At 45.9% G+C, this 57,671-nt stretch carries 51 protein-coding genes and 1 tRNA gene (2 of these 52 only partly in view); 33 read left to right on the top strand and 19 right to left on the bottom strand.

Going from position 1 to position 57,671, the window contains the following annotated elements; genetic code table 11:
- Positions 1–984, bottom strand: the 5' portion of a protein-coding gene (locus GO755_RS20150) for an ABC transporter ATP-binding protein (protein ID WP_157587093.1). 795 nt of this gene lie to the left of the window's left edge; the window shows 984 of its 1,779 coding nt (coding positions 1–984); its start codon is at positions 982–984; its stop codon lies off the left edge, out of view.
- 214 nt (positions 985–1,198) lie between these two features.
- Between GO755_RS20150 and fusA the strand changes: the two genes are divergently transcribed.
- The 19 genes from fusA to GO755_RS20245 all read left to right on the top strand — a co-directional run bounded on the left by fusA (position 1,199) and on the right by GO755_RS20245 (position 29,472).
- Positions 1,199–3,316, top strand: coding sequence for an elongation factor G (gene fusA / locus GO755_RS20155; protein ID WP_157587094.1), 2,118 nt, complete (start codon positions 1,199–1,201; stop codon positions 3,314–3,316).
- Positions 3,317–3,425: 109 nt separating this feature from the next.
- Entirely contained in the window at positions 3,426–3,731 is a 306-nt protein-coding gene (gene rpsJ, locus GO755_RS20160; protein WP_012930032.1) for a 30S ribosomal protein S10, read from the top strand.
- Positions 3,732–3,906: 175 nt separating this feature from the next.
- Complete coding sequence (mutL, locus tag GO755_RS20165) at positions 3,907–5,946, top strand: DNA mismatch repair endonuclease MutL (RefSeq protein ID WP_157587095.1); 2,040 nt, start codon at positions 3,907–3,909, stop codon at positions 5,944–5,946.
- Positions 5,947–5,983: 37 nt separating this feature from the next.
- Positions 5,984–6,763, top strand: coding sequence for a rhomboid family intramembrane serine protease (locus GO755_RS20170; RefSeq protein ID WP_157587096.1), 780 nt, complete (start codon positions 5,984–5,986; stop codon positions 6,761–6,763).
- A gap of 2 nt (positions 6,764–6,765) precedes the next feature.
- Positions 6,766–7,689 (top strand): rhomboid family intramembrane serine protease, encoded by a 924-nt coding sequence (locus tag GO755_RS20175; protein WP_157587097.1) that lies wholly within the window; start codon positions 6,766–6,768, stop codon positions 7,687–7,689.
- A 234-nt stretch (positions 7,690–7,923) separates the two neighbouring features.
- Positions 7,924–9,858 carry a 1-deoxy-D-xylulose-5-phosphate synthase gene (gene dxs, locus GO755_RS20180; protein WP_157587098.1) on the top strand — a complete coding sequence of 645 codons (1,935 nt, stop codon included), beginning with the start codon at positions 7,924–7,926 and terminating at the stop codon, positions 9,856–9,858.
- Between the two features lie 86 nt (positions 9,859–9,944).
- Positions 9,945–11,186, top strand: a complete 1,242-nt coding sequence (locus GO755_RS20185; protein WP_157587099.1) for an aspartate kinase — start codon at positions 9,945–9,947, stop codon at positions 11,184–11,186.
- 29 nt (positions 11,187–11,215) lie between these two features.
- Positions 11,216–13,000, top strand: coding sequence for a glycoside hydrolase family 9 protein (locus tag GO755_RS20190; protein ID WP_157587100.1), 1,785 nt, complete (start codon positions 11,216–11,218; stop codon positions 12,998–13,000).
- 551 nt (positions 13,001–13,551) lie between these two features.
- Positions 13,552–14,226, top strand: a complete 675-nt coding sequence (locus tag GO755_RS20195) for an RNA polymerase sigma-70 factor (protein WP_157587101.1) — start codon at positions 13,552–13,554, stop codon at positions 14,224–14,226.
- A gap of 97 nt (positions 14,227–14,323) precedes the next feature.
- Positions 14,324–15,334, top strand: a complete 1,011-nt coding sequence (locus tag GO755_RS20200) for a FecR family protein (protein WP_157587102.1) — start codon at positions 14,324–14,326, stop codon at positions 15,332–15,334.
- A gap of 18 nt (positions 15,335–15,352) precedes the next feature.
- The gene (locus GO755_RS20205; RefSeq protein WP_157587103.1) at positions 15,353–18,877 is read left to right on the top strand and encodes a SusC/RagA family TonB-linked outer membrane protein; all 3,525 of its coding nucleotides are present in this window, start codon (positions 15,353–15,355) and stop codon (positions 18,875–18,877) included.
- Between the two features lie 20 nt (positions 18,878–18,897).
- The gene (locus GO755_RS20210) at positions 18,898–20,340 is read left to right on the top strand and encodes a RagB/SusD family nutrient uptake outer membrane protein (RefSeq protein WP_157587104.1); all 1,443 of its coding nucleotides are present in this window, start codon (positions 18,898–18,900) and stop codon (positions 20,338–20,340) included.
- Positions 20,341–20,539: 199 nt separating this feature from the next.
- Positions 20,540–21,712, top strand: coding sequence for a beta-propeller fold lactonase family protein (locus tag GO755_RS20215; RefSeq protein ID WP_157587105.1), 1,173 nt, complete (start codon positions 20,540–20,542; stop codon positions 21,710–21,712).
- Between the two features lie 117 nt (positions 21,713–21,829).
- Positions 21,830–22,447 carry a YhcH/YjgK/YiaL family protein gene (locus tag GO755_RS20220; RefSeq protein WP_157587106.1) on the top strand — a complete coding sequence of 206 codons (618 nt, stop codon included), beginning with the start codon at positions 21,830–21,832 and terminating at the stop codon, positions 22,445–22,447.
- Positions 22,448–22,503: 56 nt separating this feature from the next.
- Positions 22,504–23,445, top strand: a complete 942-nt coding sequence (locus GO755_RS20225) for a D-2-hydroxyacid dehydrogenase (RefSeq protein ID WP_157587107.1) — start codon at positions 22,504–22,506, stop codon at positions 23,443–23,445.
- A gap of 77 nt (positions 23,446–23,522) precedes the next feature.
- Positions 23,523–24,650, top strand: a complete 1,128-nt coding sequence (locus GO755_RS20230; protein WP_157587108.1) for a zinc-dependent alcohol dehydrogenase family protein — start codon at positions 23,523–23,525, stop codon at positions 24,648–24,650.
- Between the two features lie 2 nt (positions 24,651–24,652).
- Positions 24,653–26,128: an NAD-dependent succinate-semialdehyde dehydrogenase gene (locus GO755_RS20235; RefSeq protein ID WP_198174874.1), complete on the top strand. Its 1,476-nt coding sequence runs from the start codon at positions 24,653–24,655 to the stop codon at positions 26,126–26,128.
- A 34-nt stretch (positions 26,129–26,162) separates the two neighbouring features.
- Positions 26,163–27,434, top strand: coding sequence for an MFS transporter (locus tag GO755_RS20240; RefSeq protein WP_198174875.1), 1,272 nt, complete (start codon positions 26,163–26,165; stop codon positions 27,432–27,434).
- Positions 27,435–27,585: 151 nt separating this feature from the next.
- Positions 27,586–29,472: an aldolase/citrate lyase/malate synthase family protein gene (locus tag GO755_RS20245; RefSeq protein ID WP_157587109.1), complete on the top strand. Its 1,887-nt coding sequence runs from the start codon at positions 27,586–27,588 to the stop codon at positions 29,470–29,472.
- A gap of 184 nt (positions 29,473–29,656) precedes the next feature.
- Here GO755_RS20245 and arsB read toward each other — a convergent pair whose 3' ends face one another.
- Genes arsB through GO755_RS20270 form a run of 5 tightly spaced genes read right to left on the bottom strand, consistent with a single transcriptional unit; the run spans position 29,657 to position 32,585 of the window.
- Positions 29,657–30,721 carry an ACR3 family arsenite efflux transporter gene (arsB, locus tag GO755_RS20250; RefSeq protein WP_157587110.1) on the bottom strand — a complete coding sequence of 355 codons (1,065 nt, stop codon included), beginning with the start codon at positions 30,719–30,721 and terminating at the stop codon, positions 29,657–29,659.
- Positions 30,718–31,167 (bottom strand): arsenic resistance N-acetyltransferase ArsN2, encoded by a 450-nt coding sequence (gene arsN2 / locus GO755_RS20255; protein ID WP_157587111.1) that lies wholly within the window; start codon positions 31,165–31,167, stop codon positions 30,718–30,720. The genes arsB and arsN2 overlap by 4 nt, the downstream gene beginning before the upstream one ends.
- Positions 31,168–31,169: 2 nt before the next feature.
- Entirely contained in the window at positions 31,170–31,622 is a 453-nt protein-coding gene (locus GO755_RS20260; protein WP_157587112.1) for an arsenate reductase ArsC, read from the bottom strand.
- A 60-nt stretch (positions 31,623–31,682) separates the two neighbouring features.
- Complete coding sequence (locus tag GO755_RS20265; RefSeq protein WP_227687014.1) at positions 31,683–32,195, bottom strand: DUF6428 family protein; 513 nt, start codon at positions 32,193–32,195, stop codon at positions 31,683–31,685.
- A 60-nt stretch (positions 32,196–32,255) separates the two neighbouring features.
- Positions 32,256–32,585: an ArsR/SmtB family transcription factor gene (locus GO755_RS20270; protein ID WP_157587113.1), complete on the bottom strand. Its 330-nt coding sequence runs from the start codon at positions 32,583–32,585 to the stop codon at positions 32,256–32,258.
- 125 nt (positions 32,586–32,710) lie between these two features.
- Here GO755_RS20270 and GO755_RS20275 point away from each other — a divergent pair, with 125 nt between their 5' ends.
- On the top strand, positions 32,711–33,532 hold the full coding sequence (locus tag GO755_RS20275; RefSeq protein WP_157587114.1) for an aminotransferase class IV: 822 nt from the start codon (positions 32,711–32,713) through the stop codon (positions 33,530–33,532).
- On the opposite strand, the gene bioD is transcribed toward GO755_RS20275, so the two are convergent.
- The 3 genes from bioD to GO755_RS20290 form a co-directional block, all read right to left on the bottom strand.
- Complete coding sequence (bioD, locus tag GO755_RS20280) at positions 33,497–34,135, bottom strand: dethiobiotin synthase (RefSeq protein WP_157587115.1); 639 nt, start codon at positions 34,133–34,135, stop codon at positions 33,497–33,499. The genes GO755_RS20275 and bioD overlap by 36 nt on opposite strands.
- Positions 34,136–34,145: 10 nt before the next feature.
- The gene (locus GO755_RS20285; RefSeq protein ID WP_157587116.1) at positions 34,146–35,324 is read right to left on the bottom strand and encodes an aminotransferase class I/II-fold pyridoxal phosphate-dependent enzyme; all 1,179 of its coding nucleotides are present in this window, start codon (positions 35,322–35,324) and stop codon (positions 34,146–34,148) included.
- Positions 35,325–35,508: 184 nt separating this feature from the next.
- A complete protein-coding gene (locus GO755_RS20290) occupies positions 35,509–36,540 on the bottom strand; it encodes a quinone oxidoreductase family protein (RefSeq protein WP_157587247.1) in 1,032 nt (343 codons plus the stop codon).
- A gap of 75 nt (positions 36,541–36,615) precedes the next feature.
- Between GO755_RS20290 and GO755_RS20295 the strand changes: the two genes are divergently transcribed.
- From GO755_RS20295 to GO755_RS20305, 3 genes are read left to right on the top strand one after another with little or no spacing between them, the layout of a single operon-like run.
- Entirely contained in the window at positions 36,616–37,137 is a 522-nt protein-coding gene (locus tag GO755_RS20295) for a GNAT family N-acetyltransferase (RefSeq protein ID WP_157587117.1), read from the top strand.
- A 58-nt stretch (positions 37,138–37,195) separates the two neighbouring features.
- Positions 37,196–37,615: an rRNA maturation RNase YbeY gene (gene ybeY, locus GO755_RS20300; RefSeq protein WP_157587118.1), complete on the top strand. Its 420-nt coding sequence runs from the start codon at positions 37,196–37,198 to the stop codon at positions 37,613–37,615.
- Positions 37,616–37,628: 13 nt separating this feature from the next.
- Positions 37,629–38,576, top strand: coding sequence for a polysaccharide deacetylase family protein (locus GO755_RS20305; RefSeq protein WP_157587119.1), 948 nt, complete (start codon positions 37,629–37,631; stop codon positions 38,574–38,576).
- Here the strand turns inward: GO755_RS20305 and GO755_RS20310 are convergent.
- On the bottom strand, positions 38,562–39,398 hold the full coding sequence (locus tag GO755_RS20310; RefSeq protein WP_157587120.1) for an SDR family NAD(P)-dependent oxidoreductase: 837 nt from the start codon (positions 39,396–39,398) through the stop codon (positions 38,562–38,564). The genes GO755_RS20305 and GO755_RS20310 overlap by 15 nt on opposite strands.
- Before the next feature lie 61 nt (positions 39,399–39,459).
- Here GO755_RS20310 and GO755_RS20315 point away from each other — a divergent pair, with 61 nt between their 5' ends.
- The 3 genes from GO755_RS20315 (at position 39,460) to GO755_RS20325 (ending at position 42,373) form a co-directional block, all read left to right on the top strand.
- On the top strand, positions 39,460–40,620 hold the full coding sequence (locus tag GO755_RS20315) for a nitrilase-related carbon-nitrogen hydrolase (RefSeq protein ID WP_157587121.1): 1,161 nt from the start codon (positions 39,460–39,462) through the stop codon (positions 40,618–40,620).
- A gap of 209 nt (positions 40,621–40,829) precedes the next feature.
- On the top strand, positions 40,830–41,552 hold the full coding sequence (locus GO755_RS20320) for a ferritin-like domain-containing protein (RefSeq protein ID WP_157587122.1): 723 nt from the start codon (positions 40,830–40,832) through the stop codon (positions 41,550–41,552).
- Between the two features lie 14 nt (positions 41,553–41,566).
- A complete protein-coding gene (locus GO755_RS20325) occupies positions 41,567–42,373 on the top strand; it encodes a ferritin-like domain-containing protein (RefSeq protein WP_157587123.1) in 807 nt (268 codons plus the stop codon).
- A gap of 78 nt (positions 42,374–42,451) precedes the next feature.
- Here the strand turns inward: GO755_RS20325 and GO755_RS20330 are convergent, their stop codons facing one another.
- Together GO755_RS20330 and GO755_RS20335 are read right to left on the bottom strand one after the other, a co-directional pair.
- Complete coding sequence (locus tag GO755_RS20330) at positions 42,452–43,369, bottom strand: PfkB family carbohydrate kinase (RefSeq protein ID WP_157587124.1); 918 nt, start codon at positions 43,367–43,369, stop codon at positions 42,452–42,454.
- A 103-nt stretch (positions 43,370–43,472) separates the two neighbouring features.
- Positions 43,473–44,669, bottom strand: coding sequence for a hypothetical protein (locus GO755_RS20335; RefSeq protein WP_157587125.1), 1,197 nt, complete (start codon positions 44,667–44,669; stop codon positions 43,473–43,475).
- A gap of 257 nt (positions 44,670–44,926) precedes the next feature.
- On the opposite strand from GO755_RS20335, the gene cysS reads away from it, so the two are divergent.
- From cysS to GO755_RS20350, 3 genes are all read left to right on the top strand, one after another.
- Entirely contained in the window at positions 44,927–46,414 is a 1,488-nt protein-coding gene (gene cysS, locus GO755_RS20340) for a cysteine--tRNA ligase (protein WP_157587126.1), read from the top strand.
- Between the two features lie 226 nt (positions 46,415–46,640).
- Entirely contained in the window at positions 46,641–47,663 is a 1,023-nt protein-coding gene (locus GO755_RS20345; protein ID WP_157587127.1) for a M28 family peptidase, read from the top strand.
- Between the two features lie 17 nt (positions 47,664–47,680).
- The gene (locus GO755_RS20350) at positions 47,681–48,064 is read left to right on the top strand and encodes a hypothetical protein (protein ID WP_157587128.1); all 384 of its coding nucleotides are present in this window, start codon (positions 47,681–47,683) and stop codon (positions 48,062–48,064) included.
- A gap of 85 nt (positions 48,065–48,149) precedes the next feature.
- Here GO755_RS20350 and nadD read toward each other — a convergent pair whose 3' ends face one another.
- The 7 genes from nadD to GO755_RS20385 form a co-directional block, all read right to left on the bottom strand.
- Positions 48,150–48,722 (bottom strand): nicotinate (nicotinamide) nucleotide adenylyltransferase, encoded by a 573-nt coding sequence (nadD, locus tag GO755_RS20355; protein WP_157587129.1) that lies wholly within the window; start codon positions 48,720–48,722, stop codon positions 48,150–48,152.
- Between the two features lie 73 nt (positions 48,723–48,795).
- A complete protein-coding gene (gene gmk, locus GO755_RS20360; RefSeq protein WP_317165919.1) occupies positions 48,796–49,395 on the bottom strand; it encodes a guanylate kinase in 600 nt (199 codons plus the stop codon).
- A 95-nt stretch (positions 49,396–49,490) separates the two neighbouring features.
- Positions 49,491–49,733, bottom strand: a complete 243-nt coding sequence (locus tag GO755_RS20365; RefSeq protein ID WP_142776446.1) for a hypothetical protein — start codon at positions 49,731–49,733, stop codon at positions 49,491–49,493.
- Between the two features lie 129 nt (positions 49,734–49,862).
- Positions 49,863–50,543: a sigma-70 family RNA polymerase sigma factor gene (locus GO755_RS20370; protein WP_198174876.1), complete on the bottom strand. Its 681-nt coding sequence runs from the start codon at positions 50,541–50,543 to the stop codon at positions 49,863–49,865.
- 244 nt (positions 50,544–50,787) lie between these two features.
- Complete coding sequence (locus GO755_RS20375; RefSeq protein WP_157587130.1) at positions 50,788–51,285, bottom strand: hypothetical protein; 498 nt, start codon at positions 51,283–51,285, stop codon at positions 50,788–50,790.
- A gap of 89 nt (positions 51,286–51,374) precedes the next feature.
- Positions 51,375–52,175, bottom strand: a complete 801-nt coding sequence (locus tag GO755_RS20380; RefSeq protein WP_157587248.1) for a (Fe-S)-binding protein — start codon at positions 52,173–52,175, stop codon at positions 51,375–51,377.
- Between the two features lie 76 nt (positions 52,176–52,251).
- A complete protein-coding gene (locus GO755_RS20385) occupies positions 52,252–53,625 on the bottom strand; it encodes a 4Fe-4S dicluster domain-containing protein (protein ID WP_157587131.1) in 1,374 nt (457 codons plus the stop codon).
- A gap of 127 nt (positions 53,626–53,752) precedes the next feature.
- Between GO755_RS20385 and GO755_RS20390 the strand changes: the two genes are divergently transcribed.
- The 4 genes from GO755_RS20390 to mobF all read left to right on the top strand — a co-directional run.
- A tRNA-Phe gene (locus tag GO755_RS20390) sits at positions 53,753–53,825 on the top strand.
- Positions 53,826–54,349: 524 nt separating this feature from the next.
- Positions 54,350–55,870 carry a type IV secretory system conjugative DNA transfer family protein gene (locus GO755_RS20395; protein WP_157587132.1) on the top strand — a complete coding sequence of 507 codons (1,521 nt, stop codon included), beginning with the start codon at positions 54,350–54,352 and terminating at the stop codon, positions 55,868–55,870.
- A gap of 25 nt (positions 55,871–55,895) precedes the next feature.
- The gene (locus GO755_RS20400; RefSeq protein WP_157587133.1) at positions 55,896–56,684 is read left to right on the top strand and encodes a hypothetical protein; all 789 of its coding nucleotides are present in this window, start codon (positions 55,896–55,898) and stop codon (positions 56,682–56,684) included.
- A gap of 169 nt (positions 56,685–56,853) precedes the next feature.
- Positions 56,854–57,671: the start of a MobF family relaxase gene (gene mobF, locus GO755_RS20405; RefSeq protein WP_227687016.1), read on the top strand. It continues 1,924 nt past the right edge of the window; 818 of the gene's 2,742 nt are visible here — the first part of the coding sequence; the start codon lies at positions 56,854–56,856; its stop codon lies beyond the right edge, outside the window.

Genomic DNA, 57,671 nt, shown 5'->3' on the forward strand with positions numbered 1-57,671 from the left:
TTCATGACGGGCATAAGCCTCACCAATACCTCGTGCGGTCTGCACATCAGTATTAAACTGCACAATCTGCGTGTACTGCCAGGCGATATCATTAAATACACTAGTAAACTGATTGACATAGCCTAGCAGGGTTACCAAGCCGCCAATCAGAAATACCTGCCCTGGAACGTAATGCTGATAGACATAGCCCATTGCCAGAACAATATAGATGAGCCCAACCAGCATCGAAGCCGCAAACCATTTCCATTCATTAATCTTCACGTGCCGCATGAATGGCACAAAAACAAGCACCACTTTACTATCTAGCGCCTGCTGGATTCGCTCTTCCAGACGCAAGGTAATTACAGTAATAATATTCGACAGGCTATCGAACAAGGTGGATGATACAACATGCTCCCGTTCATTGGCTTCGTCAAGTGCTTTAATAAATGGTTTATCGAAACGAAGAATTACATAGATTGTTAAGGCACCTAAAGCTACTCCCACCAAGCCAAAAGCTGGAGAGAAATAGAGCATAGCTCCAAACGAAAAAACGAATTTGGATAGTGCCTGAAGATAAATAAAGCCGTCCTGAAAAAATGTTTTAAGCGCGTCGTAGGCTTTACGAATCCGATTGATTGTAGCCCCACTATGATGGTCTTTGTGCCAACCAACCGGCAAATGCAGGGTTTGGTGGAATAGCTCGTTCAGAAAATTACGGCTCAGATTGAAAGCCAGCCGCCGTTCCATAACCCGTGCAGGACCATGAAATGCCCATTCCAGCAATTCTAATGAAAAGTAACCGCCAACATATAACCAGACAACTTGTAGGATATCTGTACTAGTTTGCTGTAGCTTACCAATAAACCAACCAAATAGTAACGGACGTAACGCAGTGACCACATTGGCCATGATGAACAGGAAATAGACGAAAATGTATTGCCGTCTTTCATGTCGGGCGTAGGCCCAGGCAGTCCGCAGTAAAGCAATGTATGGGTTTTGCATGATTCCAAGTTCCGGTCTCATTTTCTGAAACGTCGTCAATTAGTAAAATGGACAAAATAGACGAATAGTTTCTACGATATTCTTAGCATAACCGTTGGTTTTGTGGTTGACTTTCAGTAATTTTGCGTCCTGATTTACAAAAGGGGCATCTGCCAATTGCAGTGACCCTTTCCTTTCGAGTTTAGAAAAACATAACTTTCAGTATAACAAGCTAATGGCTCGCGATTTAAATTTCACGAGAAACATCGGTATCGCTGCCCACATTGATGCGGGTAAGACGACCACAACCGAACGCATTCTCTATTACGCCGGGGTAAGCCACAAAATTGGTGAGGTACACGATGGTGCCGCAACCATGGACTGGATGGAGCAAGAGCAGGAACGTGGTATCACCATCACGTCGGCCGCTACAACTGTTGACTGGACCTATCGGGACCAAAAATACCACATCAACATTATCGATACGCCAGGCCACGTTGACTTCACAGTTGAAGTAAACCGTTCATTGCGCGTACTTGACGGGTTGGTATTCTTATTCAGTGCTGTTGATGGTGTTGAACCTCAATCGGAAACCAACTGGCGTCTGGCTAACAACTACAACGTAGCTCGTTTGGGCTTCGTGAATAAAATGGACCGCTCTGGTGCCGACTTCCTGAACGTGTGCAAGCAGGTGAAGGAAATGCTGGGTAGCTATGCTGTTCCTCTTCAGTTACCGATAGGTGAAGAAGATTCCTTCAAAGGTGTTGTTGATCTTGTCAATTTCCGGGGTATTGTCTGGAATGAGTCAGACAAGGGTATGACGTTTGAAGTTGTCCCCATCCCTGCTGATATGCTGGATGAAGCAACCGAATGGCGTGAAAAACTCCTTGAAGCCGTTGCCGAATTCGATGATTCGCTGATGGAGAAGTATTTCGAAGATCCAGAATCGATCTCGGAAGACGAAATTCTGGCAGCTTTGCGTAAAGCAACCATCGCGATGAAAATCGTACCGATGCTTTGCGGTTCGTCGTTCAAAAACAAAGGTGTGCAAACCATGCTCGATTATGTGATGGCCTTATTGCCATCGCCGTTGGACAAGGAAAGCATCAAAGGAACGAACCCAGATACAGGTGAAGAAATTTCTCGGAAACCTTCATCATCGGAACCATTCTCGGCGCTGGCATTCAAAATTGCAACTGACCCTTACGTAGGTCGTTTGTGCTTTGTTCGTTCGTACTCAGGTATTCTTGAGTCTGGTTCTTATATCCTGAACAACCGTTCGGGCAACAAAGAGCGGATTTCGCGGATTTTCCAGATGCACGCTAACAAGCAAAACCAGATTGAGCGTCTGGAAGCTGGTGACATCGGTGCCGTAGTTGGTTTCAAAGACATTAAGACTGGCGATACGCTGTCTGATGAAAAGAACCCAATCGTTCTGGAGTCAATGGTATTCCCAGAACCAGTTATTGGTTATGCTATCGAGCCTAAGAAATCGGCCGATCAGGATAACTTCTCGAAAGCTATTGGTAAACTGATCGAAGAAGATCCAACGCTTAAAGTTGAATCGAACGAAGAAACCGGCCAGACCATTATCCGTGGTATGGGTGAGCTTCACCTCGAAATCATCATCGACCGGATGCGTCGTGAGTTCAAGGTAGAAGTGAACCAGGGTGCACCACAGGTTGCTTACAAAGAGAAGCTTACCAAAAATGTCGAACACCGTGAAGTCTACAAGAAACAAACGGGTGGTCGTGGTAAGTTTGCCGATATCGTGTTTGAACTCGGACCACGTGGCGAAGATGAAACCGGTGTTGTACCATCGGGCTTAGAGTTCGTAAATGGTATTGTTGGTGGTGTTATTCCTCGCGAATTTATCCCCGCGGTACAGAAAGGCTTTGACGAATCGCTGAAAAACGGTCCGTTAGCTGGCTTCCCACTCGAAAGCATGAAAGTTCGGTTGTTCCACGGTTCGTACCACGATGTTGACTCCGATTCGCTGTCTTTCGAAATGGCTGCTCGTTTGGGCTTCCGTGAAGCTGCTCGTCAGGCTGGTCCGAAATTGCTCGAACCAATCATGGCGGTTGAAGTATTGACACCAGAAGAGTACACTGGGCCAATCACGGGTGACTTGAACCGTCGCCGGGGTGTAATGAAAGGGATGGATACAAAAGCTGGTTCGCAGGTAATTAAGGCTGACGTTCCTCTTTCAGAACTGTTCGGTTATGTTACTGACCTCCGCACGATGTCGTCGGGCCGTGCTACCGCCAACCTGACATTTGCGCACTACGAAGTTGTGCCGCAAAACATTTCGGATACGGTTGTTGCCAAAGAAAAAGGTACCGTGAAGGCGTAAGTCTTTTCAGATATTGGGCAGTGGGTCAATCCGACCGACTGCCCATTTTTTGTGTCGTCGGAGTAAATGGTTCTTTCGACAGACACTTCACTTAATGAACCAAAACACAATGAGCCAAAAAATTCGCATTAAGCTAAAGTCGTTCGACCACATGCTGGTTGACAAGTCGGCAGAGAAAATCGTAAAAGCGGTTAAATCGACGGGTGCTATCGTAAGCGGCCCAATTCCTCTGCCAACTAATAAAGAAATCTACACTGTTCTGCGGTCGCCCCACGTTAATAAAAAGGCACGGGAACAATTTCAACTTTGTACCTACAAGCGGTTGGTAGACATCTATAGCAGCAGCGCTAAAACGGTTGATGCGTTGATGAAACTCGAATTACCGAGTGGCGTTGATGTAGAAATCAAAGTCTAACGACTTCTTTCTTAAGGCTTACCGTGCCGCAAGTGCGAACCTACAGGTTTCGGGCTTGCGGCATTTTTTAATGTTCAACGTTCTATATTTTATCTGAATTATAAGATCAATCTGCCTGTTATTTTTGTATATTGTATGGTAGAGGGACTAATTGTCCTGGGAGATTTTATCCGTTATGTTAAACGTCATTCAGCTACTGCCCGACTCGATAGCTAACCAGATTGCAGCTGGTGAGGTTGTGCAGCGGCCCGCTTCGGTAGTGAAAGAGTTACTCGAAAACTCGGTCGATGCCAAGGCTAAATCGATTCAGGTAATTATCCGGGAAGCGGGTCGCAATCTGATTCAGATTGTAGACGATGGCGCTGGTATGACTGAAACCGATGCCCGCATGAGTTTTGAGCGACACGCTACATCTAAAATTCGTTCTTCCGACGATTTATTTCGTATTCGTACGATGGGTTTTCGGGGCGAAGCGCTTGCCTCTATTGCCGCCGTAGCACAGGTAGAGATGCGCACACGTCGAGCTAGTGATGAACTTGGAACATTAGTACGGATTGAAGGTTCGGACATTAAAGCGCAGGAAGCCATTTCATGTTTACCCGGCACGAATCTGCTCATTAAAAACTTATTTTTCAACGTACCCGCCCGGCGTAATTTTCTGAAGTCGAATTCGGTGGAGATGCGCCATATTATCGACGAGTTCCAACGGGTAGCTCTTGCCAACCCAGAAGTAGCCTTTTCACTGTTTCATAATGATCAGGAAATTTATAATCTACCTGCCGGGAAACTCAGCCGCCGAATTGTGGATATGTTTGGCAAGAGTTATCGGGAGCAGCTAAATTTCTGCGAAGAGCAAACGCCTTATGTAACGGTACATGGTTATATAGGCAAACCAGAGTCAGCAAAGAAAGCCCGAAATGAACAGTTCTTCTTTGTCAATAACCGCTTCATCAAACACAACTATCTGCACCACGCAGTGATAGGTGCTTATGAAGGAACGTTGCCCGAAGGTAGTCACCCTTTCTATGTACTGTTTATTGACATTGACCCGTCGCACATCGACATTAATATCCACCCCACTAAAACGGAGATAAAGTTCGACGATGAACGATCAGTATATGCTATTATGATGGCCGCAGTTCGGAAAGCTGTAGGTGTCTATAATTTATCGCCTTCACTTGACTTCGACTCCGATGTTAACTTTCTGGCGGGTGTTCGGCCTGATGCCTCAAAATCAGTGTCTGGTGGCACGACTGTTCTTCAGCCTTCATCTAAAGTAAATAGTCCTGACACGAGTTCGGCTCGTCCAATTACGCCCTCGTGGGCATCGGGAGCAGGGCAGCCCGTACATGAACGAACAGTGTTACGAACCGATGCTTTAGACAAAGCAGCTGGTAGCAGTTTCGACATTCCGAAAAAACCATCGGTTAATAATTGGCAAACACTATACGAAAGTGTTGCCGGAACAGATAAATCAGGAACTTCTTCCAATTCCAGTGAAACAAATGGCGATTGGCTAGGAGTTGTAAAACAAACAACAACACCTACAGATCAGCCCGCTGCAGAGAGCGGCCCAATCACATTGGGGAGCCGGGCAAATCAGTTGCCAGTCAGTTTAGAATCATCTGAACAGGTAGTTCCCACATTGGCCGAAGATGAAACTATCGTTCAAATACAAAATCGTTACCTTTTAGCTCCCATCAAGTCAGGAGTAATGTTAATTGACCAACGCAGGGCCTACGAACGAATTCTGTATGATCAGTTTCATGCTGCATTAACCAAGCAAAATGGAGCCTCTCAGCAATTGTTATTTCCCAAAACCATAACACTGGCACCGGTTGATTTTCAATTGGCACTCGATTTGCGGGAAGATCTCACCCATCTTGGGTTTGAATTCGATGAATTAGGAGCAAACACATTTGTGATTCGGGGTGTTCCAACGTTAACAATGGGCGAGAATGAAGAAGAACTCTTTGCTAATTTGCTCGCCCAACTTCGAGCAGATACCGGCCGGTTAAAACTAGATAAAATTGAATCGATGGCGCGGTCGTTGGCACGCCGGTCATCAATGCATCATATAGCTCGCCTGAGTGCTACTGAGTGTCGAGCTTTAGTAAACCAGTTGTTTGCTTCAACGAATCCAAGCTATACGCCTACTGGCGAGCCAGTAACGGTTGTGCTTACGTTAGATAAAATTGCGGGACTTTTACGCTGATAATTGCGTTAATCAGCATAAATTAGTTGATATTAAGATGTTTAACCTTACTCCGGTAGTTCGCGTACTATTAGTAATAAATATATTGGTCTTTTTTGTTACAAATGACGCCATTATTGAACAATTTGGGCTGCATTCGTTCCTTTCTGACCAATTCAATCCTATTCAGTTACTGACCCACATGTTTTTACATGGTGGCTTTAACCACATTTTCAGTAATATGATTGGGTTAGTTGTTTTTGGGCCAATGCTGGAGCAGTTTTGGGGACCACGTCGATTTACTTTTTTTTACTTTTTTTGCGGTTTAGGTTCTGCGTTATTATTCTCAGGGGTAAACTATTTTGAGATGCACGACGTATATGAAGCGGTTCAAACTTATCGTGTAAATCCTGGTTATGAGAGTTTCTCGGCTTTCATCGACCAGCATGCTAGTTCCTATTATGATCGATTAATGCCTTTCATTGAGCAGTTTAAACGATCTCCAAGCGATAGCAAAATGAGTCAGGATAGCATAGCAATTGCTAACAAAATCCTCACAAATCAGGTTGACGAACCGATGGTTGGAGCATCTGGCGCAGTTTTTGGCGTAATAATGGGGTTTGGGTTATTGTTTCCGAACACTGAGTTATTTTTATTGTTTCTACCTATACCGATTAAAGCAAAGTATCTCGTTATCTTTTACGGAGCATTTGAACTTTATTCGGGTATTTATAGGGCGCAAACTGACAACGTCGCTCATTTCGCCCATATAGGCGGCATGTTGTTTGCATTTATTCTCGTGAAATACTGGGGTTCCCAACGAAAAACGTTTTATTAGTGATGAGCGGCTTGTTCGAGGATTTTAGGAGCGAATTCAATAAGCCCAACAATACGTTGGTGCAATTGATTCTAATCAACACAGTTGTGTTTTTGGTGCTTTTGCTGACTAAAGTGGGTCTGACATTAGCACAAAACGACGCTGTATATGATTTCATCAGGGCGCAGTTGATGCTTCCAGGAACATTAACTGGTTTCTTACATAAGCCGTGGACCCTGTTTACCTATTTTTTCACACATGATGAGATTTTCCATATTCTCTACAACATGCTTTTCCTATACTGGTTTGGCAGGCTGATTGACGAATATCTGGGCAACCGAAGACTAATAGGGTTGTATATAATGGGCGGATTGGCGGGTGGTTTACTCTATATGGCCATGTACAATCTGGTACCTTACTTTCAGAATTATGCTGAAGGTGCCCGTATGTTGGGTGCATCGGCGGCTGCTTTTTCGGTTGCAGTTGGCGCTGCTACGTTATTACCAAACTATACATTTCACCTTCTCTTTTTTGGTCCGGTACGAATTAAATACATTGTTTTCTTTTTTATTATCCTTTCTGTTGCCCAATCAGCAGGTGCCAACGCGGGCGGTAATCTGGCTCACTTAGGCGGTGCTTTAATGGGATTTTTCTACGTCAAATTGCTTCAAAACGGCACAGATTTGGGTCGCCCTATTTACTGGATAGCAGATGGATGGAGCAATTTACTTAAGCCAAAACCCGCCGTTAAAGTATCATATCGCCAACGGAGCAATGCAAGTACACAAGCAAGCTCTTATGTCTCATCGACGGGTTCAGCCTCGTCTATATCAACGCCCGACCAAGATGAGGTCGATACGATTCTGGATAAAATTTCACGGTCTGGGTACGAAAGTTTAACCCGAGAAGAGAAACAAAAACTTTTCCGGGCTAGCCAACGAAATTAACTTATATGATTACTAGTGAGGGTGATTATATGGTCCAGTCATTCTCTGATAGTTCATTTTAAAATCTAAGCCTTTGTTGCTGACGTATATATACAGAGGCACAGGGGCTTAGATTTTTTATAGTTAGTAAAAAATATAGTAGCTTCGTTGTTTCAATACAATGGGCAAACCACCACCAGAACAATCTATTCTGGCCGTGTGTTGTTGTAAGACAGACGTTTATCTGCTACCATCATGCTGATTACCCCTGGCAGTCTTTTGGCCAACATCAATACTCCCAACGATCTTCGTAAACTCGATAAATCCCGCTTACCCCAGGTTGCAGATGAACTCCGCCAGTTTATTATTGACGATGTTTCAGTCTATGGTGGCCATTTTGGCGCTAGTTTGGGGGTAGTTGAATTAACCGTTGCGCTACACTATGTTTTCAACACGCCCGATGATCAACTCATTTGGGATGTAGGCCATCAGGCGTATGGTCATAAAATTCTGACGGGCCGTCGGGAGCGGTTTCATACAAATCGGTTTTATAAGGGTCTATCTGGGTTTCCAAAGCGGAAAGAAAGCCCCTACGACTCCTTTGGTGTGGGGCACTCGTCTACTTCTATTTCGGCCGCTTTAGGTATGGCCGTGGCTTCGCAGTTGCAGGGAAATTTTCAGCGTAATCACATCGCAGTCATTGGTGATGGGGCGCTAACCGCTGGCGAAGCCTTCGAAGGTATGAACCACGCAGGAGCTACAGATAGCAATCTGCTTATCGTCTTAAATGACAACTGCATGAGCATTGACCCTAACGTAGGGGCACTGCGCGAATATCTCACCGATATTACAACCTCGCAGACTTACAATAAGGTAAAAGACGAAGTCTGGAATCTGCTGGGTAAGATGGACAAGCTGGGCAAAACCGCTCAGGAGTTAGTATCACAGGTACAATCGGGCATTAAAAGCTCACTGCTGGAGCAGAGCAATTTATTTGAATCGCTCCATTTGCGGTATTTTGGTCCAATTGATGGTCACGATATTGACCATCTGGTAAGTGTTTTAGCCGATCTTAAAAATATTCCCGGTCCAAAGTTATTGCACGTTCTGACCGTAAAAGGTAAAGGCTACGGCCCTGCTGAAAAAGATCAGACGAAGTGGCACGCACCCGGTTTGTTTGATAAAGTGACGGGGGTTATCCAGAAGAAAGTGTACGATACGCCCCAACCCCCAAAATATCAGGAGGTTTTCGGGAATACTCTAGTTGAATTAGCAGAACAAAATCCCCGTATTGTGGGCGTAACGCCAGCTATGCCCTCTGGTTCATCGATGAATATCATGATGAAGGCCATGCCAAAGCGGGCCTTCGATGTAGGCATTGCCGAACAGCATGCTGTAACATTTTCGGCGGGGATGGCTACGCAGGGTGAAGTTGTATTCTGCAACATTTACTCGACATTCATGCAGCGGGCCTACGATCAGGTTATCCACGATGTCTGCATCCAGGAATTACCCGTTATTTTTTGCCTCGACCGAGCCGGATTCGCCGGAGCCGATGGCCCGACTCATCATGGTGCCTACGATCTGGCGTATATGCGCTGCATTCCTAATATGATTGTTGCCGCGCCTATGAACGAGCAGGAGTTGCGGAACATGATGTTCACTGCACAGTCTGATGAGGTGCAGAAGGGAAAACAGGCCTTCACGATTCGGTACCCACGGGGTGAAGGTGTAATGCCTATCTGGCGCACTCCACTTGAAAAACAGGTTATCGGTAAAGGCCGAATGATTTCCGATGGTGAAGATGTCGCTATTCTAACCATTGGTCATATCGGTAATTATGCCGTTCAGGCTACTGAGATGTTAGCGAAAGAAGGTATTCAACCTGCTCATTTCGATATGCGCTACGTGAAGCCGCTGGACGAAGAATTGCTGCACCAGATTTTTAGCCGCTTCAGTCGGGTAGTGACTGTTGAAGATGGTTGTGTCATGGGTGGTTTTGGTAGTGCAGTCCTGGAATTTATGGCGAATCACGGTTATATGGCTCGCGTTAAACGCCTTGGTATTCCCGACGCGGTCATCGAACATGGTGAGCAAATCGAGCTCCATCACGAATGTGGTTTTGATCCACAAGGTATCGCCACTGCTGTTCGTGAACTGTTATTTACAGGCCGAGCCATAACTGTTTAGCATTTTATTTTCGACAGGATTACAGCAATAACAGGATAATCCGAAATCCTGTTATTGCTGTAATCCTGTTTATTTTTTTATAGTTTATGAAAGTTTTCAAATTTGGCGGTGCCTCGGTAAAAGATTCGGCTGGTGTTCGTAACCTGGGTGAAATCATTAAAACGCAGGGGAAAGATGCATTCGTAGTTGTATCAGCGATGGGCAAAACTACCAATGCGCTTGAAGATCTTGTTCGCGCCTATGTGCATCGGCAGAATGAAAATACGCAGACTGTACTGGCAACGTTAAAAGACTTCCATCAGCGTATGAGCATCGAATTGCTGGGCAATTCTATTCCTGTTGATGAAACATTCGCTCATTTGGACCTGCTTTTAGCACAACCACCCAGTGCACCCTACGATGAAGTCTACGATCAGATCGTGTCATTGGGCGAAATCCTTTCTACGCAAATTATTGCCGCTTATTTGCAACAAAACAATGTTCCAACTCAATGGCTTGATGCACGCCAATTGATCTGTACAGATATAACTTTTCGCGAAGGGCGGGTTAACTGGACTGAGACCAATCAGCGTATTAGCCAGCGAGTAACCGGCAAAGGAGTCAAAATAACACAGGGCTTTGTTGGGCAGACGGCGACTAATCGGACAACGACTCTCGGTCGCGATGGGTCAGATTACTCAGCCGCCATTTTTGCCTATTGCCTAAATGCAGACAGCGTCACGATCTGGAAAGATGTCCCTGGCGTATTAAACGCCGATCCGAGGTGGTTTGATGAAACGATACTGTTAGACAAACTAACTTATCAGGATGCAATTGAACTGGCTTATTATGGGGCCACTGTCATTCATCCAAAAACGATTAAACCCTTACAAAACAAAGGTATTCCCCTCTACGTCCGGTCATTTCTTACGCCCGACGCGCCTGGAACTGTCATTGGTAATTTTGAGCAACATCTGTCGACACCATCGTTTATTTTCAAGGTCAATCAGGTGCTGATCTCGCTTCGACCAAATGATTTTTCATTTATCGCTGAAGACAATCTCAGTCGGATTTTTGGGCGATTCGCTCAGGCAGGAGTGAAAATCAACCTTATGCAGAACACCGCGATCAGTTTTTCGGTCGTTGTCGACAATAATCCTGATCGGGTACCTGCTTTATTAGCGCTGTTAAAGCAGGATTTTCGGGTTAGCTATAATGATAGTCTGGAGTTGATCACAATACGTTATTACGATCAGGGAACCATTGATCGGGTACTAGTCAATAAAAAACTGCTTTTAGAGCAGAAAAGTCGCTATACCGTGCAGTTAGTTGTTAAAGATTTAGGGTGATCTTTATCGACTTTAGCACCTAATCAGGTATGACTCGTCTCAAAAGTATAGCTCTTTATTTCTTGCTGACTCTATTAACGAGTGCTGGCGTTCGTGCGCAACTGCTTTCTGAGTCTATTCGCCTTAATCAGGTTGGGTTTTATCCTGATGCACCCAAGATAGCCATTGTGGTAGGTGAGGTTTCTGGCCCGTTTCAGATAACCACGCCAGACGGCAAAAAAGTACTTTTCTCGGGTACGCTCAGTGAGCCTCGGCAAAATGCTATCTCTGGGAAAATAGCGCATACTGCCGACTTCTCCGCCTTGCACACAACCGGAACTTTCGTTGTAGTTGTACCTGGCCTTGGGCGTTCGTATCCGTTTTCAATTCGCCCAGCTGTAAATCGAGATCTCGCGATTGGCGCCTTGAAAGGATATTATTATCAGCGAGCTTCTATTGCTTTACCTGAATCATTTGCAGGACAATGGCACAGACCAGCCGGTCATCCAGATACGCACGTGCTGATTCATCCGTCTGCGGCTTCAGTTACTCGCCCCGAAGGAACCACAATCTCGTCGCCAAGGGGTTGGTACGATGCTGGTGATTACAACAAATACATCGTCAACTCGGGGATTACGATGGGCACGTTGCTATCATTGTATGAAGATTTTCCCGATTTCTGCCGAACGTTAGTCACAACCATCCCCGAAAGTAAAAATAGTTTGCCCGATCTGCTCGACGAGTCGTTATGGAACCTTCGCTGGATGCTGACCATGCAAGACCCGGTCGATGGTGGTGTTTATCATAAACTGACCAACGCCCGCTTCGATGGAATGATTATGCCTGGTCAGGCGGAAAAAGATCGATACGTTGTTCAGAAAAGCATCACAGCTACCCTCGACTTTGCCGCTGTTATGGCTCAGGCAAGCCGTGTGTTTCGGCACTATAACCGGGAGCTTCCTGGTTTAGCGGACTCATGTATAACAGCCGCTGTTCATGCCTGGCAATGGGCGAAGCAGAACCCAACTATGCGCTATGATCAAAATGCGATGAACGGGCAATTTGAACCAGACGTAGTAACCGGGGGCTACGAAGATCGAGATGCCAGCGATGAATGGATTTGGGCGGCCACCGAACTCTATCTGACAACAAAAGACGAAGGTTATTATAAGGCAGTTAATCTGTTTCCCGATGAAAAAACACCATTACCATCGTGGTCGCAGGTGCGTACATTAGCCTATTACTCCCTAGCACGCTTTGGCAACAAGCTGACTCCAGTTGGCCAGAAAGACCTCGCTCAACTTAAAAACCGCCTGATTCAGTTCGCGGACCAGCTTCGGCAGGGAATAGACAAGCAGGCGTTTCAAACCGTTATGGGAAAATCGCCCAGCGATTACATCTGGGGAAGTAGCGCAGTGGCTGCGAATCAGGGAATTGCATTAATTCAGGCCTATCAACTGACTAATGACCGAGCCTATCTTGATGCAGCACTAACCAATCTGGATTATCTATTAGGCCGTAATGCAACGGGTTATTCGTTCGTGACTGGCTTTGGCAGCAAAACACCCCGGCATCCGCACCATCGGCCATCCGTTGCCGACGGCATTGAAGCCCCTGTTCCGGGTTTGTTATCGGGAGGTACAAATGCCAACGCAGCCCGGCAGGATAAATGTGTGGGCTACACCTCTACGTTTGCCGACGAAGTCTATCTCGACGACGATTGTTCCTATGCATCCAACGAAATTGCGATTAACTGGAATGCCCCGCTCGTCTATTTGGCCGCTGCGCTGGAAGCTCTACAAAAGAAAGCGCATTATAGTACGTCTTCAAAATGAGCTAGCTGGTCCGCTCTCCTTCACGTTATAGTTGATGCTCTCTAGATCACAGAGAGCCGCTCCATTTCCAGTGTCACAGTCTAACTCATTAAAAAGTGAGTTGTGATAAATCATTTTGCCGAAACTTCTTTGTTCCGGGGCCTAATCACTATGGAATACGGCTTATTCTTGCTATTTCTATAAGCCTGCAAATCAATCCTTTCAGCTTCTCTTCCTCTGACTACACACCACTAATTCTTTCATTTTCAGATAGTTAATACAATTCGACTTAGCCTTCACTGGTTAATCAATGCTCAATGAAGAGGCTAATAGGTATCAGGTAGAAACTATCCATCAGGCAGTAATCTCTCTCACGATCTCCTAGTTTTCTCAATTTTTCACCCTGTATAGTTCAATTTTTCAAAAAAATAATCAAATAAAGACTAAGGGTTTTTCAGGTCAAGAACGTCTTTCTCCCAGAAGATGCCCTTTCAGACAACGGGTAAGGGGTATAAAAAATGGAGGTAAATCTGCCGCCAGTAAGGAACCACTAGCTTCATTCGCCAACACAAATGGGACAAATCCGACAATTAACCCAAACCAAAGAAATAGGTCAGCCGTATTTGGGGGAAATAGACGAAGCGAGTGGAAATCTCTCTGCAAAGGTTAGTTTAGACACTGAACTGTTTTTACGAAAAACGTTTGAGCAAGATGTCGATGCAGGAATCAGTCTTCTGTTCCGGCATTATTATGCCATGCTATGTAGTCATGCAGTCCGGTACGTTTCCTCTAAAGCGATTGCAGAAGATATTGTGTCGGATATATTTTATGAATTTCAGGCAGATCTACGCTACCAAACGATTACATCTTCCTATCGAGCCTACTTATTTACGATGGTTCGGAATCGGGCTTTTGACCACGTCCGGGCAGAAATGAGGCATACGACCTCACTTGATAAAGCCGAATTTATTCCGGCTCATACAACCCAAAGTCCTGATTCTATTACACAATATGAGGAGTTGTATCATGATGTCGAAAATGCCATCAATAGCATGCCTTTGAAGCGTCGGCAAATTTATGTGATGCACCGATTTGAGGGGAAGAAGTACCAGGAAATCGCGGATGAACTACAACTTTCATTACGTACAATTGAAGCCCACGTATACCAGGCTATGCGTCAGATTCGAAATACGCTTAAAGATAAATGGCTAATGATTATTTGTGTAGGGAGCCAGTTTTGGTATTGAATAGGTATTTTTTAGCTAGTGACTAAGTGTTTATACCAGCTGCAACCGTCATACTGCTACGAACGCTTCGCACACTCACTGTTCAAACGCTTCTCTCATGAAAAATCAGGTATCAAAAGAAACACTCTTTAACTACTTCGCCGGAGGGGCAACCGCTTTGCAAAAACAGTTAATTGATGAGTGGGCGAAAGACGAGAGTAACCAGGAGTTCTTTTTTGAATGCCTCGCTATATGGGAAAGTCAGAATCCACAATTCATTGCCGACGCCAATGAGGGATTAAAACGGCACCAGCAACGCATAGCCAGTCAGCAAAATGAAGACACGCATCAGTTGGTTACCGCCGAAGAATCGACTACGTATTGGGTAAGGCCGATATGGGTTCGGACCATGATAGCGGCTTCGCTAGGAATTATTCTTTTACTCGGTGGCGTCTTTTTCAAAGACGATGTGCTTTTTAAAACATACAGCACCGCATATGGCGAAACCAGCAAGGTTATGCTCTCAGATGGGAGTCAGGTTACACTTAATGCGAACTCATCATTACGTGTACCACGCTTCGGATTTGGCAAGGAAACGCGCGAAGTCGTTTTGGTAGGTGAGGCCGATTTCTGCATCAAGCATATGCCTGATCACCAACACTTTGTCGTTCAGACGAATAAAAACTTTGAAGTGGTTGTTTTGGGTACCGAGTTCCTGGTAAGCACACGCGAAACTGGAAAGAAAGTCGTGTTGAATAAAGGGAAAGTTCGTCTGCTGTATCAGGAAGGGAAGACGAACAAGCAATTAACGATGAAGCCAGGCAACCTGGTTACGTTTGACAACGAGGGGCGTATTCGTGTAAAGCAAACGCCTAAACCGCAGGATTTTATAGCCTGGGAAGAGCACCGATTTGTGTTTGACGGAACGACCCTGGCAGAGATCAGTACCCTTTTTGCTGAAAACTACGGGATAAAGCTTCAGATACCAGACAAAGCCCTGACTCAATGGACTATTTCAGGAGCTTTCACGGCTTACACCGCAAAAGACCTTATTGAAACTTTGGCTAGCGCATCAAACCTGACCTACCGACAGCAGGGTGACACTATTGTCATCACCCAAACCCATTAATCCTAAAACCTACTAAATATGAAAAAAAATGTATTTATTCTACTCCTCGTCGGAGTAGGGCTGGGAGGAGTACGTCCTGGTTTTTCGCAAACGCTGGCCAGAGCGCAACAGGTTCAGCAACGGGAAACATCAGGAAAAACGTCCTCAAAAAAGCTGAAAGACGTACTGAAACAGTTGCAGGAGCATTATGCCACTGATATTCTGTTTTTCGACCGAAACGTAGAAGGTCTGACAGTAGCTGGCGACGCCGTTAATTTCAATTTTACTATTGAGACGAACCTGACAACTATTTTAAAGCCACTTGGCCTACGCTACAAGAAAGCAAAGAATGGCGGTTATGTTGTGGTGGGTAAAGAATCGACAGACAAAACAGACGCTAATCTCAAACAAATTCCCCTCAACTTTCCCACCCGCTCCGACAAAGCTGATTCTGAAACCGATAGCCGACAGTCAGCTTCAGAGTCGGCAACAGACGCAGGGGATGACAAAGAGAAAGCAGCTGATATCACAGTTCAGGGAACGGTAAAGGATGAAAAGGGCGAAGGTTTGCCTGGGGTAAGTATTGTGTTGAAAGGAGCACAGAAAGGAACAAATACCGATGCCGATGGGCATTATAAACTGGATGTACCCAATGGTTCTTCTATCCTGATCTTTAGCTTTGTTGGATATCAGCCGCAGGAAATTACCGTTGGCAATCGAGCCACTCTTGATGTTGTTCTCAAAACAGACAATAAAACACTCGACGAAATTGTCGTGATTGGATACGGGTCGATCGAAAAGAAAGATCTGACAGGTTCAGTTGCCTCCGTTGGCAGCAAGTCGATCCAGGAACTAGCCGTTCCCCGGGTCGATCAGGCATTGATGGGTAAAATTGCCGGTGTTCAGGTTAAACCCGTTTCGGGCGAACCGGGTGCCGCACCACAAATCAGAATACGGGGCGTAGGTAGCATCTCGGCAGGTGGCGGTCCTTTGTATGTTGTCGACGGATTTCCTATTTCCAGTATCCAGACCCTGAACCCAAACGATGTTGAAACCATCGACGTACTGAAAGACGCATCAGCCACAGCCATTTACGGATCTCGCGGATCAAACGGGGTCGTTATTATCAATACCAAGCGAGGAAAATCTGGGAAAGCCGTTATCAATTTTAATTACCAGCTTGGCTTCCAGAAGATAGCCAAACGGCCCGTTTATCAGACGGGTCTGGAAGAAGCACAACACTATCTGGATGGGGTACGGAACCGGAATCTTGACGAGGGAAATGATGTGTCAGGAAACCCAACCACGTGGAAGGCCCCCGTTCCGCAAACGATTGTCGATGTACTGTCGGGCAAAATAACGACCAATGAAGACCCCCTGGATGCCATATTGCGCACCGCTCCCCAGCATCAATATCAGTTAAGCGCCAATGGCGGCAGCGAGAATATTCGCTATGCGCTGAGTGGCGAGTTTCTAAATCAGGATGGTATTATTCTGAACAGCAATTTCAAACGCTATTCGTTCCGGGCTAATATCGATGCACGTCTAACCCCGAAACTTACCTTAAAAGTTAATTTCAATCCATCGTATACCGACAAAACAAACGTGGGTGGAGCAGGGGCCGAAGACTTAACAACCTATAGCGATATCACCAACAGCCCTTTATACAATGCCATTGTAATTCCAACGTATCAATCTTTACTGAACCCAGATGGGAGCTATTATCCATTTGGAAACGGGCTGGATGCCGTAGTAACCAGCAAAAACCCACTAGCGCTGGCACAGGAAGTTAAAGGGAAACAGAAAGGATTTGGCTTTTTAGGGAACACCTTCCTCGAGTATTCTATCCTGAATAATTTGAAAGTGAATGTTATGCTGGGTATTAATCTGATGAACATCAAAGGCAGTTACTTTAAGCCCCAGCTACCTGCTTTTTTAAATGAACTGGCGTCGGGTACTGATAACGCATCGATGCGTTTAAACTGGATCACAGAAACTACGCTGAATTATACCAAAAGTTTCGGCAAACATAACTTCACCGGTTTGCTTGGTTATACAACCCAGCGGGAAACGTTTGAATCCAACACCTTAACCAGTAATAAATACCCGAATAACCTGGTTCCGACACTGAGTGCGGTGAGTAACATTCTGACTGCCGGGACATCCAATGTAGCGGAATGGTCGCTGGTCTCTTACCTGGGACGTATCAATTACAACTACAACAGTAAATACTATGCTACTGCTTCCATTCGGACAGATGGCTCGTCGCGGTTTGGGGCGGATAACAAATATGGTTTATTCCCCTCGTTAGCCTTAGCCTGGCGTGTTTCGGACGAAAACTTCATGAAAGAGTTTCGCTTCCTGAATGAGCTTAAATTAAGAGCCAGTTACGGTAGAACGGGGAATAACAACATTGGTAACTATGACCAGCTAGCGACCATTAACTATGAAAAATATGTGCTGGGTAATACTGGCGTTGGTGGATTTTCTGCCGGCAGACTAGGCAACCCGGCCTTAACCTGGGAGAAACAACAGCAAATTAATGCCGGTATCGACGTAAGTTTTTTAAATAATCGAATCGCATTAACCGTCGATCACTTCCGGTCTACCAATACCGATTTGCTGCTAAATGTAAACGTACCGGATATTACCGGGTTCAATACGGCGCTAAAGAACATTGGCGAAGTCAAAAACAATGGCTGGGAGTTTGCCGTAAATACCGTCAATGTTGAGGGTAAATTTCGCTGGCAGACAAGCTTGAATTTCTCAACCTATAAGAACAAGGTTACCAAATTAGGGCCTTCTGGTGACCCCATCATTTCACCCCAGGGTGGCAATATTACCATGATTGGCCAGCCGGTTGGTATGTTTTATGGCTGGCTAACGAACGGCATCTTCGCCACAAAAGCTGATTTGGATAAGGGGCCTCTTTGGAATCCGGGCGGACGTGATGCGTCGCGCGTTGGGGATGTTCGTTTTGTGGATGTCAGTGGTCCGAATGGTGTGCCGGATGGCATCATCAATAGCTTCGATAGAACCATCATGGGCTCGCCTTACCCGGATTTTTACTACGGTATGACTAACCAATTCTCGTACAAGAACTTTACGTTAAGTGTTAGTCTACAGGGCGTTCAGGGGAACAGTGTACTAGCCTTGTCCAGAGAGCAGTCGGCTAATGATAGAGCCCGGTTCCGGCAATATGCCATTATGAATAATTACTGGAAATCGGAATCCGATCCGGGGAATGGCTATTCGGTTCGGCCTAACGATGTGCCAACGGGTAATTTCAGAGGTACGTATAGCCAACGCTGGCTGGATGATGGATCCTATCTCCGGATCAACAACATCGCCTTTGGGTATGCGTTGCCTGAAAACATAGCGAAGAAACTCACATTCAGTGCGATTCGCCTGACGTTCACCGCTAACAATCCCTTCCTGTTTACGAAATACATTGGCTTTAATCCAGATGTCAGCCTGAACTCCAGTCCACTTGCGCCGGGCAATGAACGCTATGACTACCCGACTGCGAAGAGCATAATTTTTGGTATCAATCTGGGTTTCTAACCAGTAAAAAATTTCATATAATGAAAAAGATCCTAACCTTATTAGCTGTATTCTCGCTACTACTAACCGCCTGTAATAAGCAGTTTATCGAAATCCTTCCCGTTGATACGGTGACGGTCGATGTACTGTATAAAACCGATAAAGACTATCAGGATGCGGTAATTGGCATCTACAGTATTTACCAGGATCAGTATCAGAACATGTATTATTTTGGCGACATCCGCGCCGATGATACGTGGGATGAACTGGTGAAAGGCACGGCAGGGGCTGTCGATAATTTTACACTTTCCAACGACGACCCGCTACTGAGAGACACCTGGCGGAATTATTATAAAGCGATCACTCGGGCCAATACGTTGCTGGAAAAAATCGCTACCGCCGATACTAAAGTTGTGACAAACAAAGACCGGCACACGGCTGAAGCCAAATTTCTGCGGGCACTGGCCTATTTCGATCTGGTCAGAATATTTGGGGACGTACCTATGGTGACAACCACTTTATCCATTGATGACTCCTATAAAACACCCCGCGAAAAAGTGGACAAAATTTATGATGAAGTTATCATAAAAGATCTGCTCGATGCCGAAACCAAACTGCCTGCTACTTATTCGGGTACCGATGTGGGCCGGGCTACCAAAGGGGCTGCCAAGGCGCTGCTGGGCAAAGTGTATCTGACCCGGAAAGATTTTGTAAAGGCCGAAGCAAAATTGCAGGAAGTAACTACCATCGGCTATAGCCTGCTGGCCAACTGGGCTGACTTATACGATTATACCAAAAATGAGCACCATAGTGAATACATATACGACATCGAATACGAGCAGGGCTTAAGCACCGAAGGGAGCATTTTCACCAATCGATTTACGCCCAAAGTGACGTCCATGATTGCCTTTTATGGGATTGCCGGACAAGTTGATGATCAGAATACACCCCACCAGGTGCTGTTCGATTTGTTTGAAGCGAAAGACAAACGAAAAGACATTACGGCATCGCGGGGCTATACGGATGCGACGGGTAAGTTTATTCCCATCCTCATTTCCTCCAACAACATGTCGGCCTATACGCGCAAATATATTGTGAAGATAACAACGGCCAACGACAGCCCGGCCAACTGGAAAGTGATTCGCTATGCAGATGTATTATTGATGTATGCCGAAGCTTTAAATGAAAATGGGAAGACGGCAGCCGCTTTGCCTTATCTGAACCAGATTCGGACCCGAGCGGGTATTGACGCACTAGGCACGCTGTCGCAGGCGGATCTGCGTGATCAAATCGTTCTGGAACGCCGTCGGGAACTTGCTTTTGAAGGTCATCGCTGGTTTGATTTAGTACGTACTGGTCAGGCTTATACGGTGATGCAGAAATATGGAATGCGACCTTATAATACGCTATTCCCCATACCGTTTGCGCAGATTCAGTTGATTAACAATCCGGCCATATTCGCCCAAAACCCAGGCTACAATTGATTCTTAGTTTAGTGAGGATAATAATGTTTCGTACGGCTTTATTATAAAAACAAATTTAACCACAGAGACACAGAAACCACAAAGCTTTAAGCACCTAATTTTCAAAGAAATACACCTTTATTCTCTCTGTGCCTCTGTGGTTAAAAAATGTACTTTCCTGGCTTATAAATTCCCAAATTCCTTTTTAAAAACTTGAGATATGAAATCGAAAAAGCATCTTCTTTCCTTTGTTGTAAGCGGCTTATTGCTCATAACGGCAACAGCCTGGGTATCCTCTTCTAAAGATAACCTTACGGCCAATTTCGCCAAACCGGCCCCAAAAGCGCCAAAGGTGCAGCGGTTATTATACGTAGCAACACCAGGCGTCCGGAATTACCTCGGCTATGGCGGGCATGGTATACAGGTCTTTGATATGGATAACAATCACAAGTTTGTGAAATACATCAAAACGACCGGGTTTAGTAAAAGCGGGAAACCCTCCAATGTGAAAGGTGTCGATGTGAGTATATCGTTGAACTGCATTTATATCAGCACACTCGAAGCTGTTCAATGTGTGGATATTACAACCGAAAAGGTTTTGTGGGAAAAACAGTATGAAGGGGGCGTCGACCGAATCTCGGTTTCGCCCGATGGTAAGATTATTTACATGCCTTCTTTGGAAAAAGAGTTCTGGACCGTAGTGGATGCCAAAACGGGTGATGTGATCAAAAAGATCGTGACCAACTCGGGTTCCCACAATACCATTTATGGTCCCGATGGCAATTATGTGTATCTGGCTGGTCTTAAATCGAACATGTTAAACGTTGCTGATACCAAAACACATACGGTAACCAAGCAGGTTGGCCCTTTCGGCGCAGATATTCGCCCGTTCACTATTAACGGTTCGCAGACACTCGTTTACGTGAATGTGAATGGATTATTGGGTTTTGAAATCGGGGATTTAGTAACCGGAAAATTCCTGCATCGTGTGGTGGTTGAAGGCTGGAATATTGGCGAAGTAAAACGTCATGGCTGCCCTAGCCATGGCATCGGGATGACCCCGGATGAAAAGGAAATCTGGTTGTGCGATGGTGCCAATTATCGGTTGCATGTCTTTGACAACACAGTAATGCCACCTGTACAGAAAACAACGATAGCGTTAAAAGATACGCCCGGCTGGATCACGTTTAGCCTGGATGGTAAATATGCATACCCATCAACTGGCGATGTCATTGATGTGAAGACCCGTAAAATTGTCGCTTCGCTGGAAGATCAGAATCACAATGATGTGCAAAGTGAGAAAATGGTTGAAATCCACTTTGTTAATGGCAAAGCCGTAGCGGCAGGTGATCAATTTGGCATTGGTCAAGTGAAAAAAGCGTCAAAGAATTAGGTTGAAATTCACCTGCGTTGGCATTGTTTAGGGTCTATTTTTTGGCATGGCTCCGGCCATGCCAAAAAATGCACATAACTTACCTTTTGAACGACTAATCGAAATCCTAAACAAATTATGAGATCATTACAAAGCAGTGTTTTTCTAGCACTTATATTGACCATAACCCTGCTCCGTCAAGGGTATGCCCAATCAACTACCGACTGGACAAAGGAAAAGGCTGCGGCATGGTACAACAATATGACCTGGTTAAATAGCTTACAGGCAAAACCATCCGAAACCATTGACCAGCAGGAATTTGCGAAGCAATATCATGCCAATAAAGCCGGTTGGGATAAAGCCTTTGCGTTTTTAAGAGATACCGATTTCACGAAGCTCCGAGTTGGCAAATACCCCATCGACGATGATAATGTCTATGCAACCATCAGCGAAGGTCCGCCAAGAGAGATGTCAAACACAAAGTGGGAAGCACACCATACCTATAACGACATTCATTTTGTCGTAAAGGGGAAGGAGCAAATTGGAGTAATGCCCGTGGCTGGTGCGAAGGTAAATGAGGATTATAATTCGACGAAGGATATCGGTTTTTATACGATTGATAATGGAAGCTTTTATGTAGCAGAACCGGGTATTTTCTTTATCGCTACCCCCAAACAAGCGCATAATCCCAGCAACAAAGTAGAAGGTTATGATGGCGTGAAAAAAGTAGTCGTCAAAGTCAAAGCCGCGATGTAGGTTAGGTTTGAATCCACAAAATCAACATTCCTTCCCCACAACCAACTCATAAAAATATGGAGTTAGTATTTCTGGATGTCAAAACAATGGGTGACATTCCTAATCTTAACCTAATTGAAAAGTTTGGCAACGTAACCTATTATCAGACAACCCGCCCAGAGCAAACACTGGAACGAATTCAGAACGCCGACATTGTTATTACCAATAAGGTCGTACTCGATAAGGCTATCATTGAACAGGCCAGTAAGCTGAAATTTATATGCATTGCCGCCACTGGCACCAACAATATCGATAAAGCAGCCGCCGAAAAGCGAGGTATTCCGGTAAAGAATGCCATGGATTATTCGACCCAGAGCGTTACCCAGGGCACTTTCGCGATCTTGTTTCACCTGCTGGTTAACATTCCTTATTTCGATCACTACGTAAAAGACGGAGACTATTCCAGAACCGACATATTTACCCACTTTGGCAACGGTTTCTGGGAGTTGAACGGAAAGCGGTTCGGCATTATCGGTCTGGGTGCTATTGGCAGGCAGGTCGCCAAAGTTGCCGATGCCTTTGGCTGCGAGGTTGTTTACTATTCTACCTCTGGCCAAAACAACCAACAGCCTTATATGCGACTGGAATTGGAAGAATTCCTGGCAACATCTGACGTTGTATCCATCCACGCTCCACTCAATGAAAACACGGCTAACCTTATGAATTATGATCGCCTGAAACAAATGAAAAAGTCGGCGATCCTGATCAACGTAGGGCGGGGAGGCATTGTCAACGAGGCAGATCTGGCACAAGCACTGGACGAAGGACTTATTGCAAGTGCGGGCATCGATGTATTCACAAAAGAGCCCATTAGCCCGGAAAATCCACTTTTACACGTAAAAAACAAAGCGAGACTAGCCCTCAGCCCACATGTTACCTGGGCAAGTATTGAAGCGCGGACGATGCTCATGGAGAAAGTGGGCCGCAACATCGACGAGTTTTTAAATGATCGAAATTGAGTCAATGGTCATTAGGTATCACCAATGGCTAAACATGACAATCCAATAAACCCGGCCTTACCCTTACCAACAACCAGATGAAAATTAGAGCAGCCGTCTTACACGAAATGGGCAAAGAACGCCCGTATACAACCAGCAAACCACTGACGATTGAAGAGGTTGAATTACAAGCACCCCGAACCGGCGAAGTACTTGTACAAATCAAAGCGGCTGGACTTTGTCATTCCGACCTATCGGTCATTGATGGAAATCGTCCTCGTCAGATGCCTATGGTTCTGGGCCACGAAGCTTGCGGGGTCGTCGTTGAATTGGGGACAGATGTGCACGATCTTGCCGTGGGTGACCATGTTGTATTCTCCTTTCTGCCGATCTGTAACCATTGCATGCCCTGCATGACGGGTCGTCCGGCACTTTGTGAGAATGGGCTTGCGTCTAACAATAAAGGCGAATTACTGGGCGGTGGCTTCCGGCTGGAAGATCAGCACCACCAACCCGTTCATCACCACATGGGCGTGTCCGGTTTTGCCGAGTACACCGTCGTTTCCCGAAAATCGATCGTAAAAATAGATCCGACATTGCCGTTTGACATTGCCGCCCTGTTTGGCTGCGCCATCATGACGGGGGTGGGAGCCGTAATCAATACGGCAAAATTGATGCTCGGTCAAACGGTGCTCATTACAGGTATGGGCGGCATCGGATTCGCAGCCTTACTGGGTGCACTAGCCGGAGGAGCGAGTAAAATAATTGTTGCCGATGTCAACCAGGAAAAACTGGACAAAGCTCTTGAACTGGGTGCCCATGTCGCGGTTAATTCCTCTCAGGCCGATGCCGTAGAGCAGGTAAGAGACTTAACCCGTGGGGGCGTAGATATAGGGTTTGAGTTTGCGGGCGTTGTTGCCGCTTTGGAATTTACCTACAACGCCACAGGTCGGGGTGGTAAAACAGTAACGGCTGGTTTACCGCACCCCAGCAAAATGATGCAGCTTTCACCAACGAAGCTAGTTGCCGATGAACGAACCTTACAGGGCTCTTACATAGGCAGTTGTGTCCCGGTTCGGGATATTCCGGCCTACATCGCGCTCTATCAATCGGGCCGACTACCTGTCGATAAGCTTATGACGCACAAGCTAGGCTTAGACGATGTAAATGAAGGGTTTGAACGATTAGCCAAAGGCGAAGCCATTCGCCAGATAATCACTTTCTGATCATGAACGCAACGAATACAACGCCCGACCAGATGGCACAGAATTCACTGATCAGAACCCAATCATACGTAAACGGTACGTGGGTAAATGCAGCCAGCGGAGAAACCTTTGATGTAATCGATCCAGCAACCGGCGCTGTTATTGCCACAGTTCCCGACATGGGACAAGCCGATGTGCGCGAGGCCATCGAAGTGGCCAATGCCGCCTGGCCCGCCTATCGGGATCTGACGGCCAAAGAACGCGCCAACTTGCTCCGAAAATGGTTTAGCTTGATTCTGGAGAATAAAGAAGAGCTGGCCCGTTTGATGACAATGGAGTGTGGGAAAGTTCTATCAGAAAGCCTGGGCGAAGTCGATTATGGAGCCTCCTTTATCGAGTGGTTTGCCGAAGAAGCGAAACGTACTTATGGCGACGTCATTCCGGCCAATACGAAAGATAAACGGCTGGTTGTTATCAAACAGTCTATTGGCGTAGTCGCGGCCATTACACCCTGGAATTTCCCGCTGGCCATGATTACCCGAAAAGTCGGGCCCGCCCTTGCAGCGGGGAGTCCGGTAATCGTAAAACCGCCCTCCGAAACACCCCTGACAGCCTTGGCGATTTCACATCTGGCCGAAAAAGCAGGTTTTCCACCAGGTGTTTACAACACGGTCACTACGTCCAAAAATGCCGAAGTTGGACTGGAACTGTGCGAAAACAACAAGGTTCGCAAGCTCTCGTTCACTGGCTCAACAGCTATCGGGAAATTGCTCATGAGCCAGTGTGCGTCCAATCTGAAGAAAATATCGCTGGAACTTGGTGGCAACGCGCCCTTTATTGTATTTGACGACGCCGACATTAATGCAGCCGTAAAAGGGGCTATGGCCTCGAAGTTCCGGAATAACGGGCAAACCTGCGTATGCGTCAACCGACTGTATGTGCATGACAAAGTGTATGATGAATTTGTGAGCAAGCTTTCAGACGCCGTAGCTGCCCTTCGGGTTGGCAATGGGTTGGATACCAATTCACAAATGGGCCCTTTAATCAACGAAAAAGGCCTGAATAAAGTGAAGCATCACCTGGATGATGCTCTATCAAAAGGCGCGAAAGTCATTGTCGGTGGCCATGAGATGGAAGGCTTGTTTTTCCAACCAACCGTCCTGACCGATATAACGCCGGATATGATTATTGCCCGTGAAGAAGTCTTTGGCCCGGTAGCACCCGTAGCCCGATTTACGGATGAGCAGGAAGTAATTCGGCTGGCGAACAATACGCCCTACGGCCTCGCTTCGTACTTCTATAGCAAAGATATTTCCCGTTGCTGGCGAGTCGCCGAAGCCCTGGATTATGGGATGGTCGGCATTAACGAAGGTATGATTTCGACCGAAGTAGCACCCTTTGGCGGTGTTAAAGAATCGGGCGTAGGTCGCGAAGGCTCGAAATATGGCATGGATTACTTTATGGAAATCAAGTATCTGTGTTTCGGAGGTATCAACTGAAAATTTTGACTCTGCCTTTAACCTAACATCAACCATGATTGAACCCATCTACAAAAACGATTCCCCGAAAACAGATATGAAGACGACGTTTTCAATCGCTCGACAACTGTTTCAGGTTCCGGTAATCGTGGCAGCACTAGGATATTTTGTCGATATCTACGACCTGCTGTTGTTCAGTATTGTTCGGGTTCAAAGCCTGAAAGATTTGGGCGTGCCAGACGATCGTATGTTAAATCAGGGAATTTTCCTCATTAACATGCAGATGGGCGGCTTGCTACTCGGCGGCATTCTCTGGGGGATACTTGGTGACAAAAAAGGACGTCTCTCGGTATTGTTTGGCTCTATTTTGATCTATTCCCTGGCTAATATCGCCAATGGCTTTGTCACAACTGTCGATCAATACGCCATTTTGCGGTTGGTGGCGGGCATCGGGCTGGCGGGTGAACTGGGTGCAGGTATTACGTTGGTGGCCGAAGTATTACCCAAAGAAATTCGCGGGTACGGTACCTCTCTGGTTGCATCGGTGGGTCTTTTGGGCGCCGTGCTGGCCTACTTCATTGCGGAACAGTTTGCCTGGCGAAACGCCTATTTCATTGGTGGTGGACTGGGCCTGATGCTGCTCATTATGCGGGTTAGCGTATTTGAATCCGGCATTTTCACAAAAGTGAAAGAGCAGTCGGTATCCAGAGGAAATTTCCTTCACTTATTCTCGTCAAAAAAGCAGTTTTTCAAATACTTACGCTGTATCCTCATCGGGTTGCCCGTATGGTTTGTAGCTGGTATTCTGATGACCTTCTCACCAGAGTTCGGAAAAGAACTTCATCTGGATGGCCCTATTATTGCCGGAAAGGCGGTCATGTGGGAATACATCGGCTTATCCATTGGCGACTTGTCCAGCGGTATCTTAAGCCAGTATTTCAACAGTCGAAAGAAAGTGCTGGGCATGTTTTTAGCCTTAACTGCTGCGTTGGTCGTTGTGTATTTATTTGTACCCCTACACTCAACGACAGCCTTCTACGCCATTTGTAGCTGTTTGGGCTTTGCCGTCGGCTATTGGGCTTTATTTGTCACTATTGCTGCCGAGCAGTTTGGCACAAACCTCCGGGCCACCGTTGCGACAACCGTACCGAATTTTGTACGAGGCAGTATTAACATCATGACCCCTTTATTTCTGCTTTTCAAAGGTGAGTTAGGCATTATAGACGGAGCCGGATTGCTTGGCTTATTAACACTCACCATTGCCTTCCTCGGCCTTTGGAATATGGAAGAGACCTTCGGAAAAGATTTGAATTTTCTGGAGAAATAGCCTACAACGCTCATCAAATTAGGAAACGGCCTTACGATACGTATATAGTAATACGTTACGATTAGAATCATAGTTCTAAGCCGTGTCGGGGGTATAGGTTAACCACACAACATAACTAACTTGTAGATTGCGCATATTCTGATTTAGACGTATGAACGACCAAACTATTAGCATTCGAGACAACTTACAGGACATCTACAACGATGTGTATACCGCTGAAGCTCTTTCAGCTCTTTCTTCGCTGGCCCACTTTAACAAGCGTATTAAAGAAGTCATGGCCACGCGCATGCAACGACGGGCAGCGCGTCAGCAAAGCAAAACAAGAATCAGTTTTCTTGATCCAGCGAGTACGATTCCTGGAACAACCATAAAGGTGCAGGACGCCCGCGATGGCAACTTCGACGGGGGCGTAGTCCCTGCTGATTTGCAACGGCAGTGGATTCAGGGAACAGGCCCAGCGGCTAAACCCAACACACCCGTTGAAAGCAGTATTCGAAACGTAGCCTATGCCCTACTCTCAGGCGCCGATGGCTGGATGTTCGACGGTGAAGATGCTCTGGGACAAATCACGACGATGTCACTCGATAATCAGCGTAACTTGAAACTGGCCATTCACAAAGATCCGGTATTCCTGAAAGTAGCCGAAAAAGTAGCTGGTGAAATCAATAACTGGGCAACGTCTTTTCTGGGGCGCGAAACGATCAGCAATTGGGAAACGCAGCTGGACTTCACCACCAAGATATTTCGGGCTCGGGGCCTTCACCTCGACGACCGGCACATTCGTGATGGAGCGGGTGTAGCTATGGCCGCTTCTATTGTCGATGCGACGCTTTACGTGGTCAATAATTATAAAGCGCTGCAAAGTGCCGGGTCGTCCATCGTACTATACCTTCCCAAAATCCAGACGGCCGAAGAGGCTGGTGTATGGAATGAATTGCTGAGCGCACTTGAGAATCACCTTGGTCTGGAAGTTGGCACCATTAAGGTGTACGTATTGGTCGAACAACTCGAAGCCACCCATCAGTTAATGGAAATCCGGGCGGCTCTCGGGAAGCATTTCGTGGGATATAATACCGGTCGCTGGGATTACATTAACAGTGTATCGGATGCGATGGCGTGGGATAAAACCTTCGTCAATCCGAATATCGAAGCCATCACCATGACTTATGGCTACATGCGAAACTATGAAGACCGCGTCCGTCGGGCTGTCAATACGCCGGATCGTACCGGTAATTTCGCGTTGTGGCAGGGTGGTATGGAGCCTAACATACCTGTCGGCTCAGAAGAAGGCGTTTCGGCCAGTATGAAAAAGGCGGTAGCCGGTGCCGAACGCGAACAACGCGAAGGAGCCAGCGGCAAGTGGGTTGCTCACTGGAAAATGGTCCATATTGTCCGGCCCGTCTGGGAGAAAGTGGGAGCTGCGAACCAGTTAGGCCGTGCATTCCCACGCCTTACCTATACTCAACAGGATGCCGACGGACTCATTCTGATCGAACCCGCGCCAACCGATATTCGGGGAGCCCGCAATTTGCTGAGCGTCGCCTTACAATACGGCAATGCCTTTGGGCAGGGCATGCAGGCTGCCGCCCTGAAACCCGCCGACTTCTTCGGTAACGATGACATTTTGTACCTGATGGAAGACATGGCCACTGGTGAAATTCGGTTGAGCATTCTCTGGGAATGGATGCATAAAGGCGCTATTCTCACCGAAGATGATGCAGAAACCGGAACAAAGGCTGGAGATGTTTTTTCGGAAGCGCTATACCACAAATTACTGGATCAGGAATATAACAAACTTCTGAAAGCTACCAACAAGGACGTATTCGATGCGTCGAAAACGACGACGCTGCCCATCGCCCGCGAAATTGCCAACACCTATATGCTCAGTGAAGTTAAGCCCCCATGGTTTATTGATTTACTGAATATTAATCTTAATAACACGGATCTGGACGTAGCGAAACAACGGATCAGCTTATACATGGATACCTTGGTCAACAAGGGCACCCGTATCACCGAAAACCTTGATTTTGCAGACTAGACTGCTATAGACGTGGAATCAGGATGCCAGTCTGGCCAAACCTGATTCCACGTCATTCTCTTCCAATCTCTTCAAATACACCCGTTTTTGCTACCGAAAAAGGTGATTTCCAAATCGACTTTTTTCGGCAGCGTGGCGAAGCATTGCGCCGGAGGTAGCATCAGATCATAGCTAAGGAAATAGCTCAGCGCTGCACTTGAGAAGTCTTTTTAGAGAATGGTGTAAACTTTTTTTCTTGTTTCCGTGCGAAATTGACCAGTAAAATTAGCACAGGTACTTCGATAAGTGGCCCGATCACGGCGGCAAAAGCCGCACCAGAATTAATTCCAAACACCGCAATAGCAATTGCTATTCCCAGTTCGAAATTGTTGCCCGCTGCGGTGAAAGCAAGTGATGTCGATTTTGCATAATCGGCTCCGGCTTGTTTGGAGAGGTAAAAGGCCGAAAAGAACATAATTGCAAAGTAGATCGTCAAGGGCAAAGCTATACGTAGCACATCGAATGGGATAGAGACGATAAGTTGCCCTTTCAGACTGAACATAATCACAATCGTGAAGAGCAGCGCAACGAGTGTAATCGGACTAATAGCAGGTAAAAAAGTCTGGTCGTACCATTCGTTACTTTTCAACCGCGTGAGCGTAATTCGGGAGAATAAGCCTGCCAGAAACGGTACGCCCAGATAAACAAATACACTTTGAGCAACTTCACCAATGGTAATTGCCACCTCATAGCCTTGTAATCCGAACAGGGGCGGCAAAACTGTGATAAACAACCAGGCATAAATGGAATAAAAAAGCACTTGAAAAATACTATTGAAGGCTACCAGTCCGGCAGCATACAGTCGGTCCCCACCCGCCAAATCATTCCAGACAATGACCATAGCAATGCAGCGGGCAATGCCAATTAGAATCAGACCCGTCATGTATTCGGGCTTATCAGGCAGGCAAATTACCGCCAGTAAGAACATCAGTAATGGACCAATAACCCAATTTTGTAGCAGTGAGAGTCCTAGAATCTTCGTATTCGCAAACACCGTTGGCAATTCGCTGTAACGTACCTTCGCCAAAGGTGGATACATCATTAGCACCAGTCCAATAGCAAGTAGAACATTCGTAGAACCCAAATTGAATCCGTTAATGAAACTCTGTGATTGCGGCCAAAAATAACCCGTGCCTACTCCTATTAGCATAGCCAGTAAGATCCACAACGTCAGATAACGGTCTAGAAACGAGAGTTTGGCTGATGTCATACTTCTTTCTGATTTACCATTCGTTTCATAACAATGGCGGACGAAGGGCATAAATTGCTGAATTGCTGCGTCTGTTGAATAACCACCGGTACGTCCTGACGAGAAACAACTCTAAATCCATGCCGCTCAAAATAGCGATCGGCCGTTGTCGTAATTAAATACAGTTCTGCCAATCCAACTGATTTAGCGATTTCCAGCAATTGGCCAACCAACCGCGTGCCTACCTTTTTCCCTTGATAACGAGGATCAACAGCTACGGAACGCAGTAACGCTATTGGCCCAAATCGCTCAATTCCTGCAACACCAACGTAGGTACCTTGTTCTTTGGCAATTACAAAATCGGGAAGATCGCCTGGCAAATCATCGGTTACCAAATTTCCTTGCTGTAACAAGGAAATGACAGCAGCTTTGTCGGCTGGATGAGCGTTTTCGATATGCAATGCCATAGTTAGCCTAGAGTAGATTCGCTTGCAGGCAAACGGGTTTCGATGAATTCCTGACAATATGCCTTAATCAAATCACGCACTCGGCGGAATGACGTCAGTTTATCCTCCTCAGGGCGATCAGCCGTTGCGGTATGGCCCGGATCAGGAAAACTATGGTGAATCAACTCGCCAGCTGAAGGGAAATACGGACACTGCTCCCGAGCGTTGTCACAAACCGTGATAACATAATCAAACGGGATATGTACGTATTCGTCAGCATGGTTCGACGTATGATGCGAAATATCGATCCCATCCTCAGCCATTACCTGAATAGCGAGCGGATTCACTCCATGTGGAGCTACACCAGCACTATAAACAGTTACCTGATCACCTCCGAAGTATTGAAGATAGCCCTCGGCTAGTTGAGAGCGGGCGGAATTGCCCGTGCATAGCACCAGAATTTTGGTTTGTTTCATTACAGTCCACAGATGTTTATGATTAATATGCTTTAGGAAGATCTTCTAAAATAAGGAGCTTTAGCAACAGCCAGATTCGGGCGTGCAACATGCGGAATCCGTTGATTCTGAAGCCGCTGCTATTCCGCAACTCTGACCTCTGGTAAGCGCTTTACATTGGGTATAGTCGGGAATTAGATTTACAATGAAGGTTTCATCAGTCGCTATTAATTCGCCAGGATATAGTTGACGGGTATCAAATCTGGAGTTGCCGAACTCTATTTTAACCGTAGCCAGCGGATTTAAGGGCAACGACTTTTCAACCAGATTAATGATTGACAGAGCCTTACTTACTTTCATAGAGCGGCTCGTTTGTCGTTCCGAAGGTTCCCAAAGTTGGACTATGATCTCCATCCAGCTATTCATTTGGCCGCCACAATCTACTGATACGATTGGTGCCTGTTTAATTTCGGTGATATGAAACGTAGAATCAACAAATTGCTTTTCGGCGTATTGAAACTGTAGCTCTTTTTCGGCATTCTGATCTAATATGTTCTTGAACGATTGCCAGTTCATGGGCTCTGTTTGATCCATTAGCTTTTATTGGTTAAACGCAATATTACGATTGAAGAAAATAAAAAAATACCTACCCAATTATGGGCAACAGGTTATCGATATAAAGGAATCGAGCATAGTTCCAAACGCCTGTCTGGCTTCTTCCCATACCGACGGGTTAATGCAATAGCACACACGTGGTGGGTTAATTTCACCCTGAATAATCCCAATACGTTTCAATTCTTTCAAATGTTGAGAAACGGTTGCCTGAGCCAAACTCAATTCGCCCACCAGATCACCGCAAACGCAGGCTTTTCTGGAAATCAGCATTTGGAGTATCGCCACTCGTGCAGGATGAGCAAATGCTTTCCCCAAATCAGCAATGCGGTTTTGCTCAGCAGTAAAAATTTCGGTTTTCGTGACTCCCATGCTATAAAGGTAATAGAAAAATATATATCGCAATATTACGATACATATTTTTCTCTCCAGCATACACTGAGCATAGTAAGTCCGTTTGCCCTATCTTTGAAGCTGGGAAACCCAACGCTACGTGTATGCATTACGGCTATTTCAACGGTACTATTGCCCCCACCGACCAGCTTGCCGTCGGGATTACGGATCTCAGCCTACTTCGGGGGTATGGTCTGTTCGATTATTTCCTAACCTACAACGGGCGACCATTTCAGTGGGATTGGTATTGGGAGCGGTTTCAGAACTCGGCCTCCCGAATGCATTTGCCGCTGCCACTTGGTAAGGACGAAACCTACAGCATTTTGCTGAATCTTATTGAGCGAAGTGGTGGAGTCGATGTGGCATTTCGGTTCGTCATGACGGGAGGTTATTCAGCCGATAGCATTTCGATTGAACGTCCAAACCTGCTAATTCTCACCGAGTCGATTCACCCAGTGCCACCGATTCAATACGAACAGGGCATCAAAGTTATTCTGGATGAATACGTTCGGGAAATGGCCGAAGTGAAAAGCACGGATTATAAACGAGTCATTCTCATGGCTCAAGCCATTAAATCGGCCGGGGCTTCCGATTTGCTGTATCAAAAAGGGGGCGAAATCAGTGAACTGAGCCGAAGCAATTTCTTTCTTGTTAAAGGAGATCGCCTGATTACACCCAACCGAAATATCCTTCATGGCATTACACGCCGAACAATCATTCAGTTAGCCCAAAGCGACTTTCAGGTCGACGAGCGCCCGGTATTACTTTCCGAACTCTATGATGCCGAAGAGGCCTTCACAACCAGTTCGACTAAAAAAGTATTACCTATTGTTCAAATTGGCGAACTAACTATTGGGGATGGAAATCCAGGACCAAAATCTAAGTTTCTCTTAGAGCGATTTGACGATCTGGTGAAGGCCTGGTAGTAGCGTTACCGCATATTTTCTGACAATTTCTTTCGTCACTACCTCCTCTTGCCCTATTCGTCCAAGGCAGGGCAAACCGGTGTAAGACAAAATAAATGACTCTGTAGCGTCAACAGTTGGTCCATTAAACAGGATGCCCAGCAGGGGAATATTCCGATTTCGGCAGGCTTCGACCGATAATAACGTATGATTAATGCTACCCAGATAATTCCGGGAAACCAGCACAACTGGCAAGCCTAGTTTTTTAACCAGATCAACATTCAGCTCATGATTATTGAGCGGAACCATCAATCCTCCAGCCAGCTCAACAATCAGTGGCTGATCGGTTTGGGGCAAATTGATTTTAGCTAAGTCAATAGTGACCCCATCTAATTCGGCAGCTGCATGAGGTGACAATGGCTGTGTGAGTCGGTAGGCTTCCGGATGAAAATAAGAGGTTGAATTACTAATCAAACTACGCACAACATTCGTATCAGAATTAGCCAGTTCTCCCGATTGGACAGGTTTCCAATAGTCGGCCTTTAGGGCTTCTACCAATACGGCCGATGCGACCGTTTTACCAATTTCAGTACCAATTCCGGCTACAATAAGTTGAGGAGGCATGTGATTGTATTTACGCGTTGAACTCACTAATTAAGGCCGTTTGTAAAATCATTAAAAGCCGATCTATTTCGTCGTGTGTGTTAAACGCATGAATACACAAACGTAAACGCTCCTGTCCTGCCGGAACCGTTGGGCTTAGAATAGCACGCACATCAAGACCAGCAGCCTGAGCCTGGGCAGCGACATAACGAGCCTGGTCATTACCTGGTACAAGCAAACAACGGATAGGCGACTGGCTGTTTGTCCAGGCAGCGTCGGGCAAAAGTTCATTAACGCGCTGCCGGAAATAGGTAAGTCGTTTATAAAGCTGCGTTCGATTATCCGTATTGGTTGTTGCATACACATGAGCACAGCGAATAGCAAGCAGACTATGAGGGGGCAAAGCCGTCGTGTAAATAAAGGGGCGGGCAAAATTGATAAGGTAGTCTCGCAGAACCGTTGGACCAACAACAGCCGCTCCATGAACACCCAGAGCTTTTCCAAATGTATGAACTCTGGCAAATACACGATCCTGCAACTCCAATGCAGCAACCAGTCCTTCACCATTTGGGCCATACAAACCCGTTGCGTGAGCTTCATCGACGATCAAAGCCGCATCGTAACGATCACAAAGGTCGGCCAGTTCGCACAAAGGAGCCACATCACCATCCATCGAATACACCGACTCGACGGCCACAAATATCTGCCCGTTCTTCCGCGATTCCTGAGCTAGCTTCAATTTATCTTCTACATCGGCCAAATCATTATGACGAAAACGGTGGCGGGTCGCATAACTGAGCCGTGCGCCATCAATCATACTCGCATGAATCAGCTCATCGGTTAGGAGAATGTCCTCCAATCTGGGTAAGCAGGATAACAAGCCGAGATTAGCATCGTAACCAGAATTGAAAATAAGAGCAGCTTCTGTACCGTAAAATCGAGCCAATTCTTCCTCAACTACATTGGCCAGGATAGTTTGACCCGCCAGCAGTCGGGAGCCGGTAGCACCAGTACGAGCACGCGTTTGTGCAACATCAGCTTGCTGAATAGCTGCTTTGAGTTCGGCTGATCGGGCAAAACCCAGGTAGTCATTCGAGCAAAAGTCAACTAAACCATCAGCGGTTCGGAGTTGGCGAAGTAGACCTTTGTGCTTATAAACTGCTAATCGTTCTGATACTAGTTGAGCAACTGAGTGTGTCAATGTAGCCATAACTACAAAGGTAAACCGACCCTGTTGAATGATATGCAGTTGTAGAGCATCAACTATGAAAATGTGCGTAAGTCCTTAGTTATCCACAAATTGACTGTGGATAACTTTGGTTAAAGGAAATACTTAGGTTAAAGAATAAACCAAACAGCTACAAATAAAACTAGAAGGTTAACATACCTACCAATTAGTTACCAATTGAGAGTATGATCTTACCGAATTGCTTACCCGTGTTCATTTTCTGCATTGCTGTTTCTATGTCGGACAAGGGAAAAATCTCGTCTAAAACAGGCACAATCTGTTGATCACTTACCAACTGAATCATGTCGGAAAACTCACTTTCGGTCCCCATAGTTGTGCCGAAAATAGATAGCTGCTTAAAAAATACTTTAGGTGGAATTACATCGGTGATGTTACCTGTAGTTCCGCCAAAGAAAGCAATTCGTCCACCCGGAGCCGCAACATCAATCAATTTAGCAAAACCAGGTCCACCCGCGCTGTCGATAATTACATCAAAGTAACCAAGCCGCCCTGCTCCCGCTTGCGCCAAAAGAGCTTTATGCCAATCAGGCTGGTGGTAGTTGATACTTCCTACGGCTCCCAGTTCTTTCGCTTTTTCCAATTTTTCGTCAGACCCCGATGTTACCCAAACCTCCGCCCCGGCAGCTACAGCGAATTGTAAGGCAAACAAAGCAGCTCCACCACCAATGCCCGTAATCAGTACTTTTTCGGGGGCTTTCACTCCGTTCTTATTCAATCCCGCCCTTGTCATCAACGCCCGCCAGGCTGTCAGACCCGCCAGGGGAAGCGCAGCAGCCTGCTCGAAGGTCAGATGCTGTGGTTTGTGATGAATGTATCGACTATTTACAACCACATAGTCGGCAAAGGTACCGTTGGCAGGCATCCCCAAAATCTGAAAGTCGGCACCATAAAACTTTGGGTTATCACCCCAATTCATGGCCGGATTGATAATAACGGCTTGTCCTTGCCAGGCAGGATCAACACCTTCACCACTATCGACAACCACCCCAGCACCATCGGAGCCCAAAATGACGGGCAATTTGATTCCCGGATACAAACCTTGTTGCACAAACACGTCGCGGTGGTTCAGAGAAGCTGCCTGAAGTTTTATCAGTACTTCGTCTGGGCCGGCAGTTGGTATTGGCGCGTCAATAAGGTGAACAGGCTGGTGAATGCCTTCGAGATAAACGGCTTTCATGGATTGATTCATAATTGTAGGATGAAAAGGCAATGAAGGGCTTTTTATATTTGCCCAACTACGTCTTACTAAGTTATGATTACTTATAGAGAGGCTACTGCCAACGATTCGGAACAGATCGCCCAATTACATAGCCTGAGTTGGCAGCAAAACTACAGAGGTATTTGGAGAGATGAGTTTTTGAATGGGCCGGTACTTGAAAACAGACGAGCGGTATGGCAAAAACGATTGAATCAACCTACTCCAAATCAGAACATTATCGTAGCTGAATTGGAAGGAACAATCTGTGGCTTTGCCTGTATATACGCCAATGAAGATCCTGTTTGGGGAACGCTCCTCGACAATCTGCACGTTCATGCTGAACAAAAAGGAAAGGGCGTTGGTACTGTGCTAATTAAATCAGCTGCGCGATGGGCCTATGCTAAAAATCCAGAATCCGGATTCTTTTTATGGGTGTTACAGCAAAATACCAGTGCACAAAAATTCTATGAAAATTTAGGTGCAATCAATCAGGAGTTAATTACGCACGAAACCGCAGACGGAGGCTCATCAGACGTTTACCGATATGTGTGGCCTGATGTGACAAAATTAATTTAACAGTTCGTCTTAATTTTACCGCCTGGCCTTTTATATAAACTATTGGCATTCCGACTTTATGATTCGTTTTTTTAATGAAGATGTGCCCTATAAGCTTCCTAATAAGCAGGTAACCCGCCAGTGGCTAAAGCAACAGGCGGAACGGGAAGGTTTCGCTGTAGGCGAGCTAAACTATATTTTTTGCTCCGATGAACACGTGCTACAGGTCAATCGCGATTACCTGCAACACGACTACTATACCGACATCATTACGTTCGATCAGAGTGAGGAAGAGGATAAAATTGAGGGCGATATTTTCATTAGCGTCGAGCGGGTATCCGATAATGCCACTCAGCTAGGCGTATCATCTGAGCAGGAAATGCGTCGGGTGCTAGCTCATGGCCTACTCCATCTGTGCGGCTATGGCGACAAAACCGACGAAGAAGCTGCGCAAATGCGAGTAAAGGAAGACGAATGGTTAACCCAATATGTTTCCTGACTTCGTCCAGCTTATGCGCTTTTTCATCGGTCTATTACTGTTCATGGCCTCTACGGCGCAGGCGCAGAAAAAAATAGCAATTACAATCGACGACCTGCCGACCGTATCGAAAGTGTATAGATCGCCCTCAGGTAGATTGCAGTTGACACAAAAACTACTTTCGCACTGCACGACGTATCGGGTACCGGCTATTGGGTTTGTCATTAGCAATTCTTTGCTGACAAATAGTCAGCCCGATTCAAATCAGATTGGTCTATTAAAATTATGGCTAACGGCTGGTCTGGAATTAGGGAATCATACCCTTGCGCACAAAGATTATAACCTCATTTCGTTCGAGGAATCAAAGGCGGATGTTATTGGGGGCGAGCAATTTGTGAAGAATCTTGTTCGGCAACGGGGCAAACCGTTCCGTTATTTCAGGCACCCTTATTTACGAAAAGGCGATACACAGGCGAAGAAAGATTCGTTGGAAAAATTCCTGCAACATCTTGGCTACCAGGAGGCTCCCGTTACTATCGACAACTCAGATTGGTTATTCTCCAGCGCTTACGACAATGCGTTATTACTAGGCGATACAGAGCTGGCAGCTAAGGTTGGCAACCAGTATGTGGGGTATATGCTCGATTGCGTAGCCTATTATGAAGCTCAAAGCGACTCTCTTTTCAACCGGCAGATTTCGCAGATATTGCTAATTCATGCTAACACAATCAACGCTGATTTTCTTGGCAAGTTACTCGTTGGACTAAATAAGCGAGGATACACATTTGTATCTTTAGAGAAAGCATTGACCGATGAGGCTTACCAATCCATAGACCATTATTACGGAAAAGGAGGCATCTCCTGGATGCATCGGTGGGCCTTAACCAGAGGGAAAAGGGGTGCTTTTTTCAAGGGAGAACCCGAAGTACCGGCTATGATTGATGCACTGGCAAATCGAGTGATAACTTTACCCTGCCATTAAGCCCCCATCTATTTGGATAGCCTGCCCGGTAACAAAGGAATTCTCGTCGGAACAAAGCCACAGAATTGCCTGGGCAACTTCTTCGGGTTGGCCAAAACGACCCATAGGAACCATTCGGCGCATTCGTTCTTCCATGCCAGGTGCTGTACTAATAAGTTCATCGACCATAGGTGAATGCGTGTATACCGGGCAAACAGCATTGATTCGAATGTTATGCCGAACGTATTCGAGTGCCGCTGTTTTCGTCAGGCCAATTACGGCGTGTTTGGATGCGCTGTAAGGGGCTCCCATAGGCATTCCTCGCACACCCGCAATACTCGATACATTCACAATCTTACCTTGAGCCGGATGGCCTCCAGCTAGATTACTTCGACCAGGATGGTTTCCGATGGAATGATCTTCGGTGGAATGTCCTTTCTCCTTCTGAGTCAGCATTTGCCGAATTTGGGCCTGCATGCCGTAAAATACCCCCCCAACATTTATGGCCATTATCTGATTAAAATCCTGTTTTGTCTGATCAAGCAGACGACCAAATTTACCACCAATACCCGCATTATTGATGCCAATATCCAACCGACCAAATACATTGACAGTTTGCTGAACAGCCTTTTCAATTTGCTCTGAATCAGCGACATCGCAAGAGATAAAAATCGCATTGCCGCCTTGTTGCTGTATTTGTTCGACGGTTTCCCGTCCGTTTGATTCATTAATTTCGGCAACGACAATACTTGCTCCTGCCTTGGCAAAAGCCAATGCGGTCACTCGACCAATGCCTGAGCCGGCACCCGTTATAAAAGCAATCTGATTGGTAAACGTTGACATATCTCACAGCGCTTAATAATGCCTGAAAATAATGCTATTTTGTGGCTCATTCATCGTTCCTATGCCAATCAATATCAGAAAATATACGATTATCTTACTCGTCGGCATTCTACTAAGCTGGGGAGTGTTTGGTCTATGGTCCATCTGGCTAAACGGCGAACTGATTAAACCTGATATATCTGCAAAAGTTAGCCAGGTTGAGCAATTTGGGACTCGGTCTGGTCATGGTAATCTGTTGGGTATTCAACCCTGGATGGAGCCCGCCGATTATCAAAATGGGCTAACCTTCCGCGAAAAAATAGCCGGCTATCTGCAAACAGCAAAAGACAGTGGTCTGATTATACCTCAAAAAACGATTGTCATATTACCCGAGTATTTGGGCACATGGTTAGTTGTCATGAATGAATCGAATCGTGTGCATACTGCACACACGATTCAGGATGGCCTGACAGCAATGGTCGTAAATCATCCCATCAATTTCTGGAAGGCTTATCGAACAGTTCCTGAAAGCGTGAGCGATAAAACAAAGTATGCCGTCTTCGCCATGAAAGCCCGACAAATGGCTTATGAATACCAACTTGCGTTCGATATGCTGGCAGCGCAGTTTGAGGTAACAATTGTAGCTGGTTCAATTTTATTACCCAATCCATCAGTAAAAAACGGAAAGTTAGTCGTAGGCGATGGGTTGCTTTACAATGTCTCGACGGTATTCCGGCCAGATGGTAAACTAGAGCCGCAACTAATCAAAAAAGTTTACCCCATCGCCGACGAATTGCCTTTTGTTTGTCCGACAAACCCAGCAGATGTACCTGTTTTCAACACGCCCATTGGCCGATTAGGCGTCTTGGTCTGTGCCGATTCGTGGAATTCGCCTGTTTACCAAACACTAAAACAAAAAGGCGCAACCCTACTGGCCGTTCCCTCCTATTCAGCGGGTGATCACGTCTGGAAAACAATCTGGCGAGGGTATAGTGGCACTCCTACCCCAGACGATGCTCGTGATGATGTAGGAAAACTTACCGAAGGGCAAGCCTGGCTCGCTCATGCTATGGCGGGCCGTGCCGCTCCCGAAGCGAATATTACACAAGGCATGAATGTATTCTTACGGGGTAAGCTCTGGGACTTAGGCTCCGATGGCACAACAATCATGCTAACTGGAAAAGCGACTCCTCAAACCGCCCGGTATATCAATGGTGCCGCTATAATTTGTTTATGGCTATAATTTCTCAAAAAAATATATTTTGCATTTTTCCAAGAATATTCACCCAGAAAAATAGTACACCTCTTATAAGTAATCAATTACTACTTAAGACATATAGGATTTATATCTTTTCTTATAAATGAAAAAATCTTTATTCCAGATGAGCGCGTAGGTACATCACCTTAGTTGCCAAATAACTAAGACTACAAATCACCTAACTATTTTGCTCAATGGAAAACGTTACTAATCGACCTGAGACGACATCTTCGGCAGCTAGTCGCCGGTCGTTTCTGCGAGTAGCGGGGGCAGCAGCCGTAACAGGCGGCCTGCTCACAGCTTGCTCTAATGCGGACGAATCTTCTGTCACACCTACTGGAAGTGCCCGTGCTGCTGGTACTACAGTATCATTGCCTACTGGTGATAATGGAGTCCTTGCTTTCGCTTACGTACTGGAACAGCTCGAGGCTGCCTTCTACGAAATGGTACTTGCAAAACCATATCCAAATATGTCTGCTTCTGACATAGCACTATGGACAGACATTCGCGGTCACGAAATCATTCACCGGGCGCTTTTCAAAGCAGCTGTGGGCAAATTGGTGCCAGATTTGACATTTAATTTCTCAAGCATTGACTTCAATAACCGTGCAGACGTGTTGATTCATGCTGAGGCTTTTGAAAAAACAGGCGTAGGTGCTTACAATGGTGCAGGTAAATACATATCGAATCCAGACTATCTGACATTGGCCGGTAAGATTGTATCGGTTGAGACTCGTCACCACTCCATTCTCCGTGAGTTGCAGTATCCTTATTCAGATGCATTTGCTGGTCCAACGATCGTAACCAGCGATACGGGTTTACACCTTGCTTACGAGCCAACGTATGTGCTACCTATCGCACAGAAGTATATTCTTGAAACACTCGACGCAAGCGCATTAGTAGCCAGCCTGTCATAAACCTCTCAACTCCAATGAACTTACAGAACATACTTAACGAAATTGAGAAGGTGGATGGCGAGATCTTTGATCGCCTGGCCCACGTCTCGCGTCGGGGCTTATTTAGCTCGTTGACTAAAAAAACGATTGCTCTGGCTGCACCAGCAGTTATGGCCTCTGCCCTGAATAAATCCTATGGTCAGGCTTTGCCACAAGGCGTAAAGGATGTGCTTAATTTCGCCCTTGCCTTAGAGTACCTTGAGTTTACTTTCTACGATTATGGCCACAACCTGGCTATGATTCCAACTAACTATAAGCCAGCATTTGAGCTTATTCGTCAGCACGAACAAGTACACGTTCGGTTACTGAAATCGGTACTGGGTGCAGATGCGATCGCAATGCCTAAATTTGATTTCTCGGCTGGCGGCATATTCACCGATACGTTCACCAACTTCGCTACCTTCTCAGCTATTGCTCAGACCTTCGAAGATACCGGTGTTCGGGCTTATAAAGGTCAGGCAGGTAACTTACAAGTTGCGAAGCCAATTCTGCAAGTAGCGTTACAAATTCATGCTACCGAAGCTGCTCACGCTGCCAATGTTCGCTACATGCGGGGTCAGAAAGGCTGGATTACCGGCGGTACTGCCGCTTTGTCGGGTCTCCCATCTGTTGTCGATGGCAATTACAAAGGTGAAGAAAACACTGTACAGGCTAATGTTGATCTAGCTGCTGCACTGGCTGGCGATAATCGGATAACTCCTGCTATGGTTATGCAAGCTTTCGATGAGCCTCTGGACAAAGCTACTGTCCTGGGTCTTGTTGCGCCTTTCTTTGCAAAATAAGCATATACAAATTGAGCAATAACAAACAAGCCGTCGGTATGGTACCGACGGCTTGTTTGTTTACAGTATCATCTATCTTTAGACCAGTCCAAAGGCCGATAGCGTAACAAATTCACTCACTCGAGACTGAATTTCTTCCTGAGTCAGATTCATAATTCGCTCAGAACCAAATCTTTCGACACAGAATGACGCCATAGCAGAACCGTAGATGATAGCCCGCTTCATGTTGTCGAACGAGATATCGTCGGTTTTAGCCAGGTAGCCAATGAATCCGCCAGCAAACGTATCGCCCGCTCCAGTTGGATCGAACACCTCTTCGAGCGGCAGCGCTGGAGCGAAGAAAATTTGTCCTTCGCTAAACAGCAAGGCACCGTGTTCGCCTTTCTTGATGATAACCGTTTGGGGGCCCATCGTCCGGATTTTAGCCGCAGCTTTTACCAACGAGTACTCATGCGTTAGTTGGCGAGCTTCTTCATCATTCACCACTAAAACATCAACCAGCTTGAGCAGGCTCATTAGGTCTGGGTTGGCGATTTCGATCCAAAGATTCATCGTATCGAGTACAATGAGTTTAGGACGCTTATGCAAGCGCTCAATCACTGTTTGCTGAATAGCCGGGGCCGTGTTACCCAGCATTAAATACGTACAGTCTTGGTACGATTCAGGAATAACTGGGTCAAAGTTTTCCATCACGTTTAATTGGACTTCTACAGTATCGCGGCTATTCATGTCGTTGTGGTACTTACCCGACCAGAAGAAGGTCTTCTCCCCTTTCCGGATCTCCAAACCTTCCGTATTGATTCCATGCTGATTGAGATCATCAATCATGCTCTGCGGAAAATCGTCGCCCACTACAGCAACCAGATTATTTTCTTTCGTGAAGTACGAAGCCGAAAGGGTAATGTAGGTGGCGGCACCGCCGATGATTTTGTCGGTCTTGCCGAACGGGGTTTCCAGGGCGTCAAATGCGACGGAACCAACAGTTACTAAGCTCATTTATTTTTTGTTTGTTTCAGGTTTCAGGTTCCAGGTTTTCAACAAGTTCAAGTTTGCGGATAAACATCAACATGAAACTTGAAACATTAAACCTGAAACAACTTTATTTCTTCCGCCCAATTACCGGGCAGCGTTTAAACGGTTTGGTTTCGTCGAACAGCTTGCGGTACGTAACGTGTGTTTTTACAATTTTCGACCCCAGTTGACTCACAAACCGAACCATGATTGGGTTGAAATCACCCACCCAGTTCATTTCCAGTTCGGTGTATTGGAAGTTCGGATTGTTATCAGCTTCATGGGGCATTCGGAGGGCGATGGCTGCTTCAACACCTTTTCCCTGATGTTCGGGAGCAACACCAAATACAACGCCAAACGCTTTGTGGTTTGTTTTCAGCAACATATGCCACAAAAACTTCAGTTTCCCGATCAAATCAAGCTTCCCATTCACGTGCTTGAACACTTGGTTTAACTCGGGCAAGCAAACGAAAAAGGCGACTGGCTCATCAAGATAATACGCGAAGTAAATAATCTTTTCGTCGATAACTGGCTTCAGTTTTTGCATCAACAACTGCGCCTGTGCCGCCGACATCTCTTTCACCCCACTATGACCACCCCAGGCTGCATTATATATATGTCGAAATTGCTCAGCCGCTGCGGGTAACTGCTTTTTATCAATCGTCCTGAAACTGTAATCCGGATTTTCATAAATACGTCGGGCGCGATCTTTTACTGCCTGCGACATATCGACTAACTTCGACCAGGTTGTTGGAATACCAAACGTGAACTGTTTGAAATAATCCTTAAAGCCGTAGTTTTCAAAAAACGGAATGTAATACGGTTTTGTATAAGGCATGCAGTAATTGGGTTCCTGGTCGAAACCGTCAACCAGCAAGCCCCACCAACGGTCGCGATCACCAAAGTTGATTGGGCCGTCCATAGCTTCCATACCTCGCTGTTGAAGCCAGGATTTTCCAGCATCGAACAGCATAAAAGCAGCCTGTTGGTCGTCTACACATTCAAAAAAGCCGACTCCGCCGGTTGGCTGATCGTTGTCAAGATTTGCAATTTCGTGATCAATAAATGCGGCTATCCGCCCAATGGTTTCAGACTTGTTGTTTAACAACAAAAAACGAACACACTCACCATGCTCAAACCGCTTGTTGCGGGATGGGTCGAATATTTCCTCAACATCAGTATCGAGCGGTCGAATCCAGCACGGATCGTTGCGATACAGACGAACAGGAAACTGAATAAATTCTTTCTGGTACTGGGCATTTGTGCCCACTTCAACTACCTGCATCCCTAGACCTAAGTGGGCGATTTGTAAAAACAAAACGCGAATATAGCCAAAAGCTATGGGTCGTGCAGATGAGCTACCATTTTCCAACGAACAATCCGTAACTTCGCCCTCATGAACAGTATCATTTTTGCTATGCTACCTAAGGAAAACCTTGCTTTATCGACATGCTGTTGTCGCTGAACGCTTTATCTCGCCTATAGATGCCGGTCCGGCAACTCAATTCCTTTCGTAGTGTTCCCGAAATAGTCAATCTACCAATGCAGCCGCTTCACTTATACAATACGCTTTCGCGTAAAAAAGAACTATTTGAACCGATCAATGCGCCTTACGTAGGCATGTACGTTTGCGGCCCGACGGTTTATAACTACGTTCACCTGGGCAACGTCCGTACGTTCCTCACATTTGACACGCTCTATCGATACCTGACTTTCATCGGCTATAAAGTACGGTACGTCCGTAACCTGACCGACGTTGGCCACCTGGTTGGTGATGGCGACGAAGGAGAGGATAAAATTGGGCGGATGGCCAAGCTGGAAAAGGTCGAGCCGATGGAAATCGTGCAGCGTTTTACCAACGATTTCCATACGGTAATGGCCCAGTTCAATACATTTCCACCGAGCATTGAACCTACCGCTACGGGTCATATGGTGGAGCAAATTGAAGCCGTACAAGCATTGCTTGCCAATGGATTAGCCTATGAATCAAACGGTTCGGTGTATTTCGACATTGAAACCTACAACAAGCGAGGTGGCAATTACGGGAAGCTATCGGGCCGGATTCTGGACGATTTGCTGAACGAAACTCGTGAACTGGATGGTCAGTCAGAAAAACGCAGTCCGCTCGATTTTGCGATCTGGAAACGTGCTGCCCCTGAACACCTCATGCGCTGGAACTCGCCTTGGGGTGAAGGCTTTCCTGGCTGGCACCTGGAATGCACATGCATGAGTACTAAGTACTTAGGCAAACAATTCGATATTCATGGCGGTGGGATGGACTTAAAATTCCCACACCATGAGTGCGAAATTGCGCAGGGAGATGGCTTAAGTGGTGTTGATCCTGTTCGGTACTGGATGCACTCGAACATGCTGACTGTCAATGGCCAGAAAATGTCGAAGTCATTGGGAAATTCATTCCTGCCCGCCGAGTTGTTTGCGGGAAATCACCCATTGCTCGACCAGGCCTATAGCCCCATGACGGTTCGATTTTTCATGCTGCAATCGCATTACCGCAGCACACTCGATTTTTCAAATGATGCGCTTAAAGCTGCACAGAAAGGGTATCGTCGATTAGCGAATGGCTTGCGAATCGTTAAAACCCTAACCTATTCGGCAGATGAAAGTGTAACGGTGATCGAAGAAAAGCAGCAGGAGATTCGGCAGGCAGTTGAGCAGTTTTATGAAGCCATGAATGACGACTTAAATACAGCCGTTGGAATTGCTCAGCTATTTACGTTGCTGAAGTACGCCAATATGCTTTATCTGAAACAGCTTCAGGCTGCAGTCTTAGGCGAAGAGGTATTCAACTTACTGAAAGAATCATTTGTATCATTCATGAATGACGTGTTAGGTTTAAAGGAAGAAGGCACTGACAATCAGCCTATTCTGGAAGGTTTATTAACCCTTTATCGTGAATATAAGGAGCAACGCCAATACGATAAAGTCGATCAAATTCGCTCCTACTTTAAAGCGCAGGGACTGGCGATTAAAGATATGAAGCACCAGATTGACTGGGCTTATGAAGAGTAAGCACTCGCGCTAGAATAAACAATAAGTCCGGTTGAATTACAACCGGGCTTTTTTGTTAGTCAAAATCATCAGAATCATGCGTAAGTCTTTTCACTTATCCATTCTTGTTTTCTAATTATTTAAACGACTGACTTTTCGGTATTTTTGCGGGCCGGTGCACAAAACCGACATTTAATCGTTTTTACAACATGAGATCCCGGCTTAAACGGGGTTATGTTGTTCTGTCATGAAAAAAATCTTCCTTGCTTTTCTGGTTGTAGTTCTGTCAACGAGTGCCTGTCGTACGAAGCAGTCTCAGACCGACACGACACAAACTACCGAACAACCTGTTACGGTTACTGCCCCAGCTTTTAATGCCGATTCAGCCTATACGTATATTGATAAGCAGGTGAAGTTTGGGCCGCGCGTACCCAACACGCCTGCTCATGTTCAGACGGGGAATTATCTGGCGGCTAAGCTAAAGCAATTTGGCTGTACAGTTATTGAGCAAACGTTTGTGGCAAACACCTGGGATGGCAAAAAACTAAATGCCCGTAATATTATTGGTAGTATTAATCCTGACGCAACCAAACGTATCGTGCTGGCGTCACACTGGGATTCACGCCCTCATGCCGATCAGGACCAGGACAAAGCCGATCAAACGAAGCCTGTTACAGCCGCGAATGATGGTGCCAGTGGTGTTGGTGTTCTTCTTGAACTGGCTCGTAGTATTCAGCAAAGCCAGCAGAAACCAACCGTAGGCATCGATATTATTTTCTTCGACGCCGAAGACTGGGGTAATGGCGAAAAAGCCAGCAACGATTTTGAACAGGCCAGCGGTAATCAGTTTGATTACATCGGCTTTTGCCTAGGCTCTCGATATTGGTCTAAAAATCTGCATAAGCCCGGCTACTCAGCTTATTTTGGTATTCTATTAGATATGGTTGGGGCTAAAGGGGCTACTTTCGCCAAGGAAGGTCTTTCGATGCAGTTTGCTCCTACTGTAGTTAATAATGTCTGGCAAACGGCCAGTCGCGCCGGATACAGCCAGTATTTTGTCGATACTCCGGGCGGTCAAATCACCGACGACCACGTAGCACCCAATACCATCGCCAAAATTCCGATGATCGATATTATTCATACGAACATTACTACTGGCGGCTTCTTTCCTGCCTGGCACACTGCCGAAGATAACATGAGCAATATTGATCGGGGTACCCTTAAAGCCGTTGGTCAGACTTTGTTGCAGGTACTTTACAATGAACAATGAGTAAACTACAGTATATAATGCGTCGACTTTCTCTCTTCGTGTTTCTTACGGGGAGTCTGTTTTCCTGTAATTCGATACCTGATCAATTCGGCAAGCTTGATTTGAAAAAATGGCGTGGTGATCGGGGTGGTTGCAATGGCGTTCGCGCTACACTTGTACCCGATTTCAGAGCTGAAATACAAAATCTGAAAGGCAAAACAACGAACACCATCGGCGAGCTCCTTGGTCGGCCCGATATCAATCAAATTGCCGATCGTAACCAGAAGTTTTACATTTACTTTTTGGAAAAAGGCTCACACTGCGATCAGCCGGGCGTTAAATCCAATAGTCGTTCTGTAGCTATTCGTATGAGTGCGATTGGGTTGGCAACCGAAGTTACGTTTCAGAATGGCTTGCCATGATTGTACCCACGGGCTTCAGCCCGTATTTAGGTGAAGATAAATTCATAAAACATCACGGGCTGAAGCCCATGGGTACAATTGCTCATTACACGTAAAATTTTTTCCGTTCGATCATCTCTTCCACAACTTCCGGCACCATGTAGCGTATAGAGCGATTTGCGCGAATATTCTCCCGGATAAATGTTGCCGAAATATCCAGCAGGGGAGCTTCTATGATTCGAACGTTAGCGTGCGTTTTAAACGGACTTTCAACTACTCGGGGGCGCTGGTAAACGTATAAACCATAGTACTCCAGAATCTTATCGTAGTTCTTCCAATTGGCGAATTGCTCCAGATTATCCTCTCCCATAATCAAACGAAAGGTGTGCTGTGGGTATTTTTCGCTTAGGCGCGTCAAGGTATCAATCGTATAACTGGGCTTGGGCATCGAAAACTCAATATTCGTGGCTTTTAGGCGACTATTATCGGCGATGGCCCGCTCCACCATATCAAGTCGGTCGAACTCGTGCAAGAGGCTTTTAGTCTTTTTGAAGGGATTTTGGGGCGATACGACAAACCAGACCTGCTCAAGATCAGTCGTAGTCGCCATCGTATTCGCGATGATCAGATGGCCAATATGGATTGGATTAAACGAACCGAAGAATAAGCCGATTTTCATAATGTATTGATAGTCGTCAGCCAATAGGAGTTACTACTCTTAAAGCAATCACCATTGACTGACGGCTATTGACTTATATCACTGTCGCTTTAGCTGGCACTTTGTTTTCGTTTACGAAATCATCAACCAGTTTTTGCGCTTTCTGTAGCGATGTCTCTAGGTCATCATTCATTAAAATAACATCGAAACGGTCCTGAAAGCTCATTTCAAAGTGTACTTTGAATAAGCGTCGGGATAAGCTTTCTTCGGTTTCAGACCCACGCCCAATCAATCGCTGACGTAGCGTTTCCTCATCAGGTACTTTTACAAAAACGGCCAGCGCTTTATCGCCATAAAAGTTTTTCAGCTTCAAACCGCCCTGTACATCAACATCAAAAAGGACATGCTTACCGGTAGACCACACTCGTTCGATTTCAGACTTCAATGTGCCATAGAATGCACCAGTATAAACCTCTTCCCATTCTACGAATTCGTTATCATCGATTTTATGCTTAAATTCTTCCGGTGTCAGAAAATAATAATCCTTACCATTTTCTTCGGCTCGGCCCCGACGATCGCGCGTGCAGGCCGAAATAGAAAAGCCGAGATTCGCATTCTCGGCCAGCAGATGTTTAACAATCGTGGTTTTGCCCGAACCAGAAGGGGCTGAAAAAATAATAAGTTTACCGTCCACAGTGGATGATGGGTTGATTTAACTAAAAGTAATTGGGGTAATTAAGGCTGCCAGGATAAGCACTTCCTTAATTACCCCAATTATGTTGACTGCTACTAGCTGAAACTCAGAATTCGGGATTTAATCGTTGCGACTAACTGCTCAGGGCAGCATCGTTTCTCCATGCGCTTCGTCAATAACTCCTTCACTTCCTTTTCAAGCTGATACATTTCAATGCATGGTCTGCATGATTCGAGATTCGCTTTCACTCTGACAAGCTGTTGTTCTGTAGCTTCTCCATCCAGGATCAACTGAATCATCTTCAGACAGTCGGCGCTGTGATTGCAATGTTCTTTCATCTCTGGCTTATCACTAGATGAAGCTGAGGACGGCAACGAGGTTTGCATTGGAAAAGTTTTATTTATTCCAAGAATAATAATACCATTAAGTTATCAGCAGAACCAATTTAGGCTTATAAAAAGTTCGGTTTATTCTTCATTTTCTTCTTTATAGCCCATCGAAGACGCGTAATCACGCAATTTTTCTTTCAATAGGTTCCGAGCCCGGTGTAATCGAGAGCGGACGGTACCTATTGGGATATCCAGAATTTTTGCCATTTCCTCATACGTAAATCCTTCGATATCGCAGAGGATAATAACAGTCCGGAAATCCACGGGCAACGAGTTTAAGGCCGTTGCCACTTCATCGCCAATTAAATCAGAAACCGATTCAGCCCGAAGGTCAACCGTATGCTCAGATTCTGCATCTTCAGAATTATAGGTCGTTTCAACGTCCTGATAATCTACTTTGGCAGGTTCCTTACTTTTTTTCCGATAATCGTTAATGAAACTGTTCTTCAGAATGCGAAACAGCCATGCTTTGGCGTTAGTTCCTTGCTCAAAAGACGAAATAAACCGAAATGCTTTTAGGTAGGTATCCTGTACAAGGTCGTTTGCATCGTCCTCGTCAGTTGTCAACCGAAAAGCAAAATTGTACATGGAGTCAATGTGGGGCATAAACTCCTTATTGAAAATCTGGTACTTCTGTGCGTCGGAATAACCACGAGCGGGAGTATCTGCCGATGGTTGTTCGGTTGGATCGCTGTCGGGTAACAATTGGTCGTCGTCGCGAGTTGGCGTATCTGACATAACTTCGGGAATAGTCGCCATAAAAGTAAGAGTTAATTGCCGTTTACTATTGGCAATCCTCAACGAATTCAATAATTAGCCGATCAGATTCGCTGAGTTACACTAGTAGCACCACAAAAATTAATCCTTTGTTCAAAAAGAATGGTCAAATTTAGTCAACTATGACGATTTGGCAGTGAACGTTCTTATCCATGACAACGTTAAAGCCGGTCAAATTCTACTTAGATCTGTAGAATTTGACCGGCTTTGCTTATTTAACGGCTATTTACGCTGCTATTGTTTTAAAATAGCGTTTAAGCCAAGAGTTAACTGCCTGAATCCGCCAATCTGCCAAAAACTCCGCTTTCGTTTTCACCAATGTGTTAAATGCAAGGGTATTGGGCGTTATGACACCTTCTGCCACAGCCGCTTTGATAGTAGGCAACGCAAATGTCTGCACTGTGCCATCTGCCAATTGAACAGCCGCCGAACGATCAAAGAAATCTACTGAAATTTGGCGGCCAATTTCCTGTATTGTTCGCATTGACGAGTCGATAGAGCAACCGCTTGGTAAACTATAACCCTCATCAACACCAACCACAACAAAGCGATTTTCAACCACTTTTGCCGACGATAATAAGGGTTGGCCATGCGCAGCCCATTGATGCAAAGCAGGTTGTAAGGCCTCCTCGATCGCTTTTATATCGCCATCTGTAAGCGGGCGATTTGCCTGATAAACCCAAACGCGGGCCGTATCGGGCAGTTTATCAAAATCGATGTACATAATCAATGAAGAATGTAGAATGAAGAGTGTAGAATAAAATTGTGAAGTGGCATTATTTTACACTCTTCACTCTACATTCTTCATTATGATCACAACCCTTGTCCCTGCGCGATGAGTTCCGAGATGTCGAATACCCGAACAGAATCTTCGCGGTTCTTATTCTTAACTCCATCCGACATCATGGTCATGCAAAACGGGCAAGCAACCGCAATTGTATCGGCACCCGTGCTAAGTGCTTCTTCAACACGCTCAACGTTCACATCTTTCTTGCCGGGTTCTGGTTCTTTAAAATATTGGCCACCGCCCGCTCCACAGCATAAACCATTGGCTCGTACACGCTTCATTTCGACCAGATCGGCATCTAATGCTGCCAAAACCTCACGTGGCGCTTCGTACACGTTATTAGCTCGGCCAAGGTAGCACGAATCATGAAAAGTTATTCGGCGGCCTTTAAATGGCTGTCCATCCTTCACCTTCACGCGTCCTTCGTTGATTAATCCTTGTAAAAACTGAGAGTGGTGAATCACTTCGTACGTACCACCTAATTCAGGGTACTCATTTTTAAGCGTATTGAAGCAGTGCGGACAGGCTGTCACTATTTTCTTGACGTTATAACCGTTCAGCACCTGAATATTCGACATTGCCTGCATCTGAAACAGAAACTCGTTTCCTGCCCGACGCGCCGGATCGCCCGTACAGGCTTCTTCTGGGCCCAACACCGCAAACTTAATGCCGACGTGATTCAGGATACGAACGAAGGCAATGGTCACCCGTTTGTAACGATCATCGAATGAACCCGCGCAGCCAACCCAGAAGAGAATTTCTGGCTCTTCGCCCGATGCCATCATGTCGGCCATCGTTGGCACTTTGTATGTTTTTTCAGTCGTCATTTCTTTTTGTTCAAGGTTCAAGGTTTCAAGTTCAAGGTTACTATGGGGTCAACTAACATGGAACTTGAAACAATTACTACTCATTTACCTGATCAGCCCAGTTGAAACGGTCGCTTGGCGAGAATTTCCAGGGAGCCATGTTATTTTCGATATTGCTAAACATCGCATTCCAGGAAGCGGGCGCATCCGACTCTTCCATGACCCGGTAACGACGCAATTGGAGAATAATATCCAACGGATTTATATTGATTGGGCAGGCATTCACACAGGCCTGGCAGGTTGTACAAGCATTGAGTTCCTCTGCAGTTATATAATCGTTCAGAAGCGATTTATCATCCTTATAATCGTAGCCATTTGCCTTCCAACCCTGCTGGATCTCTTCGAGCCGGTCGCGGGTATCCATCATAATTTTGCGAGGTGACAGCTTCTTGCCAGTAATATTAGCCGGGCAAGCCGATGTACAGCGTCCACACTCGGTGCAACTATAAGCATTCATCAGATTGATCCACTTCAGATCCTGAACGTCTTTAGCCCCGAAACGACCGATTTCTGCTGGAGGTTGTTCACCGTTATCATTTGTCTGCGAACCACCTACTTCAGTTGTGACAGGCAGGCCAAGCGCGAGCTGTACCTCTTTCGTGATTTCAGGCATGTTCTGCATTTCTCCCTTCGGTTGAAGATCTGAAAAATAGACGTTCGGAAAGCCGAGCGCAATGTGCAGGTGTTTCGAATAGGTCACATAAACAGCAAAGGACAGAATACCCAAAATGTGAAACCACCAGGCAGTACGTTCGTAAACCATCAACCCGGTATCATTAAAGCCGGAAAAAAGAGGCTTTAAAAATTGGCTAATCAGGAAGTCAGGTACAATGCCCTTGAGTTCAGCATAGTGTCCAACACCCCGGTCACGAAGAACACTGTCGGATGCATTCCAGGTCAGGAAGGCGATCATGAGCAGAATTTCAGCAGTTAGGATGATCGCAGCATCAGTTCGTGGCCAGCGAGTCATTTCCCGATGTCGTTCCTGCTGAAACCGAGGTACTTTCGCAATAAACCGCCGGCAAAGAAAGATGACACAAACGGTCAATACGCCTACTGCCAATAGTTCAAAGACATCGATTAAAATCGGGTAAATAGGTGTGATATAAGGTGCAAACAGTCGATGCGTCCCTAAAACGCCATCCAGTATAATTTCCAATACTTCGATATTAACAATCAGGAAACCAGCGTAAATAACGAAGTGCATGACGCCAACCAGCAAATTGGTAAACATCTTTTTCTGCCCAAAAGCGACCAGTAACATTGTTTTCAGTCGTTCATCAGGATGATCAGATCGGTTTTCGGGACGGCCAAGGTTAATAGCGCGTGTAATCAGTCGTACACGTTTAGCTATATACCAGACTGTAGCAGCGAGGACCGCTACAAATACTACTTGCTGAATAATTTCCATTCTTATTTGATCGCATTTCGCCTGATAATCAACTAGCTGATTCAGACTACATCACTTTATGTAAAAATATTTTGATCCATGCATTGCAAAATGGCATGTTATGCATACTTTTGCACCCACGTTTCAGGGTGATGTAGCTCAGTTGGTAGAGCAAAGGACTGAAAATCCTTGTGTCGGCGGTTCGATTCCGTCCATCACCACCCTTGAAATCAGGCAGTTACGACCAAAGGTTGTAGCTGCCTTTTTATTTGGTAAACAATTCGTAAACAATTTGCCGTGTGCAATTACACCGCGATAAAGAGAATTATTTTCCATTTCTCCTGAATTACCCCGCAAATATAGGCACATTGTCGATATTATGCATGCATACTAATTTCAAAACTATTTAGCAGCCCCTGCGTTTTTCAGCGACTTTTAGCCGCGTCAACACAAGTCTTTGGGAGGGTCTATCCGCCCATTAACTGGTTTGTGAGGCAAAAATGGGAAAAATACCCTGTCAAAAACGGGGAAACTCCCGTTGCATATTCTATCAATCGTTTCAAACTTTATGCAGTAATAAGTTACGTATAAAGTCTGATAGATAATTATCTATCCTAACGCTAGTCTCCCTCAACGTTCTTACCTGGTTCTGTCTCTTGAGTCCATGGCTCAACGTCCGTTTCTTCCTGGCTTACTGTTTTAAAGCGCTCCAAAGCTCTATATAGCTGTTACATTCATTGCCCTTATGGATGAATTCGATCTTGATCAGCCTCTTATCGACATATTCTCTCCCCAGGAGCACAATTACTGGACAGCACGCCATGCCGTTGAAGGCGTGCAGATTTTTGGTGGGATTGGGTCCGGCAAAACGTCCGGTTCAGGGCGCCTACTCGCTCTAAAGTATTTAATCAACGGCTTTGGCGGATTGGTGTTAACGGTAAAACCGGATGAGAAAGCGGCTTGGCAAGAGTACGCTCAGTTGACGGGCCGGACCGATGACCTGTTGATTATCGAGCCCGGTGGCGAACACTGTTTTAATTTTCTGGAATATGAATCCCAACACGCGACTGGTGAAAAAGCAATCACGGAGAATATTGTCGAGGTCTTGAAAACGGTTATTCGGGCCGGCAATGAGAAAGATACGGGTAAAAGCGATGATGCCTTTTGGGAGACAGCCCTCGATATGCTCATCTTCAACGTCATTGACCTTTGTAAGCTGGCCTACAACTATATTTCCATACAGGACATGTATGATATTGTTCAAACGGTTCCCAAAGGTGAACAAGCCTTACAGGCCCAAACGAAAACTGCCCCCGACAAAGCCTACCGAAAAGCCATGGCAGCGGCCCAGTCGAATGTCAATGTTCAGATCGACGCATGGTTTTTAACCCTCCCGTTTGACATGCAAGAGCGGCTAAGGGAGAATAACGCTTTGTTTGAGATGGAGATGTTGGAAGCGATTCCCGATGCCCGGCTCCTCAAATTTGTGGATCAGTTCTTCGTCGACAATTTTATAACGCTGAGTGACAAAACGCGTTCTATTATTGATTTCTCCTTTTCCAGCTTTCTGTTTCGGCTCTTGCGTGAACCGATTTATTCCATGTTTTGCCGATACGCATCCACAATAACTCCTGAAGATAGTCTGGACGGAAAAATCATCCTGATAAATCTGCCAGTCAAGATCTATCAAAAAGTGGGTCGTGATTGTCAGATCCTTTTTAAGTATATCTGGCAGCGGGCGATGGAAAAACGGGATCAGACCCACAATAACTGGCCCGTTTTTTTATGGGCCGATGAAGCGCAGAATTTCCTCCATGAACATGATGCGGATTATCAAGCCACAGCGCGCAGCAGCCGCATTGCAACGGTCTATATCTCCCAAAACATCCCGAATTACTACGCCTGCATGGGCGGCCAGAAGGCGGAATACCGGGTTAAAAGTTTTCTGGGGACCCTGGCCACCAAGATCTTTCACGCCAATGCCGACATCGAAACCAACAAGTACGCATCCGAGCTGATAGGCGAGATCTATTTTGAAGATGAATCCGAAAGCGTAACCGTGGCCAAAGATTTTTCGCAAACCCGTGGCAAATCCCTGCGGCTCGAACGAATTGTGCGGGCTGAAGAATTTGTACGCCTGAAAACGGGTGGCCCTTTGAATCATTACTATGTGGAAGGGTATCTCCACCGGCAAGGAGACCGTGTCGCGAAAGGCTTTAATCACGTCAAAATGGTTTTTAACCAAGTATATCAACCGCAATCTTAATCACCCAATAAACTCCTTATACTTCATGAAAAAGAATCTGTATTATCGTACCGTTTACAAGCGGACAAATCTGGTTAAAGAAACTATTCTAGCGTACGTTCAAGCCTTCAGCTCCTACCCTCGTCTCTTGTTGGAAGTCTTTATTCGGCGCAACTTTGGGGAACGTTATTTTTCGTTTTCAGGCGCTATCACCATTTTGGCTATCCTGATCATCTTGCCGTTCTATTGGGAATTTGGCTGGGCTGTGTTTGACGAACGATTTTTCAGATACATTAATCATCATATTAATTGGGGAAACTTCTTAGGTCATTACTTCACGTGGTATCTATTTCTGGCTGGATTTCTTTATATGAGCCTCAAGCGCGAGGCCGAAGTCAGCCGCTTACCCTCCGTTTACGATTTTAAGCGCTTTAGCCTGTCTACGGGATTGATTCATCCTCGATTTTATGATCTCAAACTCAATGGAAAATATCCGAGTGAGCGCACCATTTCCATCTGGTTGGAACCAGGCCTATTTTTCGGCATTGGCTTTCTCTTATGGGTATTAGACCAAGAGCTAGGGAGTTTGCTTATAATTTGCAGTATTATTTATTCACTGAGTTACAGTGCATCTTATCATCAGGGGGACAATTTTGTCATGGATAAGATCGATGAAATGATCTGTAATGAGGAACTCGTCAAGGCATTTGTTCACGACCGGAACTCCGATGAGACACGGGGTTTTAGTTTTCAGGGACGCCGACCCGCCGATCCGGAAACTCGCCGGAAAGTTGCTGAGACTTTCGTTGAAGACGATCTTTTCCTGGCGTTATAGGGACCTAAGCTGTGCTTAGGGAAGAAGTCTGATGCAAATTGATTAACCGGTTTAGCTTCTCCCTTCCGCACAGCTCGGGGTGATTTCTCCGCGTTACTGTTGATCCACCAGGTTTAAGCAAACGCGAAATTGCTGCGTTGATTACAATCCATGCTGTATCCTTATCTGCATGATACGGATGATCCAAAGCCGTTCTGCCGCTCACGCCAAAGCCTATTTTTCCGAGGCTTTGGTGAAGGCCGACTATTACCTGTCTGATCAGGATCAGGAATACAGCGGGCGCTTGCAAGGCAAGCTGGCCGAACGTATAGGGATTACCGGTCCTGTTACGAAGGATGCGTTTTTCGCGCTCTGCGAAAATGTCAGCCTGGTGACGGGTGAGGCGTTGACGCCCCGCACCAAAGACGAGCGGACGACGGGCTACGATATTAATTTTCATTGTCCAAAATCGGTCAGCATCCTGCATGCGCTGTCGAACGACACGCATATCCGCGATGCGTTTGAGGAGGCTGTCCGGCAGACCATGCTCGACATGGAAGCCGACAGCAAAACGCGGGTGCGCAAGAATAATATGGATGACGAGCGCGATACGGGTGAGTTGATCTGGGCTGATTTTATCCATCAAACAGCAAGGCCGGTTGGCGAATATTTACCCGACCCGCATTTGCATGCCCACTGTTTTGTCTTTAATGCGACTTGGGACGAGAAAGAAAACCAGATGAAAGCGGTTCAATTCCGGGACATCAAACGGGACATGCCCTATTACCAGGCCCGGTTTCATAAACGGCTGTCGGATCAATTGATTGAGCAAGGGTACCAAATCAGACGCACGGGAAAATCGTTCGAGATCGAAAATGTGCCCGTGTCCGTCATCGATCTATTTTCCAAGCGAACCGATGAGATTGGTCGGGTCGCCCAAGAGAAAGGCATCACCGATGCCAGGGAACTCAGCGAGCTGGGTGCCCGCACCCGCGCCAAAAAGCAGAA

It is taken from the genome of Spirosoma arboris, from assembly GCF_009754945.1.
GTDB lineage: Bacteria > Bacteroidota > Bacteroidia > Cytophagales > Spirosomataceae > Spirosoma > Spirosoma arboris.

Bases quoted from the DNA above. Each gene is read 5' to 3' on its own strand.
- fusA (WP_157587094.1), top strand. From the start codon at position 1,199: ATGGCTCGCGATTTAAATTTCACGAGAAACATCGGTATCGCTGCCCAC.
- rpsJ (WP_012930032.1), top strand. From the start codon at position 3,426: ATGAGCCAAAAAATTCGCATTAAGCTAAAGTCGTTCGACCACATGCTG.
- mutL (WP_157587095.1), top strand. From the start codon at position 3,907: ATGTTAAACGTCATTCAGCTACTGCCCGACTCGATAGCTAACCAGATT.
- GO755_RS20170 (WP_157587096.1), top strand. From the start codon at position 5,984: ATGTTTAACCTTACTCCGGTAGTTCGCGTACTATTAGTAATAAATATA.
- GO755_RS20175 (WP_157587097.1), top strand. From the start codon at position 6,766: ATGAGCGGCTTGTTCGAGGATTTTAGGAGCGAATTCAATAAGCCCAAC.
- dxs (WP_157587098.1), top strand. From the start codon at position 7,924: ATGCTGATTACCCCTGGCAGTCTTTTGGCCAACATCAATACTCCCAAC.
- GO755_RS20185 (WP_157587099.1), top strand. From the start codon at position 9,945: ATGAAAGTTTTCAAATTTGGCGGTGCCTCGGTAAAAGATTCGGCTGGT.
- GO755_RS20190 (WP_157587100.1), top strand. From the start codon at position 11,216: ATGACTCGTCTCAAAAGTATAGCTCTTTATTTCTTGCTGACTCTATTA.
- GO755_RS20195 (WP_157587101.1), top strand. From the start codon at position 13,552: ATGGGACAAATCCGACAATTAACCCAAACCAAAGAAATAGGTCAGCCG.
- GO755_RS20200 (WP_157587102.1), top strand. From the start codon at position 14,324: ATGAAAAATCAGGTATCAAAAGAAACACTCTTTAACTACTTCGCCGGA.
- GO755_RS20205 (WP_157587103.1), top strand. From the start codon at position 15,353: ATGAAAAAAAATGTATTTATTCTACTCCTCGTCGGAGTAGGGCTGGGA.
- GO755_RS20210 (WP_157587104.1), top strand. From the start codon at position 18,898: ATGAAAAAGATCCTAACCTTATTAGCTGTATTCTCGCTACTACTAACC.
- GO755_RS20215 (WP_157587105.1), top strand. From the start codon at position 20,540: ATGAAATCGAAAAAGCATCTTCTTTCCTTTGTTGTAAGCGGCTTATTG.
- GO755_RS20220 (WP_157587106.1), top strand. From the start codon at position 21,830: ATGAGATCATTACAAAGCAGTGTTTTTCTAGCACTTATATTGACCATA.
- GO755_RS20225 (WP_157587107.1), top strand. From the start codon at position 22,504: ATGGAGTTAGTATTTCTGGATGTCAAAACAATGGGTGACATTCCTAAT.
- GO755_RS20230 (WP_157587108.1), top strand. From the start codon at position 23,523: ATGAAAATTAGAGCAGCCGTCTTACACGAAATGGGCAAAGAACGCCCG.
- GO755_RS20235 (WP_198174874.1), top strand. From the start codon at position 24,653: ATGAACGCAACGAATACAACGCCCGACCAGATGGCACAGAATTCACTG.
- GO755_RS20240 (WP_198174875.1), top strand. From the start codon at position 26,163: ATGATTGAACCCATCTACAAAAACGATTCCCCGAAAACAGATATGAAG.
- GO755_RS20245 (WP_157587109.1), top strand. From the start codon at position 27,586: ATGAACGACCAAACTATTAGCATTCGAGACAACTTACAGGACATCTAC.
- arsB (WP_157587110.1), bottom strand. From the start codon at position 30,721: ATGACATCAGCCAAACTCTCGTTTCTAGACCGTTATCTGACGTTGTGG.
- arsN2 (WP_157587111.1), bottom strand. From the start codon at position 31,167: ATGGCATTGCATATCGAAAACGCTCATCCAGCCGACAAAGCTGCTGTC.
- GO755_RS20260 (WP_157587112.1), bottom strand. From the start codon at position 31,622: ATGAAACAAACCAAAATTCTGGTGCTATGCACGGGCAATTCCGCCCGC.
- GO755_RS20265 (WP_227687014.1), bottom strand. From the start codon at position 32,195: ATGGATCAAACAGAGCCCATGAACTGGCAATCGTTCAAGAACATATTA.
- GO755_RS20270 (WP_157587113.1), bottom strand. From the start codon at position 32,585: ATGGGAGTCACGAAAACCGAAATTTTTACTGCTGAGCAAAACCGCATT.
- GO755_RS20275 (WP_157587114.1), top strand. From the start codon at position 32,711: ATGCATTACGGCTATTTCAACGGTACTATTGCCCCCACCGACCAGCTT.
- bioD (WP_157587115.1), bottom strand. From the start codon at position 34,135: ATGCCTCCTCAACTTATTGTAGCCGGAATTGGTACTGAAATTGGTAAA.
- GO755_RS20285 (WP_157587116.1), bottom strand. From the start codon at position 35,324: ATGGCTACATTGACACACTCAGTTGCTCAACTAGTATCAGAACGATTA.
- GO755_RS20290 (WP_157587247.1), bottom strand. From the start codon at position 36,540: ATGAAAGCCGTTTATCTCGAAGGCATTCACCAGCCTGTTCACCTTATT.
- GO755_RS20295 (WP_157587117.1), top strand. From the start codon at position 36,616: ATGATTACTTATAGAGAGGCTACTGCCAACGATTCGGAACAGATCGCC.
- ybeY (WP_157587118.1), top strand. From the start codon at position 37,196: ATGATTCGTTTTTTTAATGAAGATGTGCCCTATAAGCTTCCTAATAAG.
- GO755_RS20305 (WP_157587119.1), top strand. From the start codon at position 37,629: ATGCGCTTTTTCATCGGTCTATTACTGTTCATGGCCTCTACGGCGCAG.
- GO755_RS20310 (WP_157587120.1), bottom strand. From the start codon at position 39,398: ATGTCAACGTTTACCAATCAGATTGCTTTTATAACGGGTGCCGGCTCA.
- GO755_RS20315 (WP_157587121.1), top strand. From the start codon at position 39,460: ATGCCAATCAATATCAGAAAATATACGATTATCTTACTCGTCGGCATT.
- GO755_RS20320 (WP_157587122.1), top strand. From the start codon at position 40,830: ATGGAAAACGTTACTAATCGACCTGAGACGACATCTTCGGCAGCTAGT.
- GO755_RS20325 (WP_157587123.1), top strand. From the start codon at position 41,567: ATGAACTTACAGAACATACTTAACGAAATTGAGAAGGTGGATGGCGAG.
- GO755_RS20330 (WP_157587124.1), bottom strand. From the start codon at position 43,369: ATGAGCTTAGTAACTGTTGGTTCCGTCGCATTTGACGCCCTGGAAACC.
- GO755_RS20335 (WP_157587125.1), bottom strand. From the start codon at position 44,669: ATGCAGGTAGTTGAAGTGGGCACAAATGCCCAGTACCAGAAAGAATTT.
- cysS (WP_157587126.1), top strand. From the start codon at position 44,927: ATGCAGCCGCTTCACTTATACAATACGCTTTCGCGTAAAAAAGAACTA.
- GO755_RS20345 (WP_157587127.1), top strand. From the start codon at position 46,641: ATGAAAAAAATCTTCCTTGCTTTTCTGGTTGTAGTTCTGTCAACGAGT.
- GO755_RS20350 (WP_157587128.1), top strand. From the start codon at position 47,681: ATGCGTCGACTTTCTCTCTTCGTGTTTCTTACGGGGAGTCTGTTTTCC.
- nadD (WP_157587129.1), bottom strand. From the start codon at position 48,722: ATGAAAATCGGCTTATTCTTCGGTTCGTTTAATCCAATCCATATTGGC.
- GO755_RS20365 (WP_142776446.1), bottom strand. From the start codon at position 49,733: ATGAAAGAACATTGCAATCACAGCGCCGACTGTCTGAAGATGATTCAG.
- GO755_RS20370 (WP_198174876.1), bottom strand. From the start codon at position 50,543: ATGGCGACTATTCCCGAAGTTATGTCAGATACGCCAACTCGCGACGAC.
- GO755_RS20375 (WP_157587130.1), bottom strand. From the start codon at position 51,285: ATGTACATCGATTTTGATAAACTGCCCGATACGGCCCGCGTTTGGGTT.
- GO755_RS20380 (WP_157587248.1), bottom strand. From the start codon at position 52,175: ATGACGACTGAAAAAACATACAAAGTGCCAACGATGGCCGACATGATG.
- GO755_RS20385 (WP_157587131.1), bottom strand. From the start codon at position 53,625: ATGGAAATTATTCAGCAAGTAGTATTTGTAGCGGTCCTCGCTGCTACA.
- GO755_RS20395 (WP_157587132.1), top strand. From the start codon at position 54,350: ATGGATGAATTCGATCTTGATCAGCCTCTTATCGACATATTCTCTCCC.
- GO755_RS20400 (WP_157587133.1), top strand. From the start codon at position 55,896: ATGAAAAAGAATCTGTATTATCGTACCGTTTACAAGCGGACAAATCTG.